General features: G+C 67.0%; 42 protein-coding genes (1 of these 42 only partly in view). 21 read left to right on the top strand and 21 right to left on the bottom strand.

Going from position 1 to position 48,470, the window contains the following annotated elements; genetic code table 11:
• Positions 1 to 363: 363 nt before the first annotated feature.
• Positions 364 to 642: a hypothetical protein gene (locus KOR34_RS16090; RefSeq protein WP_146565721.1), complete on the top strand. Its 279-nt coding sequence runs from the start codon at positions 364 to 366 to the stop codon at positions 640 to 642.
• 138 nt (positions 643 to 780) lie between these two features.
• Positions 781 to 1,194 carry a hypothetical protein gene (locus KOR34_RS16085; protein ID WP_146565719.1) on the top strand — a complete coding sequence of 138 codons (414 nt, stop codon included), beginning with the start codon at positions 781 to 783 and terminating at the stop codon, positions 1,192 to 1,194.
• Positions 1,195 to 1,255: 61 nt separating this feature from the next.
• Here KOR34_RS16085 and KOR34_RS16080 read toward each other — a convergent pair whose 3' ends face one another.
• The 8 genes from KOR34_RS16080 to KOR34_RS26750 form a co-directional block, all read right to left on the bottom strand.
• Positions 1,256 to 1,567, bottom strand: a complete 312-nt coding sequence (locus KOR34_RS16080) for a hypothetical protein (RefSeq protein ID WP_146565718.1) — start codon at positions 1,565 to 1,567, stop codon at positions 1,256 to 1,258.
• Between the two features lie 766 nt (positions 1,568 to 2,333).
• Positions 2,334 to 3,272, bottom strand: a complete 939-nt coding sequence (gene gluQRS, locus KOR34_RS16075; RefSeq protein ID WP_146565716.1) for a tRNA glutamyl-Q(34) synthetase GluQRS — start codon at positions 3,270 to 3,272, stop codon at positions 2,334 to 2,336.
• Between the two features lie 104 nt (positions 3,273 to 3,376).
• Positions 3,377 to 3,583 carry a SlyX family protein gene (locus KOR34_RS16070; protein ID WP_146565714.1) on the bottom strand — a complete coding sequence of 69 codons (207 nt, stop codon included), beginning with the start codon at positions 3,581 to 3,583 and terminating at the stop codon, positions 3,377 to 3,379.
• On the bottom strand, positions 3,580 to 4,332 hold the full coding sequence (locus KOR34_RS16065; RefSeq protein ID WP_146565712.1) for an SGNH/GDSL hydrolase family protein: 753 nt from the start codon (positions 4,330 to 4,332) through the stop codon (positions 3,580 to 3,582). Before KOR34_RS16065 ends, KOR34_RS16070 begins: the two co-directional genes overlap by 4 nt.
• Before the next feature lie 43 nt (positions 4,333 to 4,375).
• The gene (locus KOR34_RS16060; RefSeq protein ID WP_146565710.1) at positions 4,376 to 5,956 is read right to left on the bottom strand and encodes a glutamate synthase subunit beta; all 1,581 of its coding nucleotides are present in this window, start codon (positions 5,954 to 5,956) and stop codon (positions 4,376 to 4,378) included.
• A gap of 108 nt (positions 5,957 to 6,064) precedes the next feature.
• Positions 6,065 to 10,735, bottom strand: coding sequence for a glutamate synthase-related protein (locus tag KOR34_RS16055; RefSeq protein WP_146565708.1), 4,671 nt, complete (start codon positions 10,733 to 10,735; stop codon positions 6,065 to 6,067).
• An 82-nt stretch (positions 10,736 to 10,817) separates the two neighbouring features.
• Entirely contained in the window at positions 10,818 to 11,777 is a 960-nt protein-coding gene (locus KOR34_RS16050) for a LysR family transcriptional regulator (protein WP_146565706.1), read from the bottom strand.
• A gap of 236 nt (positions 11,778 to 12,013) precedes the next feature.
• The gene (locus KOR34_RS26750; protein WP_197531448.1) at positions 12,014 to 13,174 is read right to left on the bottom strand and encodes a peptidylprolyl isomerase; all 1,161 of its coding nucleotides are present in this window, start codon (positions 13,172 to 13,174) and stop codon (positions 12,014 to 12,016) included.
• 124 nt (positions 13,175 to 13,298) lie between these two features.
• On the opposite strand from KOR34_RS26750, the gene KOR34_RS16040 reads away from it, so the two are divergent.
• Together KOR34_RS16040 and KOR34_RS16035 are read left to right on the top strand one after the other, a co-directional pair.
• A complete protein-coding gene (locus KOR34_RS16040; RefSeq protein ID WP_146565704.1) occupies positions 13,299 to 13,985 on the top strand; it encodes an RsmD family RNA methyltransferase in 687 nt (228 codons plus the stop codon).
• Positions 13,986 to 14,031: 46 nt separating this feature from the next.
• Positions 14,032 to 14,946, top strand: a complete 915-nt coding sequence (locus tag KOR34_RS16035; RefSeq protein WP_146565703.1) for an alpha/beta hydrolase — start codon at positions 14,032 to 14,034, stop codon at positions 14,944 to 14,946.
• Positions 14,947 to 14,957: 11 nt separating this feature from the next.
• On the opposite strand, the gene abc-f is transcribed toward KOR34_RS16035, so the two are convergent.
• The 3 genes from abc-f to KOR34_RS16020 form a co-directional block, all read right to left on the bottom strand.
• Complete coding sequence (abc-f, locus tag KOR34_RS16030) at positions 14,958 to 16,727, bottom strand: ribosomal protection-like ABC-F family protein (RefSeq protein WP_146565701.1); 1,770 nt, start codon at positions 16,725 to 16,727, stop codon at positions 14,958 to 14,960.
• Positions 16,728 to 16,774: 47 nt separating this feature from the next.
• Positions 16,775 to 18,409, bottom strand: coding sequence for an apolipoprotein N-acyltransferase (lnt, locus tag KOR34_RS16025; protein ID WP_197531447.1), 1,635 nt, complete (start codon positions 18,407 to 18,409; stop codon positions 16,775 to 16,777).
• A gap of 146 nt (positions 18,410 to 18,555) precedes the next feature.
• Positions 18,556 to 20,121, bottom strand: coding sequence for a hypothetical protein (locus tag KOR34_RS16020; RefSeq protein WP_146565697.1), 1,566 nt, complete (start codon positions 20,119 to 20,121; stop codon positions 18,556 to 18,558).
• A 268-nt stretch (positions 20,122 to 20,389) separates the two neighbouring features.
• On the opposite strand from KOR34_RS16020, the gene KOR34_RS16015 reads away from it, so the two are divergent.
• Positions 20,390 to 21,727 carry an AAA family ATPase gene (locus tag KOR34_RS16015; RefSeq protein WP_146565695.1) on the top strand — a complete coding sequence of 446 codons (1,338 nt, stop codon included), beginning with the start codon at positions 20,390 to 20,392 and terminating at the stop codon, positions 21,725 to 21,727.
• Here the strand turns inward: KOR34_RS16015 and KOR34_RS16010 are convergent.
• Complete coding sequence (locus KOR34_RS16010; RefSeq protein ID WP_146565694.1) at positions 21,709 to 22,596, bottom strand: aminotransferase class IV; 888 nt, start codon at positions 22,594 to 22,596, stop codon at positions 21,709 to 21,711. The two genes, KOR34_RS16015 and KOR34_RS16010, sit on opposite strands and share 19 nt — an antisense overlap.
• Positions 22,597 to 22,687: 91 nt before the next feature.
• Here KOR34_RS16010 and KOR34_RS16005 point away from each other — a divergent pair, with 91 nt between their 5' ends.
• Together KOR34_RS16005 and KOR34_RS16000 are read left to right on the top strand one after the other, a co-directional pair.
• Positions 22,688 to 23,383 carry a DUF2461 domain-containing protein gene (locus KOR34_RS16005; protein ID WP_146565692.1) on the top strand — a complete coding sequence of 232 codons (696 nt, stop codon included), beginning with the start codon at positions 22,688 to 22,690 and terminating at the stop codon, positions 23,381 to 23,383.
• A gap of 93 nt (positions 23,384 to 23,476) precedes the next feature.
• Positions 23,477 to 24,307: a glycoside hydrolase family 16 protein gene (locus KOR34_RS16000; RefSeq protein WP_228714632.1), complete on the top strand. Its 831-nt coding sequence runs from the start codon at positions 23,477 to 23,479 to the stop codon at positions 24,305 to 24,307.
• On the opposite strand, the gene KOR34_RS15995 is transcribed toward KOR34_RS16000, so the two are convergent.
• Positions 24,292 to 24,930 carry a CPBP family intramembrane glutamic endopeptidase gene (locus KOR34_RS15995; RefSeq protein WP_146565690.1) on the bottom strand — a complete coding sequence of 213 codons (639 nt, stop codon included), beginning with the start codon at positions 24,928 to 24,930 and terminating at the stop codon, positions 24,292 to 24,294. The two genes, KOR34_RS16000 and KOR34_RS15995, sit on opposite strands and share 16 nt — an antisense overlap.
• Before the next feature lie 224 nt (positions 24,931 to 25,154).
• Here KOR34_RS15995 and ppdK point away from each other — a divergent pair, with 224 nt between their 5' ends.
• From ppdK to KOR34_RS15925, 14 genes are all read left to right on the top strand, one after another.
• Complete coding sequence (gene ppdK, locus KOR34_RS15990) at positions 25,155 to 27,836, top strand: pyruvate, phosphate dikinase (RefSeq protein WP_146565688.1); 2,682 nt, start codon at positions 25,155 to 25,157, stop codon at positions 27,834 to 27,836.
• A gap of 181 nt (positions 27,837 to 28,017) precedes the next feature.
• Positions 28,018 to 29,349 (top strand): redoxin family protein, encoded by a 1,332-nt coding sequence (locus KOR34_RS15985; protein ID WP_146565687.1) that lies wholly within the window; start codon positions 28,018 to 28,020, stop codon positions 29,347 to 29,349.
• Between the two features lies 1 nt (position 29,350).
• Positions 29,351 to 30,598, top strand: a complete 1,248-nt coding sequence (locus KOR34_RS15980; protein WP_197531494.1) for an RNA polymerase sigma factor — start codon at positions 29,351 to 29,353, stop codon at positions 30,596 to 30,598.
• A gap of 232 nt (positions 30,599 to 30,830) precedes the next feature.
• On the top strand, positions 30,831 to 31,397 hold the full coding sequence (locus tag KOR34_RS15975; protein WP_146565683.1) for a DUF1579 domain-containing protein: 567 nt from the start codon (positions 30,831 to 30,833) through the stop codon (positions 31,395 to 31,397).
• Positions 31,398 to 31,427: 30 nt separating this feature from the next.
• A complete protein-coding gene (locus tag KOR34_RS15970) occupies positions 31,428 to 31,910 on the top strand; it encodes a VOC family protein (RefSeq protein WP_146565682.1) in 483 nt (160 codons plus the stop codon).
• A 39-nt stretch (positions 31,911 to 31,949) separates the two neighbouring features.
• A complete protein-coding gene (locus tag KOR34_RS15965) occupies positions 31,950 to 32,345 on the top strand; it encodes a YciI family protein (protein WP_146565680.1) in 396 nt (131 codons plus the stop codon).
• 4 nt (positions 32,346 to 32,349) lie between these two features.
• A complete protein-coding gene (locus tag KOR34_RS15960) occupies positions 32,350 to 32,697 on the top strand; it encodes a YciI family protein (RefSeq protein ID WP_146565679.1) in 348 nt (115 codons plus the stop codon).
• 45 nt (positions 32,698 to 32,742) lie between these two features.
• Positions 32,743 to 33,171 carry a YciI family protein gene (locus KOR34_RS15955; RefSeq protein WP_146565677.1) on the top strand — a complete coding sequence of 143 codons (429 nt, stop codon included), beginning with the start codon at positions 32,743 to 32,745 and terminating at the stop codon, positions 33,169 to 33,171.
• Positions 33,172 to 33,190: 19 nt separating this feature from the next.
• The gene (locus tag KOR34_RS15950) at positions 33,191 to 33,493 is read left to right on the top strand and encodes a hypothetical protein (RefSeq protein ID WP_146565675.1); all 303 of its coding nucleotides are present in this window, start codon (positions 33,191 to 33,193) and stop codon (positions 33,491 to 33,493) included.
• Positions 33,494 to 33,503: 10 nt separating this feature from the next.
• Positions 33,504 to 34,235 carry a DUF899 domain-containing protein gene (locus tag KOR34_RS15945; RefSeq protein WP_146565674.1) on the top strand — a complete coding sequence of 244 codons (732 nt, stop codon included), beginning with the start codon at positions 33,504 to 33,506 and terminating at the stop codon, positions 34,233 to 34,235.
• Between the two features lie 37 nt (positions 34,236 to 34,272).
• Positions 34,273 to 34,755 carry a VOC family protein gene (locus KOR34_RS15940; RefSeq protein ID WP_146565672.1) on the top strand — a complete coding sequence of 161 codons (483 nt, stop codon included), beginning with the start codon at positions 34,273 to 34,275 and terminating at the stop codon, positions 34,753 to 34,755.
• Between the two features lie 30 nt (positions 34,756 to 34,785).
• The gene (locus KOR34_RS15935) at positions 34,786 to 35,139 is read left to right on the top strand and encodes a YciI family protein (protein ID WP_146565670.1); all 354 of its coding nucleotides are present in this window, start codon (positions 34,786 to 34,788) and stop codon (positions 35,137 to 35,139) included.
• An 87-nt stretch (positions 35,140 to 35,226) separates the two neighbouring features.
• On the top strand, positions 35,227 to 37,284 hold the full coding sequence (locus KOR34_RS15930) for an endo-1,4-beta-xylanase (RefSeq protein WP_146565668.1): 2,058 nt from the start codon (positions 35,227 to 35,229) through the stop codon (positions 37,282 to 37,284).
• Positions 37,285 to 37,375: 91 nt separating this feature from the next.
• On the top strand, positions 37,376 to 39,082 hold the full coding sequence (locus KOR34_RS15925; RefSeq protein WP_146565666.1) for an acyltransferase family protein: 1,707 nt from the start codon (positions 37,376 to 37,378) through the stop codon (positions 39,080 to 39,082).
• A 128-nt stretch (positions 39,083 to 39,210) separates the two neighbouring features.
• Here the strand turns inward: KOR34_RS15925 and KOR34_RS15920 are convergent, their stop codons facing one another.
• The 8 genes from KOR34_RS15920 to pyrH all read right to left on the bottom strand — a co-directional run.
• The gene (locus tag KOR34_RS15920) at positions 39,211 to 39,987 is read right to left on the bottom strand and encodes a hypothetical protein (protein ID WP_146565664.1); all 777 of its coding nucleotides are present in this window, start codon (positions 39,985 to 39,987) and stop codon (positions 39,211 to 39,213) included.
• A gap of 521 nt (positions 39,988 to 40,508) precedes the next feature.
• Positions 40,509 to 41,753 (bottom strand): hypothetical protein, encoded by a 1,245-nt coding sequence (locus tag KOR34_RS15915; protein ID WP_146565663.1) that lies wholly within the window; start codon positions 41,751 to 41,753, stop codon positions 40,509 to 40,511.
• 242 nt (positions 41,754 to 41,995) lie between these two features.
• Positions 41,996 to 43,465 carry a DEAD/DEAH box helicase gene (locus KOR34_RS15910; RefSeq protein WP_146565661.1) on the bottom strand — a complete coding sequence of 490 codons (1,470 nt, stop codon included), beginning with the start codon at positions 43,463 to 43,465 and terminating at the stop codon, positions 41,996 to 41,998.
• A gap of 382 nt (positions 43,466 to 43,847) precedes the next feature.
• Positions 43,848 to 44,162 (bottom strand): hypothetical protein, encoded by a 315-nt coding sequence (locus KOR34_RS15905; protein ID WP_146565659.1) that lies wholly within the window; start codon positions 44,160 to 44,162, stop codon positions 43,848 to 43,850.
• Positions 44,163 to 44,259: 97 nt separating this feature from the next.
• The gene (locus KOR34_RS15900) at positions 44,260 to 45,510 is read right to left on the bottom strand and encodes a hypothetical protein (protein ID WP_146565657.1); all 1,251 of its coding nucleotides are present in this window, start codon (positions 45,508 to 45,510) and stop codon (positions 44,260 to 44,262) included.
• 139 nt (positions 45,511 to 45,649) lie between these two features.
• The gene (locus tag KOR34_RS15895; RefSeq protein WP_146565656.1) at positions 45,650 to 47,548 is read right to left on the bottom strand and encodes a peptidylprolyl isomerase; all 1,899 of its coding nucleotides are present in this window, start codon (positions 47,546 to 47,548) and stop codon (positions 45,650 to 45,652) included.
• 217 nt (positions 47,549 to 47,765) lie between these two features.
• Entirely contained in the window at positions 47,766 to 48,326 is a 561-nt protein-coding gene (frr, locus tag KOR34_RS15890; RefSeq protein WP_146565654.1) for a ribosome recycling factor, read from the bottom strand.
• Positions 48,327 to 48,396: 70 nt separating this feature from the next.
• Positions 48,397 to 48,470 carry the 3' portion of a UMP kinase gene (gene pyrH, locus KOR34_RS15885; RefSeq protein ID WP_146565653.1) on the bottom strand. Its footprint extends 664 nt past the window's final position, so 74 of the gene's 738 nt are visible here — the last part of the coding sequence; the start codon falls outside the window, past its right edge; it ends in the stop codon at positions 48,397 to 48,399.

The raw sequence follows: 48,470 nt of genomic DNA, 5'->3' as shown, positions 1-48,470 counted from the left end.
CCACCCGCTACGGGCAACGCGCCCAGGCCGAGACCACCATCAGCATGCTCAAACGCCTCCTCGGGCCCCAGCTGCGAGCACGAAAAAAGCCCATGCAGCGACGCGAAGCCGCCCTCAAGACCCTCACTCTCAACCTCATGATCCTCTAAACATCTAGAAGCTTTCTACAGAGCTAGTTTTGTCCCCTCCGCGCGTGTTTTTGGACAAAACATATCGGACAAGAGCCGGCCGTGAGGTGGGCGTGAGCGGTGGGGAAGTGTCCTCAAGGTCACCGGCGGCGGAGCGAACAAGACAGCGGTGTCAGGCAATAGCCGGTCGATGCCGGATCGAAAGCCAACTAGAAGACAATCTGAGGTCAGTGAGATGGGATGGGGACGAACCCTGCTGTTGGGCGACATCGGGAACCGACTCGACATCGCCGACACCGAACGCGACGTCGCTCGGCTCCGCAGGAACATGCGGTCGCAATCGTTCGTGGATCAGGCGCAGGATGACCGCCTTGAGCAGCTTGAGCGGGAGAACGATCAACTCAAGCTGTACGTCGCCTCGCTGTTGAGGTTGTTGGTGGCGAAGGGAACGCTTGCCGAGGACGAACTGGCCGCGTTCGTCGACATCATCGACGCGGAAGCGGAAGAAGATTAGAACCGCCGAAGAGTTTCATCAGGGTAGCCTCGACTTTCGCGAGCAGCACGACAAAGTCTGAGGTTTTAGAGCAGGCGGAAACTGAACGGAACTGTTTGATTAGGAAGACGCCATCCAATCCGCAGGTAGCTCTGACACATGTCACAACACGTCATTTACGCGTACGTCGACGGCAGTGACCTGATTGATGTCGAAGCCGATTTGATCAACAGGCTCTCGGCTTTCCTCAACTCACGATCGTGGGTCTGCTCCGATGTGAAACTCGTCAACACCAAGGGCGATCCCGATGATCCGTCGCTAGGTCCAGACGACCTGCCGGATTGGGACCTCGGCATCAATATCGCGATTCCCGCCCCTGGCATGGAGCCCCAACGCTGGTACGAAGACATAGAAGCGACGGCCGCGTTCCTTGCTGAAGTTAGTGCCGCCACGGGACGGGAGTTTGTTGTTGGGATTGGCGATACAGCAACTGGAATCGCTGAGGACGTCATCTTCATAGACTCGAGTACACCCGACCTTGCGTCGCTGCGACGAATTCTCGGAGTGGAGTAGCCGGGCGCCCCTTCGGAGCGAGGAAGCGATGCGGGCTGGGGCTGCGCTGTAACTCGCAAACCTAGCGATCGACTTCGCCTGTGCGCGGTGATTGAGGCATCTCGCACAGTTCGATCGTCCCACCGTGTTGTATCACGGGATGCTTGAGGAGCAGTTCCTTCAGCTGAGCTGAGTCGTAGGCTTCGAACCGCATGAAGCCGACCAAGTTCAGCGTGCTGTCCTCAACCTGTTTCATTCCCAGTGATAACCGGGCCCCAATCTCACTTCCGCCCCGGAACATGCCAGTTGCGGTCGCTAGTTCGAAGAATCGGTCCCACTCATCGGAGGTTGGCGCTGAATCGGCGTTCTTGTGGATTAACGCGATGTATTCCATCGGTTGAGTTCCGGGGCACGGCGTCTGCACTCGCTCATGTCGCTAACGAGTGAGAGAAAGCGTTGTGCTGCTCAGTATTGTCTGCCGTAGGATGCAGAACCTCAAGCATGACGATTGTTGCATTGCCGCCAAGCATCGCTACCACCTAAAAGCATGGCGCGATCATTTGAGGGAGACCTGCGATTCCGGCTTCATGCGGAACTTGACGTTCGTACTGCGGAAGGTGGCGGCAAACGCTTTGGATTTGAGAGAATGGTAAGGTCAAGCCACGATTCTCAAGGCTCGTCTACGAAAGCGTAATCGATGACTCCACCAGGTGAACTTAGAGCACGATTCAAGAAATTCACGGGTCCCGAGACCTTCAGGAAGTTTGTCAAAGCGTTGCACCGCAACTGTTCAGCAAGAGAGAGGCTTAGGTTTTGGCAGCAGGACCTTTGGAGGTCATTCTTGTCCTCTCACCCCGATTGCAACATGTCGGTCGAAGACCTTTAGTCCAGTTGGAGGATTTGCGAAGTGCACGAAATGGAGCTCGTCCCAGAGGAAGTCCCCGTCTTTCGAGGATGTATCGACTATGTTCCGGAATTCCTCGCCGAGAAGGCGTCGTCTTTTCCTCACGCCAGGTTGAGCCAAGTGATGGTGTGCGAATCCTATGAGCGGACTACGGCAACGATGTGGTACTGTCCCGCGTGCGATCGCGTCCAAAATGAATCACGATGGAGTACGACCTAACTCTCTTCCTCATCGTGAATTACCTGCGCCCAAACGATTACCCCAGCAACCACGCGTCATCCTCGGGCGTAAACGTCACCCGCTCGCGCGGCAGCCTGGCGAGCTTGAACGCGGTGGCGAACTCAGCCGCGGAGAGTTCCTCGCGACCTTCCAGCCCGCTCCACGAGGCGATCATGCCCACCACGCGTTCGGGCCGCACGCCCTGTTGGCGGTAGCTGTCGACGCGGGTGTCGCCGTGGCGCTTGGCTAGGCGGCGGCCGTCCGGGCCGACGACCAGCGGCAGGTGCGTCCAAGTAGGCGGCGGGCCGGCGCCGAGCTTCTCGTAGAGCAGCTCCTGACGCGGCGTGGAGGTGAGCAGGTCGTCGCCGCGGACCACCTGATCGATGCGCTGCCGGGCGTCGTCGACCACGACGGCCAGCTGGTAGCTGGGGGCGCCGCCCTTGGTGGAAACCAGGAAGTCGCCCACGGCCGCGTCGATCGACGCGGTCTGCGGGCCGCAGAACACATCGTCGAAGGTTTGCTGGCCCTCGGGGACGCGGACCCGCCACGCCTGGCCTTCGCCGGCCGACCAGGCGGGCAGCGGGGTCGGGTGGTCGGGCCGGCAGCGGCCGCTGTACCGCAGCTCGTGCTGGTCGCCGTGCGGGGCCGACAGGCTGTCGGCGGCGATCTGGCTGCGGGTGCACGCGCAGGGGTAGATATCGCCCTGCTGGGCCAGGCGGTCGAGCGCCGCGCGGTACGGTGCCGGGTCGGCTGTTTGGTACAGCGGCCCCTCGTCCCAGTCCATGCCGAGCCAGCCGAGCGTGGCGATGAGGTCGCGGGCGGCCTGCTCCTTGATGCGCGGGCCGTCGAGGTCCTCGATCCGCAGCACGACTTCCCAGCCGTGCTGCCGGGCGATCGCCCAGTTCACCAGGAACGTGCGCACGTTGCCCAGGTGCAGCGCTCCGGTCGGCGAGGGGGCGAGTCGCGTGCGGGGCATTGGCGAGGGGCGCTGGGCGCTGGTAGGCGGGCGCTAGCGACACGCGGGGCGAAAGCGGGCGGACGGTGGTCCACCAACCAGCGCCCAGCGCCAGCAACCAGCGCCTAGTAATGCGGCGGCTTCTCGTCGGGGCCGCCGTCGGCGGCCTCGTAGTGCTCCACCAAGCGGGCGACGGTGGTCTTGAGCTTGGTCCGCTCGAGGTTGGCCAGGTCGAGCTCGTTCCGCAGTCCGGTCACGACGCTGTTGAGTTCGTCGAGCATCCGCTGCTGGTGGGCGAGCAGCTCCTCGAGCTGTGTCTGGCGGTCGGTCATCCCGCGTCGACCGCCTTCCGCCAGGCGTGGGCCATCATCGCGGCGCCGGCGGCGGAGGGGTGCACGCCGTCGCCGGCCCAGTGGCTCGGCTTGGCGAGCTTGACCGCCTGGTCGAACATGCCCTGGAACGGGACCCACGCGTCGGCGAACTCGTCGGCCAGTTCCTTGGCGGCGGCGCGGAACTCGTCGAACTTGGGGAACCAATTGTCGCCCACGGCGCCGGTCTTGAGGACGAACGGCTCGCAGATCACCAGGCGGACGCTCGGCAGCTGCTGCTTGGTGCTCTCGAGCAGCCGGCGGTAGTCGTCGCGGTAGGTCTGGATGGTGCCGTCGTAGGCGCCGTTGAGCCAGTGCCAGATGTCGTTCACGCCGATCAGGATGCTCAGCACGTCCGGGTTCAGGTCCAGGCAGTCCTGCTGCCAACGCTCGGCGAGCTGGTGCACCTTGTTGCCGCTGATGCCGCGGTTGTAGCACTTCAGCCCGGCGTCCGGGCGGTCGACCAGCAGCTCGGCGGCGGCCAGAAACGCGTAGCCGTTGCCGAGCGCGTCGTGGTTGTTCGCCTGGTCGACGCCGCGTTTGCGGCCGGCGTCGGTGATGCTGTCCCCCTGGAACAGGATTGTGGAGCCGTCTGGGATCATGCTGCTGCTGGCGGCGGCTGGGGCGGCCTGCGCGCGGCCGGCGGCGCCGGCTAGCACGGCGCCGGCCGCTGCGGTCTGGAGGAAGGTGCGTCGGGGCTGGCTGCTGGGCATGGTGCTTCGCCTGTGTGGAGAGGAGGTAGGGGTCCCCCCGAGTTTACACCGTCTGCTGCGGCAGATTCAGTCCCGGCGCCGAAAGGCAGGTCGAGCCCATCAGGTACTGGTCGATCGCCCGGGCGGCGCCGCGTCCCTCGTTGATGGCCCACACCACCAGGCTCTGGCCCCGGCGGCAGTCGCCGGCGGCGAACACGCCCTCGACGTTGGTGGCGAACTCGCCGTGCTCCGCGCGGAAGGTCTTCCAGCCACGGCGGGGCTCCTGGGTCTCGAGCCCGAGCATCTCGCCCACCTCGAGTTCGGGTCCGACGAAGCCGGTGGCCAGGAACACCAGGTCGGCCGGCCAGACCTTCTCCGAGCCCTCGATCTCGGTCCAGGGAGGGCCGTTGGGGGTCGGGCGGGTCCAGTCGAGCTGCACGGTCTTGACGCCGGTGAGCTTGCCGTCGACGCCGACAAACTCCTTGGTCAGGACCTCGTAGCAGCGGGGGTCGTCGCCGGTGCGGGACTTCATCTCCTCGTGGGAGTAGTCCAGGCGGTAGATCCGCGGCCACTGCGGCCAGGGGTTGTTGTCCGCGCGCTCGGCCGGGGGCTGGGCCATGAGCTCGAAGTTGACGATGCTCTTGGCGCCGTGCCGCAGCGAGGTGCCGATGCAGTCGGCGCCGGTGTCGCCGCCGCCGATCACGATGACGTGCTTGTCCTTGGCGGAGAGCGCGTGGCCGTCCTTGAGGTCCGAGTCGAGCAGGCTCTTGGTGTTGCGGGTCAGGAAGTCCATCGCGTAGTACACGCCGTCGAGGTCCCGGCCGGGGCAGCTGGCGGTGGGGTCGAACGGCTTGGCGGCGCCGGTCGCCATGAGCACCGCGTCGAACTCGTCGACCAGCTTCTCCGGGTCGACAAACTCGACCTTCACGCCGCGCTCCTGCATGATCTGCGTCATGTGGCCGGGCTCAAATTCCTCCTTCTTGCCGACGTGCTTGCCGGTAAGGAACTTCACGCCCTCGTCACGAAGCTGCTGCACGCGGCGTTCGACCGTGTCCTTGTCGAGCTTCATATTGGGGATGCCGTACATGCAGAGGCCGCCGATGCGGTCGGCGCGCTCGTACACGGTCACCTCGTGGCCGGCGCGGCGGAGCTGCTGCGCGGCGGACAGGCCGGCCGGGCCGGAGCCGACAATCGCCACGCTCTTGCCGGTGAGGTTCTCCTCGGCGGGCGGGCGGGGGACCACCCAGCCCTCGTCCCAGCCGCGGTCGATGATCGCGTTCTCGATGTTCTTGATCGTGACCGCCGGCTCGATGATGCCGAGCACGCAGGCGCCCTCGCACGGGGCGGGGCAGGCGCGGCCGGTGAACTCCGGGAAGTTGTTGGTCTTGTGCAGCCGCTCGAGCGCCACCTCCCACCGCCCGTTGTAGACGAGGTCGTTCCACTCGGGGATCAGGTTGTCGATCGGGCAGCCGGTGTCGGACTGGCAGAACGGCACGCCGCAGTCCATGCACCTGGCGCCCTGCGTCTTGAGGTGCTCTTCGGGCGCGTGGGTGTAGATCTCCAGGTAGTCGTTCGCCCGCTCAACCGGGTTGCGGTACGGCACGGCCTGACGCTGGAACTCTTTGAAGCCGGTGGGTTTTCCCATTTGCTGTGTTCGCTGCTGTGAGAAGCTTGTTGGTTGTTAGGGGCCGCGCCGGGCCGCGTCGAAATTCGAGGCGTCGCCGGCGGGCGGTGGGTGGGGCGCCGCGGTCGGCTAGACCGCCGCCGCTTCCTGCTTGGCCTTCATTTCTTCCAGCACCCGCTTGTAGTCGGTCGGCATTACCTTGACGAACTGCGGGAGGGTCTCGTCCCAGCGGTCCAGGAGGTCTGCCGCCCGGGTGGAATCGGTGTGCTGGTGGTGCTTGGTGATCAGCTCCTTGAGCTCCTGCGCGTCCTCGTCGGCCTCGACCTTCTCGAGCTCGACCATGCCCATGTTGCAGTTGCCCAGCAGCTCGCCGTCCGGGTCCCACACGTAGGCGACGCCGCCCGACATGCCGGCCGCGAAGTTGCGGCCGGTGGGGCCGAGGATCGCGACCCGCCCGCCGGTCATATACTCGCAGCCGTGGTCGCCGACGCCCTCGATCACGGCGTGGGCGCCGGAGTTGCGGACGCAGAACCGCTCGGCGGCCCGGCCGCGGAGGAACGCCTCGCCGCGGGTGGCGCCGTACAGGCAGACGTTGCCGACGATGATCTGCTCTTCTGCGACAAAGCCCGAGTTCTTCGGCGGGTACACGATCACCCGCCCGCCCGACAGGCCCTTGCCAACGTAGTCGTTGGCGTCGCCCTCGAGTTCGAGCGTCACGCCGTGCGAGAGGAACGCGCCCAGGCTCTGCCCGGCGTGGCCCTCCAGCTTGAAGCGGATGGTGTCGTCGGGCAGTCCCTCCTCGCCCCACTTCTTGGCGATCTCGTTGGACAGGATCGTGCCGACCGTGCGGTTCGTGTTGACGATCTTGAGCGTCTCGCGGACCGGCTTGGCGTCCTCGATGGCGGGCTTGGCGAGGTCCAGCAGCTGGGTGATGTCCAGCGACTCGTCCAGGCCGTGGTCCTGCTCCATCGTGCAGTAGACGCCGGTGTCGGGCCGGGGGCCCTTGGCGGGCGACAGGAGCTTGGTCAGGTCCAAACCGTCCGACTTCCAGTGCTTGATGGCCTTCGACACATCCAGCGCGTCGACCCGGCCAACCATCTCCTCGATGGTGCGGAAGCCGAGTTCGGCCATGAGCTCGCGGGCCTCTTCGGCCACCATGAACAGGTAGTTCACCACGTGCTCCGGCTTGCCGCGGAACTTGGCCCGCAGGTCCGGGTCCTGCGTGGCGATGCCGACCGGGCAGGTGTTCAGGTGGCACTTCCGCATCATGATGCAGCCGAGCGTGATCAGCGGGGCGGTCGAGAAGCCGAACTCCTCGGCGCCCAAGAGCGCCGCGATCACCACGTCGCGGCCGGTCTTCAGGCCGCCGTCGGTCTGCAGCACCACGCGGCTGCGCAGGTCGTTGAGCACGAGCGTCTGGTGGGTTTCGGCAATGCCGAGCTCCCACGGCAGGCCCGCGTGCTTGATGCTCGTCAGCGGCGACGCGCCCGTGCCGCCGCCGTCACCCGAGATCAGGATGTGGTCCGCGTAGCCCTTCGCCACGCCCGAGGCCACCGTGCCGACGCCGACCTCGCTGACCAGCTTGACGCTGATGCGGGCGGCGCGGTTGGCGTTCTTCAGGTCGTGGATGAGCTGCTTGAGGTCCTCGATCGAGTAGATGTCGTGGTGCGGGGGCGGGCTGATCAGGCCGACGCCCGGTGTGGAGTACCGGATGCGGGCGATGTTCTCGTCCACCTTGCGGCCGGGCAGCTCGCCGCCCTCGCCGGGCTTGGCGCCCTGGCTGATCTTGATCTGGATCTCGTCGGCGTTGGTCAGGTAGCTGATCGTGACGCCGAACCGCCCCGACGCGACCTGCTTGATGGCCGAGCGGCGGGAGTCGCCGTTGGGCTCCGGGGTCCAGCGGACGGGGTCCTCGCCCCCCTCGCCGGTGTTGCTCTTGCCGCCCAGGCGGTTCATGGCGATGGCGAGCGACTCGTGCGCCTCGGCGGAGATCGACCCGAAGGACATCGCGCCGGTGCAGAACCGCTTGACGATCTCGGCGGCCGACATGACCTCGTCGATCGGGATCGGCCCGCCGTTGGCGTCCTTCTTGAACTCCATCAGGCCGCGGAGCTGGCAGCGGGTGCGGGCGTCGTTATTGATGTGCTCGGCGAAGCGGGCGTAGGACTCGCGGCTGTTGGTGCGGGCCGCGACCTGGATGTCGGCGATCGACGCCGGGTCCCACATGTGACGCTCGCCCTCGGCACGCCAGTGGTACTCGCCCGGGTTGGGCAGCACGGGCAGGCTCTTGCCGGCGCCGGCGGGGTAGCCGAGCGCGTGCCGGCGGAGCGCTTCCTCGGCCAGCTCTTCAAAGCCCACGCCCTGGACGCGGCTGGCGGTGCCGGCAAAGCAGACGTCGATCACCTCGTCCCGCAGGCCGAGCGCCTCGAAGATCTGGGCGCCCTTGTAGCTCTGCAGTGTGGAGATGCCCATCTTGGCCATCACCTTGAGCATGCCCTTGGCGACGCCGCGGCGGTACTGGGCGACCAGCTCGTGGTCCGCGGCCGTGACCGGGTCGATCACCTCGCCATCGGCGTCGACCGCCGGGTGCGAGGCGCCCTCGCCCGACTCCTTGCCGGCGATAGCCTCTTCGCCGGTGTCCAAACGCCCCTCGCGGCGGGCCTGCCACAGCGCCTCGAACGCCAGGTACGGGTTGATAGCGTCGGCGCCGTAGCCCACCAGCAGGCAGTGGTGGTGCACCTCGCGGGCCTCGCCGGTCTCGACCACCAAGCCGATGCGGGTCCGCTTCGACACCCGGACCAGGTGATGGTGCACGGCGCCAACCGCGAGCAGCGAGCTCAGCGGCACGCGGTCTTTGCCGGTCTCGCGGTCCGACAGCACCACGATGGTGTACCCGTCGTCGATGGCCTGTTCGGCCTCTTTGCAGATGCGTTCGATGGCCGCCCGCATGCCGGACTTGCCCTCGGAGCGGGCCCAAGTGACGTCGATCGTCTGGGTCTTCCAGGAGTCGTCGGCCGCCTTGCGATCGCCCATGTGCTTGATCGCGGCGAGCTGCTCGTTGCTGAGGATCGGGTGCGGCACGCGCAGGCGGTGGGCGTGCTGCTCGGTGGTTTCGAGCAGGTTCTGCTCGGGCCCGATGTAGCACTCCAGCGACATGATCACTTCCTCGCGGATCGAGTCGATCGCGGGGTTCGTGACCTGGGCGAACAGCTGCTTGAAGTAGTCGTACAGCATCCGCGGCTTGTCGCTGAGCACCGCCAGGCAGGAGTCGTTGCCCATCGAGCCGATGGGGTCCTTGCCGGCCGAGATCAGCGGCAGCAGCATGAACCGCATGGTCTCGATGGTGTAGCCGAACGCCTGCATCCGCTCGAGCAGCGTCGAGCGGTTGAAGCCGTGCGGCTCGTTCTCGGGGTGCAGGTCGTTGAGGTCGATCCGCTGGTTGCGGAGCCACTCGCCGTAGGGGCGGCGGGTCGCTAGGTCCTGCTTCAGCTCGGCGTCGGGGATCATCCGGCCCTGCTCGAAGTCGACCAGGAACATGCGGCCGGGCTGCAGGCGTCCCTTCTCCTTTACGTTTTCAGGATCGATGTCCACCACGCCGACCTCGCTGGCCATGATCACGCGGTCGTCGTGCGTGACGTAGTACCGGCTGGGCCGCAGGCCGTTGCGGTCGAGCGTGGCGCCGATGTACTTGCCGTCGGTGAAGCCGATGCACGCCGGGCCGTCCCACGGCTCCATCAGCGCGGAGTGGTACTCGTAGAACCCCCGCTTGGCCTCGGACATGGTGTCGTGGTTCTGCCACGCCTCGGGGACCATCATCATGACCGCCTCCTGCAGCGTGCGGCCGTTCATCAGCAGGAACTCGAGCGCGTTGTCAAACGTGCCGGAGTCGCTGCAGTCGGGTTCGACCACCGGGAACAGCTTCTCGAGCTCGTCGCCGAACACGTCGCTCTTCACCACGCCCTGCCGGGCGAACATCCAGTTCTTGTTGCCGCGGAGGGTGTTGATCTCGCCGTTGTGGCTCATGCACCGCAGCGGCTGCGCGCGGTCCCACGACGGGAACGTGTTGGTGGCGAACCGCGAGTGGACCATCGCCAGGTGGGTGGTGTAGTCCGAGTCCTTCAGGTCGGGGTAGTACAGGTACAGCTGATCGGTGGTCAGCATGCCCTTGTAGATGATCACCTTGGTCGAGAGCGAGCAGATGTAGAACATCTTGGCCTGCTCCATCGACTCGTCGGCGCGGAGCTGGTTGCTGCTCCGCTTGCGGATCTGGTACACCTGCCGCTCGAAGTCGTCGCCCGCCAGCCCGTCGGCCGCGGCGATCACCAGCTGATCGACGACCGGCTCGGCCTTAGCGGCGGTGGGGCCCAGGTCGGCCTTGGCAGAGTCGGTGGGGACCTTGCGCCAGCCAACGAGGGTCTGGCCCTGTTCGGCCACAATCTTCTTGACAGCCGCCTTGCACTGCTCGCGGTCGGCTTCGTTCTGGGGCAGGAACACGTTGCCCACAGCAAACCGCCCGGGCTCCGGCAGGTCGACCCCCAGGTCGGCCTTCACCACCTTCTGCAGGAACTCGTGCGGCAGGGCGGTCATCACGCCGGCGCCGTCGCCGGTGTTGGGCTCGCAGCCGCAGGCGCCCCGGTGGTCCATGCGCCGCAGCAGGTCCTCGGAGTCCACCAGGATCTGGTGGCTCCGCTCGCCCTTGATGTGCGCGATAAACCCAACACCGCAGGCGTCGTGTTCGTTCTGCGGGTCGTAGAGGCCTTGCGCTTGGGGGAGCGTGTGCTGGGTTGGGAGCTGGTTCATGTTCGGTTGCGGTAGAGGGAGTGAGGGCGGCGGGCGGGGCGGCCCGGGGCCTGCTCAAGCGGGGTCCTGGTGGGGGCCCGGCCTAAGCCGTGACGACGCGTTTGCTTGCCGAGTCCGCCGCCCCCGCTTTGCCATCCAGCGACGCGGGGTCGTCGATCTCGGCGGCGTGGGAGTGCAGCAGCTCGATGAAGCGTTCGGCGGTTTGGCCGAGTTGTTCCTCTCGCCGGTGGAGGATGCCAAGGGGTCGAGAGAGCTCAAACCCGGCGAGCGGTATCTTGAGAAGAGTTCCGGCGGCCACCTCGCGGGCGAGGGTGGGCTCGGGCAGCAGGGCGAAGCCGTCGCCGATGGTGACTGCCAGTTTTATCGTTTCAATATTGTCGAACTCGCACGCGACGCGGGTCTCGACGCGTTGCTTGGCCAGCTCGCGGTCGATCGCGTCCCGGATCTTCAATCCTCGCTGGAAGGCGATCATCTCGTGGTCGGCCAACGCCTCGGCCGGCGCCGAGCTGAGCCCCGCCAGGGGGTGCGACGGCGCGACCGCCAGCACCAGCGACTCGTCCCGCCAGGGGATCACCCCCAAGCGGCGCGAGCGCTCCGGGAAGCTCACAATCCCCAGGTCCGACTGCTCCGACTCCACGGCGTCGTACACGTCGTCCGGGTGCAGGTAGTCGAGCCTGATGTGCGCCTTGGGGTGCTTCGCTAGGAACTCCCGCTGGAACTGGCTCATGTGGGCCAGCCCGATCGAGTAGATCGAAGCGATCGACAGCCGCGACGCGACGTCCTCGTGCAGGGTCCGGACCTCGTGCTCCAGGTCTTCGTAGCGGCGCACGAGCTTGGTGCAGCCGTCGTAGTACTTGGAGCCCTCGGGGGTCAGCGTGAAGGGCCGCTTCGAGCGGTCGATCAGCTGAACGCCCAGCCGCTCTTCCAGCTGATGCACCAGCTGGCTCGCGCTGGACTGTGACACGCCGTTCTCCTCCGCGGCTTTCGAGAAGCTGCGGAGCTGCACGATGTCACAGTAGACCTTGAGCGAGCGGATCTGCATGGGCTGGGTTCACGGGGCACGCCGGGCCGCGACAGCGGGCCCGGGCGTCCGGAGACCGGTCGGACCTCCCGACCGGCGAAGGGGCGTCGCTTCGGATCCGTCGCTGGGGCCCAGCAGAATAACGCTGGGCGATTCCAGGGACGCATATCATTCCGAAACGCGATATTAGCCTACGGACGCATGGGCCATCCGTCAACCAGCCCGATCGGCCCATTTTTCCCGCCCGCCCGGATGCGCTACCGCCCGGGCTGCTTCTTGAAGTCGTAGGCGTGGCCGCGGTCTCGGAGCACGGTCGCCTTGACGATCTTGTCCTCGACGACGCCCCGCTCGCCGGGCTCCACCCGCTGTAGATCGCCCAGCACCTCCATGCCCCCGACCACCCGGCCGAATACGGTGTGCCGCCCGTTGAGGTGGTAGGTGGGGACGAACGTCAAAAAGAACTGCGACCCGCCGGTGTCACGGCCGGCGTGGGCCATGCTGAGGCTGCCCCGGAAGTGCATGCGGGCGTCGTCCTGGTAGCACTCGCAGGGGATCGTGTAGCCCGGGCCGCCGGTGCCGGTCCCGGTGGGGTCGCCGCCCTGGGCCATGAAGTGCGGCAGCACGCGGTGAAAAACCACCCCGTTGTAGAAGCCGTCTTTTACGAGGGAGACGATGTTGGCGGTGGCCTGCGGCGCCTGATTCTCGAACAGCTCGATCTCGATGTCGCCGGCGGTGGTCTCGAACTTGATGCGTGGCAGGTCGTTGGCCGCGGCCTCGGCGTCACGCAGGGCCTTCTCTTCTTTCCACAAACCGCGGTACTGCTGAAGCATCGCCGGGTTGCTGTAGTCACTCGCCATGCCCGCCAGCGTGTCCCCCAGCACGCTGGGGTCCTCCTTCCGTTCGGCCGCCAGCTTGGCGTACTTCTCGGCGAGGTCGTACTCGTTGCAGCAGAACGCGGCGACCACCCCCATCGAGGCGATGCCCTGGGACTTGTTGCCGTTTTCCAGCAGCGGCTTGAGGATGGTGAGCGCGCGTTCGAACTGGTCGCCGCCTTGGGAGTTGGGGCCGGACCCCTTCAGGTTGTGCGAGGCGGCGCCAACCAGCAGGCCGGTGATTTCCTCGTCCTGCTCCGGAGCGGCTAGGTAGACCTTGAGTGCCTCGTCGACCATTTTGTTCACTTTCGGTTTGGCGGACTTCACCAGCTGCGTCGCCTTGGTGTTGAGCTGATCACGCTCCGCGGCGTTGGCGGTCTGGTACTTGATGCGGAGGTCTTCAAACTGCCGCATGAAGTCCTTGTAGTCCGCGAAGGCCTGGTCAAACGCGGCGCGGTTGACCTGCGAGGCGGGCTCCTGCTGGGCGAGCAGGGGGGCGGTGGTGAGGCTCAGGGCTATCGCCAGGGCGATTCGCGGCATCCGCATGACAGGTTGCTCCTGCTTCTAAGTTCTGTTCCGATGGGAAGCCCGGCGAAGCCGGCCCCGGGGCTCGTTTCCGTACGAGCCGCACAGCATAACAGTTCCCCACCGGTCGCTAAACCTTCCGCACATGCCACGCCGCCGCCCGAAGTCCGAACCCCGCCCCGCCAGCAACGCTCGGGCGTCCGCAAACGGGGGGGAGGAAGGGCCGCCCGAACCGCTGCGGATCATCGGCGGGCGGTTCCGTGGCAGCAAGCTGGCGTACGAGGCGCTAACCCAGGACGGGGCGAAGGTGACGCGGCCCATGAAGCACCGCGTCCGCGAGTCGATCTTCAACCTGGTTGGGCTGAGGGCGGGCGGGAAGCACGCGCTGGACCTATTCGCCGGCACCGGCGCGCTGGGACTCGAAGCCCTCAGCCGGGGGGCGGTCCTTGCGACGCTGATCGAGCGGCACATTCCGACCGCTGAGGTGGTGCGTCAGAACATCAATTCGCTGGGGGTGGCGGACGTGTGCGTCCTCAAGACCACCAGCGCGTTCCTGTGGATCCGACGAGACCTCCCTGCTTTCGACACCCAGAACCCCTGGTTAGTGTTCGTAAGCCCTCCGTACAGCTTCTTTGTTGAGCGGACGGATCAGATGCTTGCTATGATCGAAGCCCTGACGCACGCGGCGCCGCCGGAGAGCCTGATCGTGGTCGAGGCGGACGAGCGGTTCGACTTCGGCCTGCTTCCTGGCGGGGTCCGCCCCGATCGCAACTCGCCGGGTTGGGACGTCCGAGAGTACGCGCCGGCGGTCGTCGGCGTGCTGGAGGTGTGACGCTCTTCTCCCGCTAGACTCAAGCATCCTTTTCGACGAGGCGACCATGTTCCGGACCCAGTGCCTGTTGGCGATTGCCGTGATGACCGCAGCGAACCTCTCACCTAACTGCCTGGGCGCCGATCCCAATTACGAAACGCCACTCATCAACGGCGACAGCGGCTTTGAGGAAACGCGTGTTGAGCGTGGTTCGGGCGAGCGGTCCGACCTGTGGATCGGCGGCGTGCGCGACTCGACGCTGCAGGTCTTCCTTCCCGAGGGCAAGCCAACGGCGGCGGTTGTGGTCTGCCCTGGCGGTGGGTACGGGGGGCTTTCGTTCGTCAAAGAGGGGACGTTTATCGCCGAGTGGTTCTGCGAGCGGGGGGTGGCCGCGGCGGTGCTGAAGTACCGCGTGGGCGGAGGCGGCAACCGGCACCCGGCGCCGCTCAACGACGCTCAGGCCGCGCTTCAGCACCTCCGCCAGCAGGCCGGCAAGCACGGCTACCCGGCTGACAAGATTGGTGTGATGGGTTTCTCTGCCGGTGGGCACCTGGCGGCGACCGCCGCGACCCAGTTCGCCGACGGTACGCCTGTGGAAGGGGACTCACCCGTCAGCAGCCGACCAGACTTCGCCGTCTTGGGGTACCCGGTGGTGACAATGGGCCCGGCAACGCACCGCGGGTCGCGCAACAATCTGCTGGGCGAAGTCTCGGACGAGGAGGCCGCGAAAATGTCGGCCGAGCGAAACGTCACCGACCAGACGCCGCCCACGTTTATCTTCCACGCCCAGGACGACCGAGCAGTGCCCGTTGAAAACGCGATCTTGTTCTATCAAGCGTGCACGAAGCACGGCGTGCCGGCCGAGATGCACCTGTTTGAGCGGGGCGGCCACGGATTCGGGATGTGGCGTGACAACGAGCCGGCCAACGCCTGGCCAACGCTGTTAGAGGCCTGGCTCAGGAGCCGTGGGCTGATCGAGTAGCCCTCTGGGGACTACGCTTCGACCTCGTTGTACAGCTCCAGCCACTGCTCCTCGTGACCCTCAAGTTCGGCGGTGAGGGAGGCGAGCCGCTGCTGCAGCTCGGTCGCGGTGGCGGCGTCGGTCGCGGAGAGCATCTGCTCGTTGATCGCCTTCTTCTCGTCGTCCAGCTTTGCGATCTTGCGTTCCAGGCTCTTGAGCTTCTTCTGCGCGTCTCGGTCCGCCCGGCCCTGCGACTTGGCGGGACCCGCGGGGGCGTCGTCCGTGGGGTGGCGGGCCGACTCGTCACGCAGGCCCTGGTCGATCTCCTGCTGAACGCGGTAGACGTAGTCGTCGTAACTGGCGGGGTAGCTTACCACGCGGCCGCCGCCCACCTCGATCACATCGGTCGCGGTGCTGCGCATAAAGTACCGGTCGTGGCTGGTGAAGATCACCGTGCCCTCGTACCGCTTGAGCGCGTCGGACAGGGCTTCGATGGTCTCGACGTCCAGGTGGTTGCCCGGCTCGTCGAGCACCAGGATGTTGTGCTGCTCGAGCAGCAGGCCGGCCAGCACCAGCCGCGCGCGCTCGCCGCCGCTCAGCACCTTGATCTTCTTCTCGGCCAGCTCGCCGGAGAATAAGAAGCTGCCGGCCACGCTCTTGATCTGCAGCGTGGTCGTGCCGGGCGCCGCCTGGTACTCCAGGTACTCGAGCACGCTGAGCTTGGGGTTCAAAGTGGTGTAGACGTGCTGCGCATACACGCCGAGCTGGCAGCCGTGGCCCCAGCGGAGCTCGCCGGACTTGGGCTTGAGCGACTCGCACAGCGTGCGGAGGAAGGTGGTCTTGCCCTGACCGTTGTCGCCGACGATGCCGGTGCGCGTCCCGTGCTCAATCTCCAGCCGGATGTCGTCCGCGACGGTGCGGTCGTCGTAGCCGATCGCCAGGTCCTCCACCCGCACCGCCGGACCCTTGCGGGGCTCGACCCGGGGGAAGCTGAAGTGGACCTTGGCCTCCTCGCCGGCCACCTCGATCATCTCCAGCCGCTCCAGTTGCTTCGCCTTGCTGCGGGCCTGGCTGGCGGTGTTGGCGTTGGCGCGGTTCTCCGCGATGAACTTTTCAAGCTGCTTGCGTTTGGTCGCGGTGGCCGCGTTCTTGCGTTGGTCGTGCTCGCGGCGCTCGTCGAGGTTCTGCAGGTAACCGTCGACGTCGCCCGGGAACATGGTGAGCTCGCCTCGCGATAGCTCCAGGGTGTGGGTGCAGGTCTTGTTCAGGAACGACCGGTCGTGCGACACCACGAGCACACCTGCTTTGAAGTCGCGGAGAAAGTGCTCGAGCAGCATCTGGGTACGGACGTCCAGAAAGTTGGTCGGCTCGTCGAGGACCAGCAGGTTGGGGTCGTGCAGCAGGAGGGCCGCCAGCTTAACGCGGGTCTGCCAGCCGCCGGACAGCTCCCGCACCGGCCGACTGAGCATGTCGTCGGACAGGGCGAAACGCCACGCGACTTGGCCGCACCGCCAGTCGGGCTGCCCGCTGTCACGCATCAAGAAGTCCATCACCGTCTCGCCCGGTTCGAACGGGTCGTGCTGCCGCAGGTAACCGAGCCGCAACTTCTTGGAGCGGACCACCTCACCGGCGTCCAGGTCCTCTTCGCCCAGCAGGATCCGGCACAGAGTTGACTTGCCAGCGCCGTTGCGGCCGATCAGGCCGACCTTCTGGTCGTCCGCCAGGGCGCAGCTTGCCTCGTCGAGCAGGACCTGGTGGCCGTACCGTTTGTGGGCGTTCTGGAGCGAGAGGACGACAGGCATAGCGGATCGAAGCGGAGGAAGCCGGGGTGAGGGGCGGCGGACGGGCTTTAGGCGTCGGCCGGGGGGGCGTCGTTGCTGCGCGGGCGGAGGGCGGCCAGCAACAGGACCACGGTACCCAACAAGCACCCCAGCGCGAACCAGTCGCCGTGGCGGCTGTAGAAGCTCTCCCGTGGATCGAGCGGCACGCTGTCGACGATCACGTCCTCCACCATCCGTTCGCTCACGCGACGCACGCGGCCGGCGCCGTCGATCACCGCCGAGAGGCCGGTGTTGGCGGCGATGACCATCGGCGTGCGGTTCTCGACCGCGCGGAACTGGCCCACCGCGAGGTGGAGGTCGAGCTCCGTTGCGCCCCAGAACCAGGCGTCGTTGGTGATGTTGACCAGCACGTCGGGCCGCTGGCCCTGTTCGCTCAGCGTTGCGACCTGGCGGCGGATGACATGCGGGATGACGGTCTCGTAGCAAATGTTGGGCGCAAGCAGGAACTCTCCCCCGGCGGTCTGGATCGGCATCGCAACCGGCCCCTCGCCTTCGCCCAGGCCGCCAGACATCGGGGTCAGGAAGTACAGCGCCGGCATGTTCTTGGCGAAGGGGATGTACTCACCGAAGGGCACACGGTGGGTCTTGTCGTAGAAGCTGAGCAGTTGGCCGTCCGCGTCCACAAGCACGGCCGTGTTGTAGCCCGTCTGGGCAAACCCCGATTCCTCGTCCTCCGACGCGACCATGTCGAACCTGTCGGCGCCAAGCAGGAACGCCGCGCCCTGCTCCGCCGAGAGCCCGGAGAACCACTGGTCTGCTCCGATGCCGAACCGCCGCAGGGCCTCTGGCAGCTGATCGGTCGGTTTGACTTGGTTGCCAAGCGTCACGACCGGCGCGCGGAACATGCTCTCGGGCCAGATGTAGAGGTCCGGCCGCAACCCGATCTCGGCGGCTTCTTCGGCCGCCTGACGGGTCAGCCGGAGCTGCGCGTCGAGGATGGTTTGGTTGCGGCTGGGGTCGGGGTCCCAGGTGGCGAGCGTGGCGCCCTGGATCAAACCGACGACCGGGCCCGCCGCGGGGTTGGAGGCTTCCAGCAGACGCACCTGACCGTAGTAGAGCACTGCGACCACCGTGGCGGCGGCGGTGGTCGCTGCCGCGAACCGGCGTCCTCTATTGGCGTCCCGCTGGAGCAGCGGCGCCAAGCAGGACGCGGTCAGAGTCAGTACAAACGACACGCCATAGGCCCCGGTCAGGTCGCTGATCTGCATGACGATCGGTGAGCCGGCCTGGGTGTGCGACAGAGCGCCCATCAGGAAGCCCGTGAAGAGGTGCGCCTGCACCCACTCCAGCCCGGCGTACACAAGCGGCGCCGCCACCCAAACCGGCGCTGCTCGGATCGCCCGGCGGGTGAGCGCCACGAACGCCAGCGGGTAGACCGCCAAGTACCCGGCCAGCAGCGGCCACCCGATCGGCGTCAGGGGGTGGGGCAGGCAGATCCAGTAGAGCGTCAGCAGCCAGTACGCCCAGCCTCCCAGCCAGACCTGCACCCAGCCCATGCGGCGCAGCGGTGCGTCGCGCATCGCCAACCAGACCCAGGGCGTGACAGCGAACCACCCGGCCAGCCCGAGCGGCGCCCAGGGCAAGCCGATGAGTCGAGCCGTGCCGGGTTGAGCAAGCCACAGCAGCAGGCTACCGAGCAGCATCGTTGCGAACGGCGAGCGCAGTAGGCGAGCGCCCAACGACAGGCGTCGGGCATCGTCGCTGGAAGGGGCGGGGGTGAGCGTGTCGACGGCGGGCGGCATCCCGAAAGACTACGGGCGGGGCCCGGATTGAACCAGAGCGAATGCCGTCACTGGCCGGATTCCAACGCCTTGGCCACCTCGGCGTCGAGGCGGAAGACCGCTTCGCGAGCCGTCTCCGGCGTCGGCGCCGAGCGGAGCACCTCGACGTACGGCGCCACGAGTTGCGGGTCGAGTCCCGTCCGGGCCGCGGCCCGCTCGATGGCGTTGGCGACGGGGCCGGCAAGCCCGGGGTGCTCGCCGACTAACGCCGCCACGGCGTTGCTCTTAACGGCGACCTCCAGCAGGGCCGCGTGGTCGTCGCCCAGTTTCCGGCCAACCCGCTCTCCCAGGCGGCCGGCGGCGCCCAGCAGCCGAGTCGTTGCTTGCGACGGCGCGCCGCTAGCGTCGACAGCGACCGGTTCGACTCCGAGGGTCTCGGTGAGGGCGTCGGTTTGCCACTTAGGCGGTCGCACGTCCTCGTTGATCATCAGTCCCAGCTTGCTGCCTAGCTGCCAGGCGAGGAGCCGAGTTTTGACGACGTTGTACGCCGGCCGTTTCGGCTCTGGCCGCGGAGGTTCGACCGGGGCGGGAGCCGGCGGGGTCGACGGACCTGGCTCGTTGGTCTGGGTTGGGGGCTCATCGAGAGCCGGCGCCGGGAGCTCGAACGGCGACGCGCTACGTTCATCATCGGACGGCTCTGAGGGCGGATCCTGCGGCTCCGCGGGCTCGGGCGACTCGTCGGCAGGCCGCGCCGGGGTCCACTCGGGCAGCGCGGGAACCGGCGGCGTCTCGGACGGCTCGTTGAGTTCTTGTGCCGGTTCGGGTTCCGCCACAGGCAAGCCGGGCAATGGGCTCACGGGTGGCGGGTCCGCTGGCGGCGGCGAGTCGATCGGATCCGACAGCTCGATGGGGAGCAGGGTCACCTCAGGCTCGTCTTCGTCCGGCGGCTGCTCCATGGGTGGATCCGGGGCGCCGCCGAAGAAATCGTCGAGCGAGTCTTCGCTGATTTGCGTGTCGCCAGCGTCTTCAACTTCCGCGGAGGGCGGCTCGGCGATCGGCATTCCTGGCAGCGGGGTGACTCCAGCCGGAGGGGAATCTGGTCTGTCGACTGTGGGCGGTGCGGACGCGTCAGCGGCCTCTCCGTCCGACGCCATCATGTCGCCAAAGAAGTCGCTGACGCCCTGATCGGCGGTGGCTGCCGCGTTGTCGGACTTCCACAGGGTGGGCTCCTCACCCGAATCGGGGATCGCAGGCGGCTGGGACCCGCTGTAGCGGTCATCCTCCTCGTCCGTCGGTTCCTCGCGGGCGCCGAAGAAGGCGTCCAGGTTGTCCGCCGACGGGACCGCCGCCGGCGAGTTACCGGTGTCAGCCGCTTCGGCCATGGGCGGGGGAGGGGGCTCGTCCGGGGCTTCCTCAATCGAGGCGTCGGGTTCCGGCAGCGCGATCTCCTCGCCGAACGGTTCCTCCTCCTCTTTGTCGGTGGCTGTCCCGGTTGGGGCGGCGTCGTTCGTTGAGGCGGGGCCGCCGACTTCCACCGGCTGGCTGCAGCCCAGCAATGCGAAGACAAGAGCTGCCGGCGCCAGCATCGGCAGCCAAGGGGCGAGGGTACGAGGGCGGGAGGCGATCGCCGTCACAGTGCTGGCTCGGGAGAGTTAGAGGGGGCGGGTTGACCCCTCACGATGGCGGTTTGCCCGGCCTGCGTCAATCTGAGGTTGCGGCGTCCAGAATCGCGGGTCGCGTAGAGTCCTCGCGGTTGGAACGCCTGGTCCGGTTGGTCTGGCTGCGATGCCCGGCTGATAGAGCGGACCCGCCCGCTTTGCCAATGGACGGCTGCGCCAGCTCCAAGCACGATTGATAGGGTAGGACCCTCTCCCTTCTCCTCTCGCTGCCGACCAGCTTTGCATGCCTTCGCTAGCCGCCACGACCTGGACGCTCCCAAGTTCTGCTGATGACCGGTTCCATGGCCGGTTGCCGACCAAGGGCTTCCTGTCCTACCCTCCGCCTCCGCCGGAGCCAGTGACGCTGGCAGAGGCCGGCGTATCGGCCGACGAAGTCGAGGGCCTGGTTCTCAAAACGCTGCTGCACCTGGGCCCCACGGTCGGATCGGGCGTGGCGGCCGAGGTCTGCCTGTCCCGCTCGATCGTCGACGCGACGCTGGACCAACTCCGTGACGGCTTGCAGGTGGCGATCAAGGGCACGGCCGGGCTAAACGACTTTGTGTATCACCTGACTGAGGCGGGGCACAGCAACGCGCAACGGCGGGTGGAGCGTGCCCGCTACACCGGCCCCGCTCCGGCGCCGCTGGCCGCCTACGAGGCCGCTATCCGCAAGCAGTCTCTTCGGCGGGCGCGGCTCTCGGTCCCCGACTTGGGGAAGGCGCTGTCGGACCTGACGCTGCGGCATGAGTTCCTCGGCCAGGTCGCGCAGGCCATCCACGATGGGCGCGGCATGTTCCTCTACGGCCCGCCTGGCAACGGGAAGACGACGATTGCCGAGCGGGTGGTCGATGCGTTCGGGCAGCATATCTGGATCCCTAAGATGGTCAGCGTTGGCGGGGACCTGGTCCGGCTCTACGACCCAAGCTGCCACGAGGCGTTCAACCCGCCTGGGCTCGACGCCCAACGCTACGACCGGCGGTGGGTATTGATCCGCCGTCCGACGGTCGTGGCGGGGGGCGAGCTCGCGCTCGACCAACTGGACGCGAGTTTTCAAGCCGCGTTGGGAGTCAGTGAGGCGCCTATCCAATTGAAGGCCAACGGCGGCGCGCTGCTGGTCGACGACTTCGGCCGGCAGCGGGTGAGCAGCGAGGAGATCCTTAATCGGCTGATTGTTCCGCTGGAAAAAGGCGTTGACCACTTGAGTCTCGCCAGCGGGCGCAGGATTCAGACGCCATTCGAACAGCTTTTCATCTTGTCGACCAATCTCGCCCCGCGAGAACTCGTCGACGAGGCGTTTCTCCGCCGTATCCCGTACAAGATCGAGGTGCAGGGGCCGACCCAGGATCAATTCCGGTCGCTGGTCCGGAGGTTGGCGGAGGGGATGAGGTACGAGGTCTCGGCCGAGTCGATCGACTACCTGTTGCGGGAGCACTACGCCCAGAGCGAGCGGGCACTCCGCTTCTGTCACCCACGCGACCTGCTCCGGCAGGCCTGCAACTACTGCGAGGTGCACGAACTTCCAAAGGTCGTCACCCGCGACGTGTGGGACGTTGCCGTGCGAAACTACTTTGTCGGGCTGTGAGCCATCGCCTGCGCGGCGATGTCGACGCCCACCAGATCGCTCCAAGCGGCAAGGAATCGTTCGAACTGCGGCCCCGGCTCACCGGTTCCAACCGCCTGGCCGTCGCACCGCACGACCGGCAGCAAACAGACCGAGGTGCTGGAGAGCCACGCCTCGTCGGCGGAGAGAAACTCTTCGACGGTCATGTCTCGCTCGGTGAACGGCACGCCTAGCTGGTCGGCGAGTTCACGAACCACGGCGACGCTGACGCCAGGCAGGATCTTCTCGATCCGCGGCGAGACGACACCTTCTTCCTCGCGGTAGATCACCACGTTCGCAGTCGACGCCTCGCCGACGCAGCCGTCCTGATCCAGCAGCAACGCCCGCGCGCCGGGTTCGGCCGCGCGGGCCTGCTGATCGGCGAGGTAGTAGTGCATGCGGCTGCGGCACTTCAGTTCGGGCGGCCAGCAGCTGGCTGGCGTCTGGCGGTGATCGCTGACGCGAAGGCTTACGCCCGTCTGGTACTGATCGGCCCACTGGGCGAAGGGGAGGGGGAAGCCGTGCACGCACCGCGTCGGCACACCGCCTACACCCGGGGTAGCGAACACCACGATTGCCCAGTCGTCGCCGGCGGTCCGCAGCGAAGCGATTCGCGCGGCGTACTCGGTTACGACGCTATCCAGTTCGGTGGCGATTTCATCGGCGGGCAGCCCCACGATCTCCAGCGACCGCCGCAACCGCTGGATGTGCTCGGGCTGCCGAAACGGCAGGGGCCCGAACGTCCGCAGCCGCTCGGTGACGGTTACCCCCATGGCGAACCCAGCGTCGGCCACCGGCACGCTGAGCTGGGCGTCGTCGATCCAATCGCCGTTGAGGTAGGCCGGGGGCATAGGTCGTTGTGTAAGGAGCAAAACTATTCAGCGGGCAACATTAAAGATAGCCTGAGACCTGTCCGCTGTCCCCGCCCCTGGTTCCGCTGGTATGCCTTCACCCGCGTTCGCTGGATTCCCGCTCGGCCTGCTCCACTTCTTGGAGGAGTTGTCGCGTAACAACAACAAACCGTGGTTCGACAAGAACAAGGACCGCTACGAGCGGGAGGTCCGCGGGCCGGCGCTGGCGTATATCGACGCCATGCAAAAGCCGCTGGCACGGTTCTCGCCACACTTCTTGGCCGTGCCGAAGAAGGTGGGCGGTTCGCTAATGCGGATCCACCGCGACGTGCGGTTCGCCAAGGACAAGTCGCCCTACAAGACAAACGTTGGCATCCATTTCCGGCACAATGCGGGCCGCGACGTGCACGCGCCGGGGATCTACTTGCACATCGAGCCCGAGGAGGCGTTTCTTGGTGTGGGGATCTGGCGCCCGGAAACCGCCGCCCTCGCCGGCATCCGCGAGGCGGTCAACGCCGACCCGAAAGCCTGGAAACGCGTCACCGGCGGCAACGCGTTCCGCGACCGGTTTGAGCTGCGGGGCGACTCCCTCAAACGCCCTCCGCGTGGCTACGACGCCGACCACCCGTTGATCGAGGACCTCAAGCGGAAAGACCACCTGGCGGTCTGCCCGATCGACCACGACGTGCTGCTGCAGACCGACGTTGTGAAGGTCACGTCCGACCTAATCAGGAAAACCAAGGCCTACCTCGCGTTCCTTTGCGACGCTGTCGGGGTTGGGTTTTGAAGTCGGGTTTGGTCTCACCCCTGGCGGTGTGAGCGGACCAGGTAGCAATCGAAAAACACTTCCAATCCATCCCGTCAGGGGTGGGACAGATCCATGAAGCTGTTCATTCCCGCACTTACTCTCTACGCGATAGCCTGCTGCGCAGCCGCTGAACTCCACGCTGATGTTCCTGAAGGCATGCGGCTGGTTTGGTCAGACGAGTTCGATGCCGACGGGCGCCCCGATCCAGAAAAGTGGGGCTACGAACGCGGATTCGTCCGCAACCGCGAGCTGCAGTGGTACCAACCGGAGAACGCATTCTGCGAAGACGGCATGCTGGTCATCGAGGGGCGGCGTGAGCGGAAGGACCTGAGCGACGAGCCGCGGCGGCTCCGCCGGCGCGAACGCCAGCGGCCCTTCGCCGAGTACACGGCCGCGAGCGTCACCACCCGTGGCAAGTTCGAATGGCGGCACGGGCTCTTGGAGGTGCGGGCAAAGGTCATCGCCGCCGACGGCCTATGGCCCGCCATCTGGACGCTGGGCGTCAAGAACGGCTGGCCGGCCAACGGCGAGGTGGACGTGATGGAGTACTACCGGGGCGACATCCTGGCCAACGCCGCGTGGCGGGGCGAAAACGGCCGCACCGCGTGGGACTCGTCCCACACGCCCGTGAGAGATCTTGGCAAGGACTGGGACGCGGAGTTCCACGTCTGGCGGATGGACTGGGACGCCGACCGGATCGTGCTGAGCGTTGACGACCGGGTGCTCAACACGATCGAAACCACGAAGGCCGACGGCACAACCCAGCCCCACCCGTTCCAACAGCCGCACTACCTGTTGCTGAACTTGGCGATCGGCGGGACCAACGGCGGGGACCCGTCGAAAACGCAGTTTCCCAGCCGCTACCTGATCGACTACGTGCGGGTGTATCAGCGGTCGGAGTAGAGCAGTTCCTCCTGACCTGGGCGGCGCCCTGTCTGGTCAGGCTTCCGCAGCGCCAGCAGCGCCACGAAGTCGTATCCCGCGTGGGCGACGATCGCCGGGAGCAGCTCGCCGGTGGCCTCGGTCACCACGCCTAGGTACAGCCCGCACAGCGTCGCGACGACAAAGTACGCGACGCTCATCGGGTGGACCATGCCGAACAGGATCGCGGCGCCGGCCACCCCCGCCCAAGTCCCCAGCCACAAGCCGAGCGCGGGCTGCAGGGCGCCGCGGAACAGGATCTCTTCGCCCAGGCCGGCCGACAGGGCCACCGTGGCGACCGTGGGCCAGCGGGCGTCGCCAAGCAGGCTGCGGACCATCCAGCGGGCCTGGCGGCGGAGTCGGGCGATAGGACGCCAGACGCACCGCTGCAGCCGCCAGAACATGGCCAGCAGCGGCAGCGTGGCCGCGGCGCCCCACCCGAGTGAGGCACCCAGCGACCCGTTGGCCGGCAGCACCTGGGGGGGCGGCATCCCGAGCACCCAGCAGAGCCCAAGCCCCAAGACGGCCAGCCCGCCCTCCGCCGCGAGGGCGATGGCCAGCGTGGCGGGGTCCTCCAGCGTGTATCGCATGGGAGCGTTGGGCATAGCGGGCGGCGGGCGGTTACGGGAGGGTCCACCCGTTGACGATAGCTTAGCCGGGCGACTAAATTACCCGTTCATTTTCAGCGGAATAAAGTGACTACTCCAGGTCGCTTTCAGACCTTCAGCGTTCGTTCTCAACGGGGCAATCCCCTGACGGGGCGAGGATCCGGCGGGCGGGGTGCGCCCGAGAACGTCTAAACGACAGCAGATTCAAGGATTTTTTCAGCATGGCTAAGAAGAAGCGGCCCAGCTCCTCGAAGATGGTTTACTACTTCGGCAAGACCCGCACCGACGGCGACACGTCGATGAAGGAGCTGCTGGGCGGCAAGGGCGCCAACCTGGCCGACATGACCAGCATCGGCCTGCCCGTGCCAGCTGGCTTCACCATCACCACCGACTGCTGCGACCAGTACTCCAAGGCGAAGGGCAAGATGCCCAAGGGCCTGATGGACGAGGTCGGCAAGGTCGTGAAGACCCTTGAGAAAGAGACCGGCAAGAAGTTCGGCGACGACAAGGACCCGCTGCTGGTGTCGGTCCGCTCCGGCGCCGCGGTCAGCATGCCGGGCATGATGAACACCATCCTCAACCTGGGCCTGAACGACGTGTCGGTCGTCGGCCTGGCGAACAAGACCGGCAACGAGCGTTTCGCTTACGACGCCTACCGCCGCCTGATCAACATGTACGGCGACGTCGTGATGGAGGTCGGCCACGAGTACTTCGAGGAGGCCTTCGACAAGATCAAGAAGAAGTACGGCGTGTCGCTCGACACTGACGTCCCGACCCAGGGCCTGGTCGAGTTGGTTGACGCCTATAAGAAGGTCTACAAGAAGCACACGAAGCAGGACTTCCCGCAGGACCCCATGCACCAGCTCGAGCTGGCGATCGAGGCGGTCTTCAAGAGCTGGGACTCGGACAAGGCGATCTCGTACCGCCGCATCGAGGGCATCACCGGCCTGAAGGGCACGGCCGTCAACGTGCAGAGCATGGTGTTCGGCAACATGGGCGACGACTCGGGCACCGGCGTGGCCTTCACCCGCAACCCGTCGACCGGCGAGAACAAGTTCTACGGCGAGTTCCTGGTGAACGCTCAGGGCGAGGACGTGGTGGCCGGCATCCGCACGCCGCAGCCGGTAAAGGACATGCCTAAGTGGAAGGCGCCCAACGACAAGACCATCGGCAAGAAGGTGCACGCCGAGCTGATGGCGATCAAGGAGAAGCTCGAGAAGCACTACAAAGACGTGCAGGACATCGAGTTCACCATCGAGCAGGGCAAGCTGTACATGCTGCAGACCCGCAACGGCAAGCGCACCGGCCCGGCCGCCGTGCGGATTGCCTGCGAGATGGTCAAGGAGAAGCTGATCGACGAGAAGACCGCGCTTAAGCGGATCCCGGCGGGCGACCTCACGCAGCTGTTGCTGCCGTCGTTCGATCCGGCTGGCAAGAAGAAGGCCTCGCCGCTTTGCGTGGGCCTGCCCGCGTCGCCAGGCGCGGCGTTCGGCAAGCTGGCCTTCACCGCCGAAGAGGCGGTCGAGCGTTCGCACGCCGGCGAGCAGGTGCTGCTGGTGCGCAAGGAGACCTCGCCCGAAGACGTTGACGGCATGCACTCGGCCGCCGGCATCCTGACCAGCACCGGCGGCATGACCAGCCACGCGGCGGTGGTCGCCCGCGGCTGGGGCAAGTGCTGCGTGGCCGGCGCCGGGGCCATCGAGATCGATGAGAAGGGCCGCAAGATCAAGGTCGGCGGCAAGACCTACTCGCACAAGGACGTGCTCTCGATCGACGGCTCGACCGGCGAGGTGTACGCCGGCCAGATGCCGACCGTGGAACCCAAGCTCGGTGGCGACTTCGCCACCGTGATGAAGTGGGCCGACAAGCACCGCCGGCTCGGCATCCGCACCAACGCGGACAGCCCGGCCGACAGCAAGCGGGCCCGCGAGTTCGGCGCCGAGGGCATCGGCCTGTGCCGCACGGAGCACATGTTCTTCGAGGGCGACCGCATCCTCGCAATGCGTGAGATGATCCTGGCAGACAACCTCGAGGACCGCGAGAAGGCGCTCAAGAAGCTGCTGCCGTACCAGCGGAAGGACTTCGAGGGCATCTTCAAGGCGATGAACGGCCTGCCGGTCACGGTCCGCCTGCTGGACCCGCCGCTGCACGAGTTCCTGCCGCACGACAAGAAGGGCCAGGCGGACGTGGCCCGGTCGCTGGCGATCAAGCCGGCCGAGGTCGAGCGTCGGGTCGCGCAGCTGCACGAGGCCAACCCGATGCTGGGCCACCGTGGCTGCCGCCTGTCGATCACCTACCCGGAGATCCTCACCATGCAGGTGACCGCCATTACCGAGGCGGCCATCAACTGCAAGAAGAAGAAGGTCGACGCCCGCGCCGAGGTGATGATCCCGCTGGTGGGCACGGTGCAGGAGCTGGCGATCCTGCGGGCCCTGGCCGCCGAGACCATCGAGAATGTGCTCGCCGCGAAGAAGTACAGCGGCAAGCTGGACATCCTGATCGGAACCATGATCGAGATCCCCCGCGCCGCGCTGACCGCCGACGAGGTGGCCACCGAGGCCGACTTCTTCAGCTTCGGCACCAACGACCTCACCCAGATGACGTTCGGCTACAGCCGAGACGACGTCAACACCTTCCTGCCCGACTACATCGGCCAGGAGGTGCTGGAGAAGGACCCGTTCCAGTCGCTCGACACCTCGGGCGTGGGCCAGCTGGTGGCCATGGCCGTGGAGAAGGGCCGCCAAACCAACGGCAAGATCAAGCTAGGCATCTGCGGCGAACACGGCGGGGACCCGGCCTCGATCAACTTCTGCCACAAGGTCGGGCTGGACTACGTGTCCTGCAGCCCGTTCCGCGTGCCGATCGCCCGTTTGGCCGCCGCCCAGGCGGCTCTGGCCGAGTAGCGCGGCCGACGTTGGCCTTGCCGCTGCCCGCGTGAAAACTGACAATGCCGTGGCCCCTCGATTGGAGGGGCCACGGCTTTCTTTTTGCGCTCCGGCTGTCTAGTGTGGGCTGGCTCACAACCGGCTGCTGCCCGCCCCGCAACAATAACCTGCCCTCCACCCCTCCCCGCCAGGACCCGTCATGACGCCCGCCCGATTGTTTGTTCCCGTGCTGATCGCGCTGCTCGGCGCCCCCTGCCTGGGTCAGGACCTCATCGCGAAGGTGAACGGTCGGCTCAACGGCCAACCCGACCCCGTGGACCTGCTGCGGAAGTCGGCGGCCGCGTTCGAGGCGGCGCCGCAGTCGACCTTCAGCATCGTCAACTCGATCGACATCGTCGCCGGCGAGCGTGAGGACACCCAGCAGCAGGTCTTCTCGATCAAGACCGCCAAGGGCGACAAGTACCAGTTCGAACTCGTGAAGCCGGCCAACGAGTTCTGGGTCCGCTCCGACGGCAAGCGGACCATGACCTACGTGCTGCCCTACGACCAGTACTCGGTGGAGGACACGGCCGGCGGCATCGGCGAGTTCGCCTCCTCGCCGCTGGCGGGCCAGCTCGGCAACGGGTTCGGCCCGTTGCTGTTGAGCCTGCTCGACCCCGAGACCACCGACGTGGTGATCGAGGACATCACCGGCGCCGAGTACCTCGGCGAGGAGCAGGAAGGCGAGCAGACGCTCCACCACGCCCGCTACGTGGCCGGCGGCATGACCTGGGACGCGTGGTTCTTGACCGGCGACTCCCCACGGCTGGTCCGCGTCAAACCTGACCTGGAGGAGGTGTCGAAGAAGGCGCCGCAGGCGAAGCAGTTCGACAACTTCTCTTTCCAGATGAAGTTCGAGATCAAGAACTACGACCCGAAGCCCGGCCTTCCCGCAGACGCGTTCGCGATGAAGGCGCCCGAGGGCGCCTGGGAAGTCGAGTACGCGCTGATGGCGCCCACGCCCCCCAACGAGCTGCTCGGCAAGAAGGCCCCGCTGTTTGACGCCCTCGACACCGCCGGTCAGCCGATCGACCTGGGCGCGTTGGTCGGCAAGAAGGTGATTATCTTCGATTTCTGGGCCACCTGGTGCGGGCCCTGCGTGCAGGCGATGCCCATCATCGACAAGGTGGCCGACGAGTACGCCGCCAAGGGCGTGGTGCTGTACGCCGTGAACCAGGGAGAGGAGGCCGCGGCGGTCACCAACTTCCTGGCGTCCAAGGAGTTTGACGTCAACGTCGCGATGGACGTCGACGGTCAGGCCGGCGCGCGGTACGCCATCGAGGGCCTGCCCACAACGGTGATCATCGGCTTGGACGGCCGGGTGCAGGTGGTTCATGTTGGCCTCGCGCCGAGCCTGGAAGAGACCCTCCGCGAGGACCTCGATTTGCTGCTCGCCGGCAAGAACCTGGCCGCCGAGAAGATCGACGAGTGGAGCAAGCGCTTCCCCGATCAGCCGGTGGGCGGCAAGCGTGCCGCCGCGGCGGCCGAGTAGCGTGGGCGCCGCGCCGGACGATGTCGAGCAGCGGGTCGGTGAGATCTACCGCGACGAGTCCCGTCGCGTCTTCGCCACGCTCGTCCGCCTGATCGGCGACTTTGACCTGGCCGAGGACGCGTTGCACGAGGCGTTCGCCGCGGCGCTCACCCAGTGGGCCGCCGACGGCGTGCCCGCCAACCCCCGCGCCTGGCTGGTGTCGACCGCCCGCTTCAAGGCGATCGACGCCATCCGCCGCCAGTCCCGGTTCGACGCGTCCGTGGGCGACCTGGGCGAACGGGTTCATCAGCCCGCCCCCCGTCCCGAGGAGCTCGACGAGGCCCGCTTCCGCGACGACCACCTGCGGCTGATCTTCACCTGCTGCCACCCCGCCCTGCCGCCCGAGACGCAGGTCGCGCTCACCCTCCGCGAAGTGTGCGGCATGACCACCGACGAGGTGGCCAGTGCGTTCCTTACCAAGAACGCGACCATCGCGCAGCGGATTGTCCGCGGCAAGGCGAAGATCCGCGAAGCGGAGATTCCATTCGAGGCGCCGGGCGTCCGCGAACTGCCAGACCGGCTCGACTCCGTGTTGTCGGTGGTCTACCTGGTGTTCAACGAAGGCTACAGCGCCTCGGCCGGCGAGGCCGCGCTGCGTCCCGACCTCACCATCGAGGCGATCCGGCTGGGCCGAATCCTGCTGGACCTGCTGCCGGACCCCGAGGTGATGGGGCTGGTGGCGCTGATGCTGCTGCACGAATCCCGCCGCGATGCCCGCACCAGCCCGGCGGGCGACCTTGTGCTGCTGGAGGACCAGGACCGCACCCGCTGGGACGCGGCGCTCATCGACGAGGGGCGGCGGCTGGTCGCCCGGGCGCTCGCGTCGGGCCCCGTCGGCGCGTACACGCTGCAGGCGGCCATCTCCGCCACGCACGCCGAGGCGCCCGCCGCCGGCCAGACCGACTGGTCGCGCATCGTCGACTACTACGACCTCCTGCTGCGGGCCCAACCCTCGCCGGTGGTCGAGCTCAACCGAGCGGTGGCCGTGGCGATGCGGGACGGGTACGAAGCAGGCCTGGAGCTGATCGACGCCATCCTCTCCCGTGGCGACCTGGTCGACTACCACCTGGCCCACGCCGCCCGAGCCGACCTGTGCCGCCGGCTAGGCCGCGGCGACGACGCCCGCCAGGCCTACCAGCGGGCCCTGGCCCTCACCCAGCAGGCACCCGAGCGGCGGTTCCTCGAGAGCCGCCTGGCCGAGATCGGCTAGCTCGAGGCTCAGCTGTGAGCGACTCCCCCTATTAGAGGGCCTCAGGTGGCCGGTTTCTACTGAAATCGGGTTGATTGACGCTCTAGTTGGAACGCTGTCGACGGTACTAGTCGAGATTCTTTCGAATTCTTTCCGGGCGCCTGTCGAGCATCGCGCCGGGCGTTCGACTACCTGGTAGAACCACGAGGCGGCGGAGCAACGTCGCCATCCTTTTCCCCATCTGGAGCAAGTCATGCGAGTTATCGTACCGGTCCACGTGTTGTTGATTCTTTCGGCCGTCTGGACCAGCGCTCATGCGCAAGAAACGCCCCCTATGCCGGAGATGCCGAAGCCCACCAAGCAGCACGAGTGGCTGCAGCAGAAGCTGGCCGGAGAGTGGGAAACGACTGTCACGATCCACATGCCCGGCCAGCCCGCGATGACCAGCCGCGGCACGGCCGCCACCAGGCCGCTCGGAAAATTCTGGATCCAGTCCGAGCACCGCGGCGAGATGATGGGCGCCCCGTACGTAGGGCTGCAAACGCTCGGATTCAACGCGGAGAAACAGCAGTTCGTCGGGACTTGGATCGATTCGATGTCCGACTACCAGTGGGACTACCGGGGCCAACTGAACGACAAACGCAACCAGCTTACCCTCCTGTGCGAGGGCCCCTGCCCGATGAAGCCCGGCGGGCTGAGCAAGTTTAAAGAGGTCCTCGAGGTGCAGGACGACGATCATCTGACTTTCACCTCCTCGGTGCAGCAGGACGACGGTTCCTGGCAGAAGGGCATGGAAATCAAGTACGCCCGCAAGCGTTAAGCAACCATCCAGTATCCAACGGAGCGAACCATGTCCAACAGCAACCCCGAACAGTTCAACGGCGTCATCCCCCACCTGGTCTGCAGCTCGGCGCCCGACGCGATCGAGTTCTACAAGCAGGCGTTCGGCGCCGAGGAGCAGATGCGCCTGCCGGAACCGGGCGGCGAGCGGCTGATGCACGCCTGCATCCGGATCGGTGAGCAGTTCGTGTTCCTCGCCGACGAGTTCCCTGAGTACTGCGACGGCGCGCAGCGCAACCCGGCGGCGTTGGGCGGCACGCCGGTCACGCTGCACCGCCATGTCGACGACTGCGACGCCGCGTTCCAGCAGGCGGTCGACGCCGGCGCTACCCCCCGCATGCCGCCCGCCGACATGTTCTGGGGCGACCGCTACGCGGTGGTCGTCGACCCGTTCGGCCACTGCTGGTCGTTCGCCACCCACATCAAGGACCTCACGCCCGAAGAGGTGAACGAGGCCATGAAAGAGGCCATCCAGCAGGCGCCCCAGTCCTAGCGCCACTGCCCTCGCTCCACCCGCAAAGGAACCAGCACGATGAAGTTTGTCTGCCTCGGCTATTACGACGAGTCGAAGTTCGCCGCGATGAGCGAGGTGGAGATGAAAGCCGGCATGGAGGAGTGCTTCGCCTACGACGACGAGCTGCGTCGGGGCGGGCACTTCCTCGGCGGCGAGGCCCTGCAGGGCGGCGAAGCGGGCGTTGTGCTCCGCCACCAGAACGGCAAGGCCGCCGTCACCGACGGCCCCTACTCCGAGACCAAGGAGCACCTCGGCGGCATCCTGCTGCTCGAGGCCCGCGACCTCAACCACGCCATCGCGCTGATGTCCAAGCACCCGGGCGTGCGGTTCGGGCCGTTCGAGGTCCGGCCCGCGGACGAGACCATCAACGCCCTGATCGCCCAGCGCGACCAGGCGGCAGGGGTGGGGGAGTAGCCGGATGAAGTACCTGCTGCTGATGTACAACCGCGAGGACGCGTTCACCGCCGAGGAGCTGCCGGGCGAGATGGAGAACGCTCTGCAGATCTGCCGCGAGCTGCACGCCGAGTCGAAGTACGTGGCCGCGTCGCCCCTGGAGCCGGTCGCCACGGCCGTCAGCGTACTCGTTCGCGACGGCCAGGCGACCTGCCGCGACGGGCCGTTCGCCGAGACCAAGGAGCAGCTCGGCGGATACGTGCTGGTGGACGTCGACACGCTGGACGAGGCCGTGGCCATCGCCAGCCGGTTCCCTTCCGCACAGAGCGGCACGGTCGAGGTCCGCCGGCTCGAGGAAGCCCCCGCCAGGTAGGACGCGGCGTAGCCGTTCATAGCATTCAATCCCAGGAGAGGTTCGATGAAGGTAATGGTGTTGGTCAAAGCGACCGAGTCGTCCGAGGCGGGGCAGCTCCCCAGCGAGGAGCTGCTGACCGCGATGGGAAAGTTCAATGAGGAGCTCGTCGCGGCCGGCGTCATGCTGGCGGGCGAGGGCCTGAAGCCCAGCTCCCAGGGGCTGCGGGTCAGGTTCAGCGGCGCCGACCGCGCCGTGATCGACGGCCCCTTCGCCGAGACCAAGGAGCTGGTCGCCGGCTACTGGCTGTGGGAGGTCGACTCGCTGGACGACGCCGTCGCTTGGGTCAAACGCTGCCCCAACCCGATGCCGGAAGACTCCGAGATCGAGATCCGGCCGCTCTACACAATCGAGGACTTTGCCGACGCCGCGCCGGAGGGCCTGGCCGAACGCGAAGAACAGATGCGCCTCGAGCTGAATGCCAAGCAGAGCTAACCCCTTCCGGCACGCCACGATGAAAGCATGCTGCAAGCAAAAGCAACGAGGCGTCCTGCCCAGGGTGGTTGGCGCCGCGGGCGGGCTGGCGCCACTCGCCGGGTTCCTGCTCCTGCCAAAGTGCCCCCTCTGCCTGGCTGGATGGATCATGGTGCTGGCGGGGGTGAGTGTTTCGGCCCGCCTTGCCGCGACGCTCTACTACGCAATCGGCGCCGCCCTCCTGCTGCCCGCCGCTGTCGTCGCCCTGGAGACGTGGCGGGCTCTGACCCGCCGCCCTTGCAGCGGTGGACAACCCACGGCGCCTGTCGCCGATCACGAATAGGAACCCCCCAATGACCGCCATATCGCACCCGCCCGTCGTCAACCACAATGAGTGGCTTGCACGGCGAAAAGACCTGCTCGCGGCTGAGAAAGAACTCACCCGGCAGTACGACCGCATCACTGCGATGCGCCGCCGGCTGCCTATGGAGCGGGTCCAAAAGGCCTACCGGTTCACCGGGCCCAATGGCGAGCTCGGCCTGCCCGATCTGTTCGAGGGCCGGCGGCAGTTGATCGTGTATCACTTCATGTATGACCCAGACTGGGATCGCGGCTGCAGCGGCTGCACCGACTTTGTCAACGCACTGGGGAACCTGTCGATGCTGGCGGAACGCGACACCACGCTGCTGCTCGTTTCGCGGGCGCCGTACGAGAAGCTGGCCGCGTACAAGGAAGACCAAGGCTGGACGCTGCCGTGGTGCTCGTCGCACGACAGCGATTTCAACTACGACTACCACGTCACGCTGGACCGCGGGGTTGTTCCGCTACAGCACAACTACCGTGACGAGCAGGAGGTGATCGCGCGGAGCAACGGCGAGCCGTGGTTCGCCAACGGCGAGACACACGGCCTGAGCGTCTTCTTCTCGGTCGGTGGCGAGCCCTACCACACCTACTCCACGTACGCACGGGGCGTGGAGCGGCTGACCGACGCCTACAGCCTGCTCGACCAAACCCCGTACGGCCGGCAGGAAGACTTTGAAGAATCGCCCCCGGGCTGGCCGCAGCGGCCAACCTACGGCGGTTAGTGATGCCGCCGACGTCAGGAACCAACAGGAGACCCCCATGCCGATCAAAGGCCCACGCGTTGTGCCATGCTTGATGTTCGAGGATCAGGCCGAGCAGGCGGCCGAGTTCTACGTGTCCGTCTTCCCCAACTCCAAAATCAACGCCATCTCGCGGTACGGCGAGGCCGGGCGAGAGATCCACGGCAAGACCCCCGGCACGGCGCTCACGGTCGCGTTCGTGCTGGACGGCGTTTCGTTCACTGCGCTGAACGGCCCCCGCGCCGAGTTCAGCGAGGCGCTCTCGCTGCAGGTCGTGTGTGAAACGCAGTACGAGGTCGACCACTACTGGCAAAAGTTGGCCCAAGGCGGCAGCAACCTGCAGTGCGGCTGGCTCAAGGACCGCTACGGGGTGTCGTGGCAGATCGTCCCCGACTGCGTCGAGCAACTGATCGCCGACCCGGCTAGTAGCGAGAAGGTAATCAGCGCAATCATGCAGATGGAGAAAATCGACATCGCTGCGCTCCAGCAAGCCGCCAAGTAACCCGATGCACATCCGCGAAGGAACCCCGCAATGAAGTACATGTTGCTGGTTTACGGCGCCGAGGAGGCGTGGACCGAACAGGAACGATCGGAATGCATGGCCGAGTCGGCCAAGCTCTGCGACAACCTCGCCGCCAAGGGGCAGTACCTCATGGCCAGCCCGCTGCACCCGGTCGCGACCGCAGTCAGCGTCCGCGTGCGGGACGGCGAGCGGCGCGTGACCGACGGCCCCTTCGCCGAGACCACCGAGCAGCTCGGCGGCTTCTACGTGATCGACGTCCCCACGCTCGACGACGCGCTCGCCTTCGCCGCCAGCATCCCGCCGGCCAAGAAGGGCACGGTCGAGGTGCGCCCGGTGTTCGAGCTGGAGGGGCTGCCCGGGTAGGCGGTGCGGGTCGGTTGTTCGCCGCCGCTGCAGCGGGGCGGTATACTGGGCGGGCGTTGGCTTGTCTTCCCGGTCCGGGACCCGCGTATGCTCCGCTCCGCCCCTGCTGTTGTGTTGTTGCTTGCCGCCGCGGTGGTCTGCCGCGGCGATGAATTCGTGCTTTCCGACTTCGATGGCGCGGGGTTCTCCTACACCTACGGCGGCTTCGAGCAGCAGTCCGATGCCGGCAGCGTCCGGTTGTATGACCCGGCGGACGGCTGGGGCGCCGGCGTGGTGAACCAGACGCTCGACCTCTCGGGCTTCGCCGACGGGCGGCTGGTGGTCGACTTCACACCGAACGCCGCCCATGGGACCGACTTCTTCCTGGTTCAATTGAACGACGCGTCCGGCTTGTCCGGGCGGTGGAACTTCAACGCCAGCGGCTACACGCCGGGCGAACCGGTGCGGCTGACTTCGCTCAACACGCTGGCCGAGCCCGACGCCGTGTACGACGGCAGCGGCTTCGTCGACACGCCGCCGGACCTGTCGCAGATCACCAACTGGGCCGTCGAGGGGCAGTGGGCCTCGCCCGAGCCGTTCGACCTCACCTTCGACAACCTGCTGGTCAGCACCGACGCCCCGCCGCCCCCGCCGTACGAGGGCCACGCGCCCGACGCGCCCTGGCGGGCCGAGGCCGCCGCGCGGATCGACGCCGTCCGCAAGGCCGACCTCACCGTCCGCGTGACCGACGCCAGCGGCGCGGAGGTCGCCGGGGCCGGCGTGCGGGTGCGGCAGCAGTCGCACGCGTTCGGCTTCGGCTCCGCCGTGCAGGCGGTCCGCCTCCGCGACAACAACCCGGTGCACGACGACTACAAGGACAAGGTGGCCGAGCTGTTCAACATCGCGACCATCGAAAACAACCTCAAGTGGCCTCCCTGGGAAGGCGAGTGGGGGAGCAACTTCACCCGCGCGGGCGCCGCGCAGACGCTCGACTGGCTTGAGTCGCACGGCATCGCGGCCCGCGGGCACGTGCTGGTCTGGCCGGGCGAGTCTAACCTGCCGGCGGACGTTCGCTCGCTGCTGGCCGGCGCGCCGCTCAACACGGCCGAGCAGCAGCAGCTGCGCGACCGGGTGGCCGGCCACATCGCCGACCTGGCCGGCGAGTTCTCCGGACGCATCGGCTGGTGGGACGTCGTGAACGAGCCCCGCGCCAACCACGACATCATGGACAACCTGCCCGAGGGCGACGCCGCCATGGCCGAATGGTTCCAGCTGGCCGCCGCCGCCGCGCCCGACGCCAGGCTCTACCTCAACGAGTACGGCATCCTCACCTCGGGCGGCGGGGTCGACACGTCTAACCAGCGGCTGCTCGAGGACCAGCTCGAAGCCCTCATCGACGCCGGCGCGCCGGTCGACGGCGTCGGCCTGCAGGGGCACTTCTCCGACGCCAGCCTCACCGGCCCCGAGCGCCTGTGGCAGATCGTCGACCGCTACGCCGACTTGGGCCTCGACGTGCAGGTCACCGAGTTCGACTACAACACCACCGACGAGCAGCTCCAGGCCGAGTACCTCCGCGACTTCATGACCGCGATGTTCGCCCACGAGGGCGTGTCGGACGTGGTGATGTGGGGCTTCTGGGAGGACGCCCACTTCGCGCCCGACGCCGCCCTGTTCCGCAGCGACTGGAGCATCAAGCCCAACGGCCAGGCGTTCATCGACCTGGTGTTCGGCGAGTGGTGGACCGACGAGTCGCTCGCCACTAACGACCAAGGCGAGGCTTCCCTGCGGGCGTTTAAGGGCCAGCAGCTGGTGACCGTTACCTGGGCGGGCGCCGAGCACGTGGCCCAAGTGCAGCTCGCCGAGGACGGCACGGTAGAGTCACTTACGCTCCCGTTCCTGCTGGGCGACTACAACGCCGATGGCTCGGTCGACGCGGCCGACTACACCGTGTGGCGCGACGCCCTGGGCAACTCGGTCGCCGCCCCCGGCCAGGGCGCCGACGGCAACGGCGACGGCCAGGTAACCCAGGCGGACTACCAGGTCTGGCGGATGAACTACGGCGCCCGGCTGCCCGCCGCCGGCGTTGGGGCGGTCCCCGAACCAGCCGCGTGGCTGCTCGCGCCGGCGGCCTGGGCCGCGTTGGCGATCCGCCGCCGCCGCCGGTAGCCGTTTCCGCCTGCCTACGCCAAGATCCCGGCCGCCCGGGCGAAGGACTCTCTTCCGCTACACTGAGGCCGCCCCGCCCCGGAACGCAAACATGGCCCAGCCGCTGCCAGACCGCCCCGCCCGCCGCCACGACCTCGACGCGCTCCGCGCGGTCGCGATGCTGCTGGGCATCGTGCTGCACGTGATCCTCTCGTTCGCGCCGCAGACCGCCGCCGCGTGGCCGGTGACCGACGTCTCGGCCAACGGCGTGTACGACCTGCTAATGGCGGCGATCCACGGGTTCCGCATGCCGCTGTTCTTCCTCCTCAGCGGGTTCTTCACCGCCATGCTGTGGCGGAGCCGCGGCCTGAAGGCGCTGCTCACGCACCGCGCGCGGCGGATCGGCCTGCCGCTGTTCGTTGGGATGTTCACCATCGTCCCCGCCACCTGGGCCGCGTTCATCTTCGTCGCAATCGCGGGAGAACTGGCCGCTAAGCCCGACGACTCGTCCGCCCCGCCCACGCAGGCCGAGCAGTTCTGGGAAGCCGTCAACGGGGGCCAGCTCGAACCGGTGCGTGCGTACGTGGACTCGGGCGCCGACCTCAACCTCCGCCACCCCGGGAGCGGCGCCACGCCGCTCGGCTCGGCGATCGCCCTCGGGCACGACGAGCTGGTCGCGTACCTGCTGGAGAGCGGCGCCGACCCAGACTTTGGCAGCCGCGACCAGGACACCCCGCTGCACGTCGCGGCCTTCTTTGGACGGGACGAGTGCTGCCGGCTGCTGCTCGCCCACGACGCCAACCCCACGGCGACCAACCGCCTGGGCTCGACGCCGCTCGACAACGCCCGGGTCGATTGGGTCACCACCAGGTTCTTCTCCGAGCTGATCGGCATCGAGGTCAGCCGCACGCAGGTCGAGGAGGGCCGCGCGGCGCTGATCCCGATGCTCGAGCAGGCCGCCGGCGCCGACGGCGCGCCGCCCCCGCCCGCCAGCAACGCGCTGATCAGCGGCCTGTACTTCATGCTGGTCTACTTCCCGGTGTTCCACCACCTGTGGTTCTTGTGGTACCTGTGCTGGCTGATCCCGGCGTTCGCGGTCTACGCGTGGCTGGCCGACCGGTTCGCGTGGCGCGGCCCGCCGGCCGCGGCGCTGCTGTCGCCGCTGCGGTGGCTGTGGCTCGTGCCCGCGACCCTCGTGCCGCAGTGGATGATGGGCGAGCTCGAAACCCTCTACGGCCCCGACACGTCCACCGGCCTGATCCCGGCGCCGCACATCCTGCTGTACTACGCGCTGTTCTTCTTCGTCGGCGCCTGGTACTACGACGCGCACGACGGCGCCGGCCGCCTGACCCGCGGCTGGCGGTGGACGCTGCCGGTCGCGCTGCTGGTGGTGTTCCCGCTCGGGTACGAGGTCACGCTCGGCCCGTGGGGCCTCCGCGACGCGTGGCTCGACCCCGCGTGGTTCCACCCGCTCGCTTCGCTGCTGCAGGTGCTGTACGTCTGGCTGATGGTGTTCGGCTCGATGGGCCTGTTCGCCGCGGTCTACAGCGATGAGAGCCGCGTCATGCGGTACCTGTCCGACTCGTCGTACTGGCTCTACCTGGCGCACCTGCCGGTGGTGATCATCGGGCAGTACCTGATCGCCGGCTGGGTGTTCCCGTCGCTCGGCAAGATCGGCCTGCTGCTGGGCGTGGTCAGCGCGCTCCTGCTGCTCAGCTACGACTGGCTGGTCCGCTACACGTGGATCGGGCGGATGCTCAACGGCCCGCGCACACGCCCCCGCCGCAGCGAGCAACCTGTAGCCGTTGACGCCGCCTAACCCACCGCGCACCCACCGCGGTTAGCCGCCGGGCTTATTCGCGCTGCTCCCCCGGCTGACGCCGAGGGCTCGTAGCGGCGCCAAACTCGTTGCGCTGTACCTGAGCTCCCCTCTTCAGCCGCGGGGCGTTAGCCCCCGGTTCTTCTCACCGGCTCCGCCGCTAAACTTTGCTTCTCCTTGTCCAACTCGTTTTGTCCAAAAACACGAAGCGAGGGGACAGAACCCGGCTCACTCGTTGGCGGCTCATCGCCGTTCGGCACTTCTGCCGCGGGTTCCGCCGCATTTGTGGCCTGTGTGACCTCCGGGGGTTTTGTCCGATCCGGCGCATCGGCGTCGGACGATTGGCCAGCCGGCGGCTGCTCGTCGACTGTGGCGGCGACGCGTTCGGCAATCTCCCGCAGCGCGGCCGGGATCGGCGATTCGCGTTTCGCCCTGACGGGCGGCGCCGGTTGATCGACTTCCGGCAGGCTTGGCTCTGGGTCGCGCGGCTTTCGGCCGGTAGCGATCTGGTCGATCTGCTCCTCGATGGCCCACTGCTGTGGCAGGCTGGGAACCTCGCGCCGCACCACCTCCTTCACCTGGCCCACCATCCGCTCCAGTTCGACCCGCCGCCGCCGGTCCACGCGGCGTTGCTTGTCGCGCCGCTCCTGCCGCTCCACCAGCCAGGCCGCGGCCCGCCAGTGCGTTTCCGCCGCGCGCCGCACCGCCTGCAGCGGCCCCAGCCGCGCGGCCATCTTGGCCCGTCGCACCTGGAGGTCGAAGTCGTCATCGCCGTCCCGCTCGCGGCGGATCGTCTTGACGCTGCACCCCACGTACTCGGCCGCGCTGCCGAGCGTCATCCCCGCCGTGAGCAGCGCGCAAACCTCTCGCCGCTTGGTCTCATCGAGCACCCGTGGCCGACTCATGGTTACCCCCCATCGATAGCGTTTAGAAAGCGAGTGTGTACACGCGTACACACCCCTTTCTATCCGACAGGGTGGCCTGTTTTCTACCAAAAACCCCGGAAAAAACAGCGTTCGAGGCGCCGCCGTAGGCCGGACCAAGCGGCGCGAAAAGCAAGCCACCCCGCCACGCCCAACCGCCGCGCCGTTCCGGCAATTCGGCCTTCTCACCGCAGCCAGATCGATTCCGCCGGAGCAGCGCGGCGGCCGCGTCGGTTAGCTAACGCAGCGTCATGCGCCGCTTGATCTGGCCTACGGACTGGTTGGAATAGAGGTCACGACACAGAAGGTATCCACAGCTCTCCGAGCAGTGACGAACGCCGTTTCGGAGAAACGGCGATACACTCGGACGCCCCAACGTGCTGGCCGCGGTGGTCGTGGGGCCGTTGGCCGCTGTGTGCGGTCGTCTAGTTTGCAGAGTGGGCGGCAGCAAAGCCAACGCCCACCGCGATCGCTTGAACAGGATGGGGCTGAACAGGACGCGGCTAGTAACTCATAGAAGCCGCGGTTTCGCTGAGGAACGTGCGTTCAGCCTCGGAGAGTCGTGGGTCTTGGCTCAGCTCCTGGAGAAACTGCTTGATCTCTTCGCCGCCTGACCATGCAACCTTCTTAACGACCTCCTGGTTGAGCGACTGGCCGCTCTCAAGATCACCAATGCTCGATCTCAGCAGGTTCTTAACCGCGTCCACCGCTGCCGGATCATCAATTCTTAGCAGTTCTCCTAGAGAAATAGAATCACCGTGCTCAGCCTCCGCTGCCAATTCAGCGATGCTGTGTAGTAACTTGCGGCGCCTGTCATCGTACTCCGCGAGTGCGATGGCGAGGCCGGTTCCTGTGGTCGCTTCCCCCGGCAACTGCCGATCACTGCTCGAATACTTCGTGCGGAGGAACTCTAGTGGGAAGTCTACGGAATGGGATCGCATGCGGTCAGCGATCATCTCTTTTGCGAAGTGGTTTATCGCTTGTTGCTCAGCCAATGGATCTTCGCATAGGTTCCACCGAAAGAACTGCAGCTCGAGCTTGTTTCGAGCGCCGATGGCCGAAGTCAGGGGGCCATTCAGCCGGCTTCTCAAGTAGTCAGTATCGCCTGAGAGAAACTGGCCATCCCCAAGAAATGCAGATAGTTGACCGTGCATAGACGTACTCGATGCACCCCGCCAGCTTCGTTGAGTGTTGACCAGTGTGGGGAGCGAACCTCGGTCGCCAACGATTGCAAGCAGCGATGAGAGTGTCGCAACATCTCCAGGTCGCAGATTTGTACCGCGAAAAGAATCGGATAACAGGGATTCAATCGCCTCCCGAAGTAACTCCGGTGGCGCATAAGACATCGCCCTGTACAACGCTGGCCTCTCAAACCGGTGCTTTCCCGCCGCAATCCAGCCGCTCACGGTGCTCAGAACGTCGGCGTCCTGCATCAAGTGAACAAGAATGCCGCCGTAGAAGTCGGGATGTCTTGGCAGCGCAACTTCTGATGCGTTCAGGATCTCCTTTGGGGAATACTTCTCAGCGAGCGGCTTGGCGAGCCTGGTATACTGGAGAGGGTCGATCCATGACCTGTCACGTTGGCTGCGGTTGCTGACGATTGCTGACATCTCATCGACAAGCCTTGAACCTGAAGCGGCCGGCTCCGATCCAGCCAATGCTGCGGAAGGAGCGTCCTGAGCAGGGCTTGCGTAGAGCAACATCGAAGTGAAAAGCGTCAAGACGCAGGTCGTGGTAAAGAAACGCATCGGTCAAACTCCCACCAAAGTTCTGCGGCGACGCTATTCTTCGATCAACGCCGCAGCATCCGCTACGATTGTGCGATCCCGCGCAGGTGCGTAGGGTAGGTGCTCGCACCTACCAATGGCAGCTTATCCCAGACGCAAGGCAGGTGCGAGCACCTGCCCGACGCGCCCGGCATCCAAATAAAGAACGCCGGCGGGAAGCCCCGCCGGCGTTGGTGGATTTCTGATTGTCCGCGTCGATCGCGTTAGGCCACGCTGTCCTTGCGGCCCGACGGGCGGCGTTTGCCGGCGGCGACCGCGCTGCCCTTGGTCAGGCCGCGGCGGCGACGCCGCTGCTTCTGGCCCGAGCGGCGTTCGCCCGTGGCGGACTCGCCGCCGCTGCCGCCACTGCCGTTAGCGCTGCCCGAGCGGCGGCTGCTGGAGCCCCCTTTGCCGGGGCCGCCCTTGGCGTAGCCGCGGCTCTTGTTGCGCGACTGGCCGCCGCCGCCCGGCTTGCCCTTCCGCGCGGGGCCGGAGCCGTAGCTGATCGGGTCGGTCGGCTCGAAGCCCTTGATGGTGGCCTCGACCGGGATCGACCGCTTGGTCAGCCGCTCGATCTGCTTCAAGAGGCCGTGCTCGTCGCCGGCGCAGAACGACACGGCCGCCCCCTCGGCGCCCGCCCGCGCGGTGCGGCCGATGCGGTGCACGTAGGTCTCGGGCGTTTCGGGCAGGTCGAAGTTGATCACGTGCGACACGCCGCTGATGTCCAGGCCGCGGGCGGCGATGTCGGTGGCGATCAGCACCGGCGGGTTCTTGCCCTTGAACTGGGCCAGCGCGCGGTTGCGGGCGTTCTGGCTCTTGTTGCCGTGGATGGCCGCCGCCTTCACGCCCTCGCGCTCGAGGTGCTTGACGATCTTGTCGGCGCCGTGCTTGGTGCGGCTGAAGACCAGCGTGCGGTCGCGGCGGGTCGACTTGAGGAAGTGCGCGAGCAGGTGCTGCTTCTTCTTCTTGTCCACCATGTGCACCGACTGCTTGACCTTGTCGGCCGGCTTGGACACCACGCCGATCTCGATCGACTCGGGGTTGGTGAGCCACTGCTGGGCGAGCTGGCGGATCTCGGTCGGCATGGTGGCGGAGAACATCAGCGTCTGGCGCTGCTGGGGCACGGCCGCGACAATCTTCTTGAGCGCCGGGAGGAAGCCCATGTCGAGCATCTGGTCGGCCTCGTCGAAGATCAGGATCTCGACCTTCGACAGGTCGATGTGGCCCTGGTCCTTGAGGTCGAGCAGCCGGCCCGGCGTGGCGACCAGCGTGTCGACGCCGTTCTGCAGCGCCTTGACCTGGTGGAACTGCGACACGCCGCCGAAGATCACCGTCTGCCGCAGCGGGGTGAACTTGCCGTACTTGTCGAAGCTGGCGCCGATCTGCGCGGCCAGCTCACGCGTGGGCGACAGCACCAGCGCCCGCAGCGGGCGGGGCTGACGCTTCACCTTGCGGCGCTTGCCGTCGATCGTCTGCTTGGGGGGGCGGGGCGGCATGGTGTCCATCAGCCGCTGCAGCGTGGGCAGCGTGAAGGCGGCGGTCTTGCCGGTGCCGGTCTGGGCGCAGCCGATCAGGTCGCCGCCGGCCAGCACGACCGGGATCGCCTTGGCCTGGATGGGCGTGGCCGTGTCGTAGCCCAGCAGGTCGGTGGCCTGGAGGAACGCGTCGGCCAGGCCGAGTTCAGAGAAATCCATCAACAGTGTTTCTTTCGTGTGCGCCGGCCGGCGCGCGGGGCGAACCCTGGGCGCAGCTCGAGCGGCGGGGCCCCACGCGTCGCGGGGCGGTTGCTAAGGGCGGCCTGCGTCCCGCGTCACAAGACAACGGGAACCAACGCCACAACGCGTGGCGGAGGCCGTAAGGGGCAAGAGAATCAATCGCCCTCGATAGCAAGAATCCCCGGGAATGGGCGCCGATTAGGTCCGGCAGGCCGCCTGGGGCAGTAGCTTACGTCGAATTTGAATGAACACGACCGGCCGGAAACGTAAGGCGGGGGCCGGAAGGTCTCACACCTTGGTAATCCGATAAGCATAGCACAAATCGGCCGCCGGGCAAGGCGAGCCGGGCCGGCGGCCGCCGCTACCGCAGCCCGCGGTACGCGAAATTGCCGGTAATAATGCCCGCCAGCACAAACGCCAGCACCCACGAGAACGTGCCGGACTGGACCGCCCCCAACGCGAACACGGCGGTCAGCACGGCGCCGATGGCGCCCAGTTGGCGGCTGGCCGCCCGGGTGTGCCAGTAGCTAGCGGCCCAGCTGGACTCGTCCCGCCAGTCGAACTCGCGTCCGCACTGGGGGCAGGAGTCGAGCTGCTGGGCGCGTCGCTCCAATGCCGCGGCGCAGTTTAGGCAGCACGCCCCCAGGGGCGTGGTGGTGGTCGTCTGGTTGTCCAATTTGGGCAGCTCCAGATGTTTGTTGACGCATTGGGTGGGGAGCGCCCCCACCACCCAAATCTCTGTGTACCGTTCGTCTAGACCTGGCGTTAGGTCATTAGTTGACCCACAACGCGAAGCCGAGGAAATCGCCGCGGAACACCCGCTGCAGCTGGTCCCAGGAACGCTTGGAGCTCAGCTCACCCCGCTCGAGGTAGGGCAGGGCGGCCGTGCCCTGCACCCACAGCACCACGTCCAGGTCGCGGGGGTCGGTCAGCACGCGGTTGATGTTCACCCCGCCCTCGAAGCCGCGCCGCCAGAACGGGACCAGCTTCTCGCCGTTGAGGATCGCTTCGGCCTCGTCGAGGAAGGTGTGCCAGGCTTCGATCCGAGCGGCCGACACGTTCAGGTTGGTGATCACGCTCTGCTGGTCGGCGCCGGGGATCCACTCCAGGTGGTTGTCGTCCTCGGCCTGGATCAGCTTCCAGCTCGCGCGGCTCAGGTCGGTCATTGTCAGCAGGTGGTCGCGCGCGTCGCGGAGCCGGGCGGGCTCGCGGAGCTTGAAGTTCAGCAGGTGCACCGCCGCGACGAAGTCCGACAGGTCCTCGGTGTTGAAGATGCCGCGGCGGTGGAGTGGCTCGACCTCGCCCCGCTCGTTGGCGAACTCGGTGTCCGGGTTAGCGAAGAACGCGTGCGCGGTGCGCTCGAACAGGTCCTGCTGATCGTAGGCCAGCACGACGTCGGCCATCGCCATCACCGCGTGGCAGTAGCCCCGCATCCAGTACACGTCCGCCGAGTCGAAACCGACCACCATCGGCTTGCCGCGGTCGTTCTGCTGGCGGCGGTTCATCAGCACGCGGAACGTGACGTCCAGCCGCTCCGAGTCGGCGATCCGGCCGTCGCCATCGGCGTCCATCGCGACGCGATCGAAATTGAGGTCCCAGTGGAGGTCGTCATCGTCGACCTGGGCGAGCGTCTGTTCGGCGGTTTGCACGTCGGACTGGAACCGCTCGATCATCGCGCGGAGGTCCTCGTACCGGACCACCTGCGCGTTGTCTTTGTTGCCCGCCGCGGCGCCGACCCGCAGAAAGGGGATCCAGCCCGCCTGCGTCCGCGCGCCGTACCGCACGCCCGCCTGGCTGAGCCGCTCGACCGCCTGCAGGAACTGCACGGTCCCGAGCTGGAAGCGGGCGAGGTCGTCGTCCGGGGAGTTGTCGAGGTGTTCGGCCAGCGCGTCGGCCGCGGCCTGAAGCTGCCCGTCGTTGAGCTGCTGATCGATCGCGGGCCGCTCCTGCGCCTGGGCGGCCGCGGTGGCCGCCAGGAACAGGCCGCACAGCAACGCGGTTTTACAGAGGTCTGTGCCATTCATCGCCCGTCCTCCCAGCCTAGGACTCCGTCCGGACAACCCGGCGGCTCACTGGTCATGTTATTCCCGTGCCGCCCGGGCGACAAAAAAACCCGGCCCTCGCGGGCCGGGTTGGTGCGTTTGAAGATCAGCAGGGCGCCAATCAGCGGACCGCGCCGGTCTGGCGGACCTTGGTGTCGCGGCGGGCCTCGGCGGACTGCTTAGCGACGGGCGCCTGGGTGGTGCCGGCCAGGTAGTTGTCGATGCGTGCCGACTTGCGGATCTCCTCGTAGCGCTCGGCCATGGCGATCCGCATCTTCTTCTCGTACAGGTCTGGGTAGAGCGTGTCACGCACCTCGGCCGGGGTCACTTCGACCGGCTTGGTGCGGCCCTCGCACTTGAGGATCACGAACTTGTCGCCCACCTGCACGATGCCGGACAGTTCGCCCGCGGCGAGCTTGAACGCGACCTCCTCCAGCTGGGGCTGGCCGCCGAACTTACGCAGCGGCGGCACCTCGCCGGAGAGCGCCCGGCTGGTCGGCTCGATCGAGTACTCCTCGGCCAGCTTGCCGAACATCTCCATCGAGTCGTTGGCGCGGGCCTTGTCCCAGACCTCCTGGGCGCGGCGCATCTCGCCGAGCACGATCGCGCGGACGCGGACCCGCTCGCCGAAGTTGGCCTCGAAGCCCTTGTTCATGTCGTCCTCGGTCACCTGGACCTTGTCGCGGGTCAGCTTCTTCAGCGCGGCCGAGGGCCAGACCGAGTCGCGGACGTAAACCTCGTAGCTCACGCCCTGCTCTTCCGGCGCCATCTTGGCCCACTTGGCCAGGTCGGGCTGGCCGTCCTGCGTGGTCACGCCGGCCAGCGTGGCGGCGTGGGCCATCTCGGCGCGGAGGTCGTCGTTGCCGACCGTGACGTTCAGCTTCTTGAGCTCCTGCTCCAGCAGCATCCGCGACACGTGCCCGTCGAGCACCTCCTCGCCGTGGCGGGCCAGGCACTCCTTGCCGAGCTCGAGCATGGTGATCGACTCGCCGTTGACGGTCGCCACCACGCCGGGCATGGCCTGGCTGAGCTGGGGGTCGTTGTACACGTTCTTGATGGTCGCGGCGTTCTGCAGCTTCTCGAACAGGCCGGCGGCCACCACGCGGAGCTTTTCCTCGCGGATGCCCTCCTCCAGCTCGCTGCGCACGGCGGCCGGCGCCACCTTGCGGGGCGGCAGGTGGCTCTCGCACTTGAGGATCGCGAACTGCTCGCCGACCGGCAGCACCTTCGACACCTGCCCGGGCTGCAGCGCAAACGCCGCACGCTCAACAGTCGGCTCGCCGATGTGGGGGCGGATCGGCTGGATCAGGCCGCCGATCGACGCGCTGTTGACGTCCACGCTCTTCTGCATCGCCACGCGGGCGAAGTCGTCCGGGCTGGCGGTCAGCTGACGCTGGAGCTGCTCGGCGAGCTGCTGGTTCTCGACCACGATCAGCCGGACCTGCACGGCGGCGCCGTAGCGGCTCTCGTAGGCCTTCTGGATTTCCTCGTCGCTCACCACCAGGTCCTCGGCGGCCAGCCGACGCAGCGCGAGGGTGGGCCACAGGATGTCCCGCTTGTACTCCTCGGCCGTGACGCCGCGCTCGTCCTGCAGCAGCCCGAGCCACTGCTCGCGGCCCAGCTTGAACCGCTTGGCCATGCGGTCGATCTCGGCCTCGATCTCGTCCTGGGTGATGGTGATCCCGCGGTTGCGGCAGTGGTGCTCGATCAGCCGCTTGTTGACCAGCGCCTCGAGCACGTCCTCGCCGAACCGCTCGACGCAGGCCTGCGCCAGCGCGGGGCGGCTGACGTCCTGGCCGTTGACGATGGCCATGACGTCGTGCTGGGGGGCGGCGGGGCGGGCCGGCCGCGCGGGCGGGGCCGCGGCGGTCTGGGCGCCGGGCGCCTGGGCCTCGGCGGTCGGGGTGCTGAACGAGCGGACGGCGATCGCGCCGCCTACCACGGCGATCGTAACGACCGCCATCACGAGTCGGCGCGAACGCACCACGCGGGGGTCAACAACGGCATCCATGCGGGCCATGACGGTTTCTCCATAAACCGGGTCAAAGGCGAGGGCGATACGCAACGGGAGCGCGCACGCCGGGTGTATCGGGGCAGGAAGATTAACGCGCCTGCGGGAATCGGGGCAAGAGAAGAGTTTGGGCGGTGCTAGCACCGGGTTGCGTGGGATTGATGCGCGGCGGAGCCGCGACACTTCGTCCCATCCGAATTCCGCGATCGCCAATCCCCGATCCGGACTACTCGTCAAGCACCTCGGCCTCTTTGGTCTTGGCCAGTTCGCTGGCCTGGCCCTCGAACTTGTTGGTCAGCTCCTGGATGTCGTCCTTGTAGGTCTTGCACTCGTCCTCGCTCAGCTCCTTGTCCTTCTCGAGCTGGTCGAGCGCCTTGTTGGCGTCGCGGCGGACGTTGCGGATGCTGACCTTCGACTCCTCGGAAAGCTCCTTGGTGCGGGCGACCATCTTCTTGCGCACGTCGCCGGAGAGCGCGGGGATGTTCAGCCGGATGACCTTGCCGTCGGACTGCGGGGCCAGGCCGAGGTCGCTGGCGATGATGCCCTTCTCGATGTCCTTGATGGTGCCCGGGTCGAAGGGGCGGATCACCAGCTGCTGCGGCTCGGGCGCGCTGACGCTGGCGATCTGCTTGATCGGCGTGGGCGAGCCGTACACCTCGGCCTTCAGCGAGTCGACCATGCCGGGGTTCGCCCGGCCGGTGCGGATGCCGGTCAGGTCGTTCTTGAGGCGGGCCACCGCCTTCTCCATCCGCTCTTCGGCGTCCATCAGGACTTCGTCTACGCTCATGATGATCGGGGAGGTTGGGGTCTAGTCGGGTTGTACAAGGGGGACGACAAGTGGTGCGGGCCGCGGCCCGCTACGCGGTGGTCGGCTGCGTGCTGTCGACGCGGGTGCCGAGGGCCTCGCCGCGGACGGCGCGTTCGATGTTGC

This window comes from Posidoniimonas corsicana (genome assembly GCF_007859765.1).
Lineage (GTDB): Bacteria > Planctomycetota > Planctomycetia > Pirellulales > Lacipirellulaceae > Posidoniimonas > Posidoniimonas corsicana.
This window is presented reverse-complemented; position numbering and strand designations above follow the sequence as displayed.

Bases quoted from the DNA above. Each gene is read 5' to 3' on its own strand.
- KOR34_RS16090 (WP_146565721.1), top strand. From the start codon at position 364: ATGGGATGGGGACGAACCCTGCTGTTGGGCGACATCGGGAACCGACTC.
- KOR34_RS16085 (WP_146565719.1), top strand. From the start codon at position 781: ATGTCACAACACGTCATTTACGCGTACGTCGACGGCAGTGACCTGATT.
- KOR34_RS16080 (WP_146565718.1), bottom strand. From the start codon at position 1,567: ATGGAATACATCGCGTTAATCCACAAGAACGCCGATTCAGCGCCAACC.
- gluQRS (WP_146565716.1), bottom strand. From the start codon at position 3,272: ATGCCCCGCACGCGACTCGCCCCCTCGCCGACCGGAGCGCTGCACCTG.
- KOR34_RS16070 (WP_146565714.1), bottom strand. From the start codon at position 3,583: ATGACCGACCGCCAGACACAGCTCGAGGAGCTGCTCGCCCACCAGCAG.
- KOR34_RS16065 (WP_146565712.1), bottom strand. From the start codon at position 4,332: ATGCCCAGCAGCCAGCCCCGACGCACCTTCCTCCAGACCGCAGCGGCC.
- KOR34_RS16060 (WP_146565710.1), bottom strand. From the start codon at position 5,956: ATGGGAAAACCCACCGGCTTCAAAGAGTTCCAGCGTCAGGCCGTGCCG.
- KOR34_RS16055 (WP_146565708.1), bottom strand. From the start codon at position 10,735: ATGAACCAGCTCCCAACCCAGCACACGCTCCCCCAAGCGCAAGGCCTC.
- KOR34_RS16050 (WP_146565706.1), bottom strand. From the start codon at position 11,777: ATGCAGATCCGCTCGCTCAAGGTCTACTGTGACATCGTGCAGCTCCGC.
- KOR34_RS26750 (WP_197531448.1), bottom strand. From the start codon at position 13,174: ATGCGGATGCCGCGAATCGCCCTGGCGATAGCCCTGAGCCTCACCACC.
- KOR34_RS16040 (WP_146565704.1), top strand. From the start codon at position 13,299: ATGCCACGCCGCCGCCCGAAGTCCGAACCCCGCCCCGCCAGCAACGCT.
- KOR34_RS16035 (WP_146565703.1), top strand. From the start codon at position 14,032: ATGTTCCGGACCCAGTGCCTGTTGGCGATTGCCGTGATGACCGCAGCG.
- abc-f (WP_146565701.1), bottom strand. From the start codon at position 16,727: ATGCCTGTCGTCCTCTCGCTCCAGAACGCCCACAAACGGTACGGCCAC.
- lnt (WP_197531447.1), bottom strand. From the start codon at position 18,409: ATGCTGCTCGGTAGCCTGCTGCTGTGGCTTGCTCAACCCGGCACGGCT.
- KOR34_RS16015 (WP_146565695.1), top strand. From the start codon at position 20,390: ATGCCTTCGCTAGCCGCCACGACCTGGACGCTCCCAAGTTCTGCTGAT.
- KOR34_RS16010 (WP_146565694.1), bottom strand. From the start codon at position 22,596: ATGCCCCCGGCCTACCTCAACGGCGATTGGATCGACGACGCCCAGCTC.
- KOR34_RS16005 (WP_146565692.1), top strand. From the start codon at position 22,688: ATGCCTTCACCCGCGTTCGCTGGATTCCCGCTCGGCCTGCTCCACTTC.
- KOR34_RS16000 (WP_228714632.1), top strand. From the start codon at position 23,477: ATGAAGCTGTTCATTCCCGCACTTACTCTCTACGCGATAGCCTGCTGC.
- KOR34_RS15995 (WP_146565690.1), bottom strand. From the start codon at position 24,930: ATGCCCAACGCTCCCATGCGATACACGCTGGAGGACCCCGCCACGCTG.
- ppdK (WP_146565688.1), top strand. From the start codon at position 25,155: ATGGCTAAGAAGAAGCGGCCCAGCTCCTCGAAGATGGTTTACTACTTC.
- KOR34_RS15985 (WP_146565687.1), top strand. From the start codon at position 28,018: ATGACGCCCGCCCGATTGTTTGTTCCCGTGCTGATCGCGCTGCTCGGC.
- KOR34_RS15975 (WP_146565683.1), top strand. From the start codon at position 30,831: ATGCGAGTTATCGTACCGGTCCACGTGTTGTTGATTCTTTCGGCCGTC.
- KOR34_RS15970 (WP_146565682.1), top strand. From the start codon at position 31,428: ATGTCCAACAGCAACCCCGAACAGTTCAACGGCGTCATCCCCCACCTG.
- KOR34_RS15965 (WP_146565680.1), top strand. From the start codon at position 31,950: ATGAAGTTTGTCTGCCTCGGCTATTACGACGAGTCGAAGTTCGCCGCG.
- KOR34_RS15960 (WP_146565679.1), top strand. From the start codon at position 32,350: ATGAAGTACCTGCTGCTGATGTACAACCGCGAGGACGCGTTCACCGCC.
- KOR34_RS15955 (WP_146565677.1), top strand. From the start codon at position 32,743: ATGAAGGTAATGGTGTTGGTCAAAGCGACCGAGTCGTCCGAGGCGGGG.
- KOR34_RS15950 (WP_146565675.1), top strand. From the start codon at position 33,191: ATGAAAGCATGCTGCAAGCAAAAGCAACGAGGCGTCCTGCCCAGGGTG.
- KOR34_RS15945 (WP_146565674.1), top strand. From the start codon at position 33,504: ATGACCGCCATATCGCACCCGCCCGTCGTCAACCACAATGAGTGGCTT.
- KOR34_RS15940 (WP_146565672.1), top strand. From the start codon at position 34,273: ATGCCGATCAAAGGCCCACGCGTTGTGCCATGCTTGATGTTCGAGGAT.
- KOR34_RS15935 (WP_146565670.1), top strand. From the start codon at position 34,786: ATGAAGTACATGTTGCTGGTTTACGGCGCCGAGGAGGCGTGGACCGAA.
- KOR34_RS15930 (WP_146565668.1), top strand. From the start codon at position 35,227: ATGCTCCGCTCCGCCCCTGCTGTTGTGTTGTTGCTTGCCGCCGCGGTG.
- KOR34_RS15925 (WP_146565666.1), top strand. From the start codon at position 37,376: ATGGCCCAGCCGCTGCCAGACCGCCCCGCCCGCCGCCACGACCTCGAC.
- KOR34_RS15920 (WP_146565664.1), bottom strand. From the start codon at position 39,987: ATGAGTCGGCCACGGGTGCTCGATGAGACCAAGCGGCGAGAGGTTTGC.
- KOR34_RS15915 (WP_146565663.1), bottom strand. From the start codon at position 41,753: ATGCGTTTCTTTACCACGACCTGCGTCTTGACGCTTTTCACTTCGATG.
- KOR34_RS15910 (WP_146565661.1), bottom strand. From the start codon at position 43,465: ATGGATTTCTCTGAACTCGGCCTGGCCGACGCGTTCCTCCAGGCCACC.
- KOR34_RS15900 (WP_146565657.1), bottom strand. From the start codon at position 45,510: ATGAATGGCACAGACCTCTGTAAAACCGCGTTGCTGTGCGGCCTGTTC.
- KOR34_RS15895 (WP_146565656.1), bottom strand. From the start codon at position 47,548: ATGGCCCGCATGGATGCCGTTGTTGACCCCCGCGTGGTGCGTTCGCGC.
- frr (WP_146565654.1), bottom strand. From the start codon at position 48,326: ATGAGCGTAGACGAAGTCCTGATGGACGCCGAAGAGCGGATGGAGAAG.